Here is a 50,800-nt window from a genome sequence, read left to right on the forward strand (position 1 = left end):
CTCTAAAAACCCCCCCCCAATTTTTTTTTTCGGGTTTTATCAAACCCTCTTTAACCCCCCGGCGCGGGGGCGCGGGGGCGGCCCGCCCCGGCCCCCCGCCGCCGCCCGCACCGGCGCGCGCGCCACACCACCGCCCCCCACAGCAGCAGCGGCAGCACCGCGCTCTGCGCGGCGACCACGAGCCAGAACCCTCCTGCCCCGCCGCCCCCCTCCGCCGCGCCGTACAGCGGCCCGCCGAGGAGGGCCGCGGCGAAGGCGCCGAGGCCGGCCGCGAGGCGCTGACGGCCGAAGACGGTCGCGGCGGGGGCCCGGGAGCGGGCCAGGGCCTCCAGATCGTTCCGGAGGAAGAGCACGGTCTCCGCGAGCCCCAGCGTGAGCGCGCCCACCGCGATCCCGAGGGGGCCGCCGGTGGCGACGGCCGTCATCCCGGCGGCCATCGCACCGAACCCGAGCCAGAGGGTCCGCCCGTAGCCGAGCCCGGCGATCCGGTCGGCGAGCAGCGGCTGCGCGGTGACGAGCAGCAGCGAGTACGCCATGAGGAGCGCGCCGTAGTAGGCGGCGGAGGTGCGCGGCACGGCGAAGAGCGCGATGTAGTGCTGGAAGAACATGAAGACATAGACGGAGAGCAGGGTGTAAGCGAACGGCGGCAGCCGGACCCCGGCCGTCGGGCGCGGGGGCTCCGGGGCCGCGGACGGCACCGGCTCCGCCGGCTTGTCCTCCGCGTGCGGCAGCACCGCGTGGGCGAGCCCCACCACCGCGAACACCGCCGCGACGACGGTGAACAGCAGGGCGGGCGAGGTCAGCACGAAGGGCGCGGCGGCGGGCGGCCCCAGCGCCATTCCGGCGTTGAAGGCCGAGCCGCTCGCCGCCAGCAGCCGGGGCCGCTGCTCCGGTGCGCACCCGGCCACCAGATACGCCTTGTTGGCGGGGAGGTAGAGCGCGGCCCCGGCCGAGACCAGGAAGAGCGCCACCACCGCGAGCCAGGGCCGCTGGAGCCCCGGGACGAAGCAGCAGAACCCGGCGGTACGGATCGCCAGCGCCACGAGCATCGTGGCGCGCAGCCCGATCCGCCGGGCCACGGCCGCGCCGACGACCCCGCCGCTGAACTGGACCAGCGAGGCCACGGCGAGCACCGCGCCGACGACGCCCAGCCCGAGCCCCCACCGCTGGTGCAGCAGCACGGACATGAAGGGGAGTACGGCGAAGCTGCCGAGGGTGATGAGGAACGAGGCTCCCAGCAGCAGGAGTTGGGGCCAGGAGAGCCGGGTCATGGACCGTCGGCCGTCTTCATCACCGGAGTCACGGAGGTGGCCGCGCTCCACGCGCGGTGCTGGGCGAGTTCGGCGGTGGCGGCGTGCGCGAGGACCATGCCGGTGCAGCCTCGCTGGTCGCCGAGTTCGGTCACGGAGTCGCCGGGGGCGCGCACCGGATACCACTCGGGCCCGCCGGGGAAGCCGCCGAGGGAGCCGAGCCCCCGCCACTCCTCCAGCACCCCGGGCCGGTCGGGGTAGACGAGGACGAAGGCGACGGCCGGTCCCGCGGTGCCGCCGTCCGGGGCGTCCAGGAGGGCGGGGCGGCGGCCGAGGGCCGTCTCGATCAGCGCCTCGTACACATTGGTCCCCAGGGACCGGCAGAGCGCCTCGCCGACGAGCGCGCCGCCGATCCTGCGGTTGATCTCGACCAGTTCGGGTCCGCCGGCGGTGAGCACGAACTCGACGTGGGCGAAGCCCTGATCGTGCCCGGCCGCCGCGAGGACCCGCGCCACCCAGCGGGCGATCCGCTCGTGGTCGGCGGGCGGCAGCGCGACGGGGAAGGCCGCGCCCTCCTCGCGCACGGCGGGGGTACGGGAGGTCTGGCGGCTGGAGACGCCGAGGAGCCGGGTCTCGCCCGCCCAGCTCAGGGTCTCCGCGCTGTAGAGGGGCCCGGCGAGGAACGGCTCCGCGAACAGGTGGCCCTTGAGGGGGAGTTCGGCGGCCTCGGCGAGCGCGGCGCGCAGGGCGGGCTCGTCGTGGACGATCCACACGCCCCGGGAGGAGGTCCCGGCCGAGTCCTTCAGCACGGCGGGCAGCCCGACGGCCTCGCGGACCCGGGCGGCGGCGTCCGGCCGGGAGGCGTCGACGGGGACGGCGGTGTGCCCGCTGACCCCGGCGCGGTGCAGGGCCCGGCGCACGGCGGCCTTGTCCCGCAGCCGCCGCACGTCCTCGGGGGCGGGCCCGGGCAGGCCGTACGCGGCGGCGAGTTCGGCGCCCGGGACGGACCAGGTGTCGGTGGTGTTGATCAGTCCGGCGAGGCCGGGGAGCCCGTCGAGGGCGCGCCGCACGGCGGCCGTGTCCATGGTGTCGACATCGACGACATCGAGGGCGGCGCCGGCGGGGAGCGCGGCCAGCTCGTGCCGGTAGACGGCGCGGTCGCCGGTGAGCAGGGCGAGCCGGTGCCCGGCGGCGGCTGCCGCCCCGGCGGTCCTGGCGAGCCCGAAGGAGAGCGATTCCAGCGAGGCGATGGTCATGATCACAGGCTCCCATCGGCGCGGCCGTGCCCGGCGGGCACGGCGCTGTCGGTGCCGCCGGACGGCCGGCCGGGCGCCCCCACCACGGCCTGCACCCGGACGCCGGGGCTCCCCGCCCGGCCGCCGGGCTCCTCCACCCGCGCGCCGGGCGGCGCGGCCCTCCCGGCCCACTCCATCACCGCCCACGGCGGGCGCAGCTCCCCCAGCGAGCCGATCCGCTCCGGCCGCAGCCCGCCCGGGTCCTGGGCCTCCGCGTGCCGGGCGAAGACCCGCTCCGTGTAGCGGTGTCCGGTGTCGGCGCCGAGCACCAGATAGGTGGTTCCGGTCCCGGCGTCCTGCCCGGCACTCCGCCCGGCCGCGCTCCCGGCGGTCCTTCCGCCGCCCCGCCCCGACTCGTTCCCGGCCTCCCAGCGGGCGACCAGATGGGCGGCGCCCGTGGAGAGCCCGGCGAAGACGGCGTGGCGGCGCAGCAGTTCCACCGCGCCGGCCATGGCGTGCCGGAAGTCCAGCCAGTGCAGGGTGTCGTACAGCTCGTGGCGGACGTTCCCGAAGGGGATGGAGCTGCCGATCCCGGCGATGATGGCCTCCGGGTCGTTGAACCCCTCGCTGCCGAAGGTGACGCTCCCGAAGGGCTGCACCCCCACCAGCCGCACCCTGCGCCCCGTACCGCGCAGGGCCTCGGTGAGCCCCCCGGTGGAGGAGCCGGTGCCGACGGCGCCGACGACGGTCAGCGGGCCGGGCGGCAGGGCGGCGGCGGCGAGGTCGGCGAACTCGCGGTAGCCGGCGTAGTGCACGCCGTCGTGGTACTGCCGCATCCAGTGGAAGTCGGGCCGGGCCTCCAGCAGGGCGCGGACATGCCGCACCCGGCGCTCCTGGTCGAGGAGGAGGCTCTGCGAGGGCGGCATCTGGTCGACGGTCGCGCCGAGGACTTCGAGCTGGGCGCGCATGGTGGCGTCGACGGTGGTGGAGGCGACGATGTGGCAGCGCAGCCCGTAGCGGTGGCAGGCCATGGCGAGCGCGAGGGCGTAGATCCCGCTGGAGCTGTCGACGAGGGTCTGTCCGGGGACGACCCGTCCGCTCTCCAGCAGGGTGCGCACGGCCCCCAGGGCCGCGTACACCTTCATGGTCTCGAACCGGGCGAGGACGACGGAGCCGGAGAGCCGGACGAAGGCCGGGTCCTTGAGGGCGTCCGTGATGTGGTCGTGGATGGGGACGGCGGCGGTCATGGCGGAACGGGTCTCCTCGGGGCCGGGACGGAGTGTGTTCATGACGCCCGCCCTCGGACGACGAGCCGGCGCGCGTGCTGGTCGTAGGGGCCGCCGTCGAAGTCGCCGAAACACTCCACCCCGGTGAACCCGGCCTCCAGGAAGAGATCGTGGAGTTCGGCGGCGCTGTAGAGGAAGGAGTGGATGGAGGCCGTGCGGGCGGTGTCGCCGCGCACATGGGTCCAGTCGGTGCGCAGCCGGCGCCAGCTGTCGAGGATGGTGTCGCGCTGGACGATGTACGAGCCGTCCGGCAGGTCGACGGCCTGGGGGCGGCCGATCCAGCCGGCGATCACCTCCTTGCCCATGACGTCGACGAGCAGCTGTCCGCCGGGGGCGAGGCTGCGCCGGGCGTTCCGCAGCACCTGGAGGTTGTCGGCGGCGTCGGCGAAGTACCCGAAGGAGGTGAAGACATTGAGGATCACGTCGTAGGCGCCGGGCGCGGTGTATTCGAGCATGTCGGCCCGGACGAGTTCGACGGCGGCCCCGGCCTTCTCGCAGGTCTCCCGGGCGCGCTCCAGCATGGCGGGGCTGAGGTCCACGCCGGTGACGCGGTGGCCGCGCTCCGCGAGCGGCACGAGGAACAGGCCGGGCCCGCAGCAGAGGTCGAGCACGCGGGAGCCCGGCGGGAAGCCGAGGAGCCGGGAGTCGCGGACGAGGGCCGCCACGGTGTCGGCGCGGTCCCCGGAGAACATGACGGGCGCGAAGTCGACCCAGAGCCCGTCGTCGGCGTACCACGGCTGCTCGCCGCCGCCCGGACCGACACTGCCGCCGCCCCCGCCGGCACTGCCGCCTCCGCCGCCATCGCCGTTCCGCGCACCGCTCGTCACATCGGCCTCCTCTTCGTGTCCGTCCGGCTCTTCGCCTGTGTCGTGCACCGACCCTTCCCGAAGTAGTCGCGTGGTCACGGCATGGAGTTCCCCCGTGTTGTGGGCGTGCCCCCTCGCCGAACGCCGACAGCAATGCAGAATGTCCGCAGTGTCCCTTTTCGGAGCGCGGGAAATGAGCGCCAGCCTGGTCGGGAGTCCGTATGCCGGTGCCGCCGTCCCCCGGCCCCACGCCGTCCCCCGGCGCCGCGCCGCCCGTGCCCAGGGGCACCCTGCGGCGGATCGGGGAGTGGTGCGCCCGGCACGCGGTCGTCGTCATCATGCTCTGGCTCGCCGCGCTGGCCGGGCTCCAGGTGCTGCACCACACCCACGCCGGTGAGTACTCCGACGACTTCTCCCTCCCCGGGACCCAGTCGCAGCGCGGACTCGACACGGTCAGGGAGCACGACCCGTCCGTCGACGGCTACAGCTCCCAGATCGTGCTGCACGACCCCGACCGGCCGCTCACCGACGCCGGCTCCGGGATCGCGGGCGCCACCGACGCCATCGAGCATCTCCCCTATGTGCTGTCCGCGCAGAACCCGCTGACGGTGACCAGCGCCCCGGCCGTCGGCCCGCTCTCCGCCGACGGGAGGACCGCGTACATCACCGTCCACTTCGCCCGGCCGCCGTCCGAACTCGGCGAGGAGTACCTCCACGGGGTGGACTCGGCCGTCACCCCGCTGCGGGACTCGGGCGTCGAGGTCGAGTACGGCGGCGCGCTCGGCGAACTCGCCCGCCCGTCGGCGGACGACCGCACCAGCGAGATCATCGGGTTCGCGGTCGCGATCGTCGTCCTGCTCATCGGATTCGGCAGTGTGGTGGCCGCCGTGCTGCCCCTGCTCACCGCGCTGATCTGCGTGATCTGCGGGCTGGCGCTGCTGGGGCTGCTCGCCGCCGCGTTCACCTTCGCCACCGTCTCCCCGACGCTCGCCACGATGATCGGCCTCGGCGTCGGCATCGACTACGCCCTCTTCCTGGTCACCCGGCACCGCCAGAACCTGATGAACGGCGAGGACCCCGCCACCGCGGCCGGGAAGGCCAACGCGACCAGCGGGCACGCGGTGCTGCTCTCCGGCTGCACGGTGATCATCGCGCTGTCGGGGCTCTGGGTCTCCGGGATCGGCTTCATCGGGAAGCTGGGCCTGGCCGCCGCCGTCACCGTGGTCACGGCGGTGGCCGGCGCGCTCACCCTCGTGCCGGCGCTGCTCGGGCTGATCGGCCGGCACATCGACCGGCTGCGGGTGCGCGCCCCGGTCGCCGAGGCCGACACGGACCCGGAGCGGGCGGCGCACGGCGGCTGGCACCGGTACGCGCTGCGGGTGGAGCGCCGGCCGTGGCGGTATCTGATCAGCGGGGTCGCCGTCCTCGCCGTCCTCGCGTTCCCCGTCTTCTTCATCCAGCTCGGGCACATCGACGACGGCGCCGACCCCCGGTCCTTCACCGACCGGCGCGCCTTCGATCTGATGTCGACGGCGTTCGGCCCCGGGTCCAACGGCCCGCTGACGCTGGTCGTGGACCAGACCGCCGTACCGCAACAGGACCGCGCGGCACTGGCGTCCCAGGCGCGGCAGGCGCTCGGGGACGTCCCGAACGCGGCCGTCATCACCCCGCTGAACCCCACCCCCGGCGGCGATCTGCTCCTCGGCACGGCCTACTCCGTCGCCTCCCCCCAGGACGAGCGCACCACCGCCCTGGTCAACCATCTGATCGACGACTCCCTCCCGGCCGCCGTCTCCGGCACGGCGGCCCGCGCCTATGTCACCGGCACGACCGCCGCCCAGGTCGACTTCCTCGACATCGTCTCCCAGCGGCTGCCCGTGATGATCGCCGTCGTGGTCGGGCTCGCCTTCCTGGTGATCCTCACCGTCTTCCGGGGACTGCTCGTGGCCGTGAAGGCCGCCGTCCTCAATGTGCTCTCGATCGCGGCCTCGTACGGGGTGGTGGTCGCCGTCTTCCAGTGGGGGTGGGGCGGCCCGGCGCTGGGGGTGAACGGGGAGGTGCCCATCGAGAGCTATGTGCCGATGATGATGTTCGCCATCGTCTTCGGCCTCAGCATGGACTACGAGATCTTCCTGCTCTCCCGCATCCACGAGGCCTGGCTGCGCACCGGCGACCCGAAGGCGAGCGTGGCGCACGCCCTGGAGATCACCGCCCGGGTCATCACCTGTGCGGCGCTCATCATGGTGAGCGTCTTCGCGGCGTTCGTGCTCAGCGACAACATCGTGGTGAAGATGCTGGGCCTCGGTCTGGCGGCCAGCGTCCTGATCGACGCGACCGTGGTCCGCCTGCTGCTGGTCCCGGCGGTGATGACCCTGCTGGGCCGGCGCGCCTGGTGGACCCCGCGCCGGCTGGACCGGGTGATGCCCCACCTGGAGGCGGAGGGCCACCCGGAGGAACCGCCCCGGACCCGGTGACCATCCCGCCCGGGCCTGCCGCGTGCCCGGGCGGCGGATCGGGGGATGTCCCGCTGATGAGCCGTACCAGCGGCGGGAGATGATCGGTCCGGCGCCGAGCGTCCCTCGGATCACCGGCTGTCCGGCGGGCGGCGGCGGCGGGCGGCCACGGAGCGGAAGAAGTGCAGTATGTCGCGGGAGAACACCCCGCGCGCCTCGCTCGCGTCCGGCGAGTCGCGCCCCAGCTCACCCACCACATCGCACGAGACCTCCGAGAGGCCCAGAGCCATGAGCGCACCCATACGGTGGCAGAAGTCCTCCTCCGGCGGCGGAGGAGAGAACTGCGTCGAGATCGCCCGCCACGAGGGCAGCATCCTCCTCCGCGAGAGCGACACCCCCGGCACCGTCATCACCACCGACCGGGCCAAGCTCGCCGCCTTCATCCAAGGCGTCAAGGCGGGCGAGTTCGACCACTTCCTCGACTAGGGAGCTTCTTTCGGATCGGGCCGGATCGGTGAGCGGGGTCCGGTGCCGTGGATCGCGAGGCGGGGGAGGGAGCCCGCGCGGAGCGCCGGCGACCGACGACAGCGCGGCGGGGCGCGGCACCGGGGCTCGCGAGCCCGGCACGATCCGAAAGAGACGACCCAGATCCTCCCGGTCCGGCTATGGATGTCCACCCGGTGGGGCGTGAGGGGCTGCCTGCGTGGAGCCCACCGGAGCCGTGCCGGAGCCCCGGGGGAGCGACGTCGCGCCCGAGGTGACACCGGGGCCGGGCCGGCGTCCGGCCCCACGGCAGGGCCCTGGACCCCGGTCACGGGCCGCTGCTGACCGGGCCGCCGGGCAGGACCACGGGCATCGCCGAACCCACCCCTGGCGGACACGCCGACCCGTACACCGCTCCGGCCGCGCCCCCGACGCAGGATGGGGCGCGTGACCGAACCCGACACCTTCCCGGCCCTCTGTGGGCACACCCACCTCTTCCCGGGCGCCCGCTGCCGTGTCCAGGGGCTCCCGGACCCGCGCGCCTTCGCGGCGGAGCCGTGGCCCATCGAGGTGGACCTGCGCTTCTCGGACGGCGTGCTCACGGAGGCGGAGCTGCGCACCGGGGGTCCGGCGGGCCCGGTGCTCGCCGTCCCGGCCCACACCACCGGCGCGGGCACCCCCATCGGCGGACGCATCTGGCTGATCCGGGAGTTCACCACGGCGGGGGACGAGGTCGAGCTGACGATCGGCGGCCGGGAGCAGGTCCGAACACCGTCCACGGGCGGGCCTCCGGCCGCATAATGCAGCCGTGAAGAGCGACCACGTGGTCTTCGACCGAGGACAGCCCATCGAGCATCGCATCGGCCGGCTCGTGACGCTGTGGACCGGCGACGGCCGCGGACCGGACCATCTGGTCACCGGGCGGGCGTTCCACGCCGTGTACTGCTGGCACCTCAGGCACGGGACCGATCACGGCATCGCGTGGGCGGAGTACGTCACCGCCGCGTACGACGCCATCGGGGGCGACGAGGGGTGGAACGTCATGCTGCGCGCGCGGGACGTCTGCGAGAGCTGCGGGGACACCTACCGGCTGGAGAACATCGGGCTGTGCACCGGGTGCATGGAGTACACCTGCTACTCCTGCCGGGGGCACGGGTCCTGCGCGGGGGAGATCGTCTGACGGGGCGGACGCGCCGGGCCCCGATTGTCAGTGATGGTCGCTAGCGTTTCCTCCGGATGGGGAAGGGCCGCGGAGGCCCGGGACCCGCCGTATCCCAGGACTCCGGAAGGGCACCGCCATGCGCACGTTCAAGCTCCAGCTCCAGACCACCGTCGACGGCTTCATGGCGGGGCCGAACGGCGAGATGGACTGGCTGACGTTCCCGTGGACCGACGACATCGCGGCGCACATCGGCGCGCTCACGGAGCCGGTGGACTGCATCGTGCTGGGGCGGAAGCTGGCCGAGGGGTTCATCCCGACCTGGGCGGCGGGGCCGGAGGGGGAGCCCCGGGAGGCCGTCGACAAGATGAACAACACGCCCAAGGTCGTGATCTCCCGGAGCCTCACCGAGTCGCCCTGGGAGAACACCGCGGTGGCCGGCGGGGACCTCGCCGAGACGGTGCGCCGGCTCAAGGAGCAGCCGGGCGGGGACATCATCACCTACGGAGGGGCGACCCTGGTCCCCGAGCTGATCGCGCGGGGCCTCCTCGACGAACTGCACCTGTTCGTCAACCCGACGGCGATCGGCGCCGGGCTGCCGGTGTTCGGCGACACGGGCGGGCTCCAGCGGTTCCGCCTGGTCGAGGCCCGGCAGTTCGACTGCGGGATCACCGGACTGCACTTCGAGCCGAAGCGCCCCTGACCGCGGTGCCTACCGGTGCGTCCGCTGCCACACCGGCTCCTCGCTCCGCAGCTCGTCGCGGTGCTTGCGCACCCAGCTGAAGAACTCCTCCGGGGACTCCTCTATCGAGGCGACGAGAACCAGGTGCAGACAGAGGGCCTCATGGGCGATCTCGTAGTCGCAGGCCGCGCACACCCACCACTCGGCCCGGCCGGGCTTGAGCTTCTCCTCGCACCGGGGACAGGACGGGTTGAGCGCGGGCTCCGATGTGCCGCACGGATAGCAGATCCACCAGCCGTCCTGTGTCTGCGTCATCGTCTGGCCGCACTTGGTGCAGGTCTTCATATGCCGCTCCTCTCGGGGCCAGTCTGGCAGCGGACGGGACTCCCCCAGGGCCGGGGTCCCTTCAGACTCTGTACTCCTCGTGCGGAATCCCTCGCTCCCACACCGCCTCGAAGGCGGAGGCGCACAGTGCCGTCACGCCGGGGTCGTCCGTCCGATCGGTGTGCGTCCATCTCCCCTCCCCGTCGGAGATGTTGAACTGCGCGAGGCGGCCGTCGAAGAGCCAGAAGTCATTGCCCGGCAGCGCCAGATCCGACGCGAGCCGCCGGGGAAGCCGGCGGATCTGTTCACCCGCGGCGGCGTTGGTGAAGCTCCCGGAGTGCTCGAAGGCGATGTACTGACTGACCGGCTCGGAGACCACCCGGGCCCGCCGGATGACAACAGGGACATCCTCGGCCCAGTCTCCCGCTCTCACGTCCGGCGCCGGGCGCCGCACGGCCGGAAGAACCCTCGCCGAGGGCACCCCCACGCCCCACCCGGGAGTGGGAGCGCCCCGCGCGGGAGCCGGCCGGCCCGTTCTCCTCGTACACCCCATGGCCGCCGTGCCGCCGGTCGCCGGAAACGGGCCGCTCCGCCCAGGGACCTGGTCCTCCGGCCCGACGCGCTCGCTCACCCCGCCCCCTAGCCTCCTCCCATGACCACCGACACCACGGCGGAGCCCGCCCCCCGCACCCCCCGGCAGCGCAAGCGCGAGGCGCTGGAGCGGCTGGAGCGGGACATCGACGTGTGGGTCGCCACCGCCGACGAGGGCGGAGAACCCTGTCTGGTGCCGCTGACGTTCTGGTGGGACGGGGGCGGGGTGTGGCTGGCCACCCGGGAGACCCATCCGACCGGGCGGAACCTCGGCGCGTCGGGGCGGGTCCGGCTCTCCTTCGGGCACACGCGGGACGTGGTCCTGGTGCACGGCAGCGCCCGCAGGGTGCCGCGTGAGGAGCTTCCGGACGGGGTGGGGGACGCCTTCGCCGCGAAGGACGGCTGGGACCCGCGCCGGGACCACCCCTCGTATGTGTTCTTCCGCGTCACCCCGCTGCTCCTCCAGGCGTGGGGGACCGTCGCCGAGAACGCGGAGCGGACCCTGATGCGCGACGGTGAGTGGCTGGTCTGAGCCGGGGGTGCCGGCGCGGGCGGTTCCGCCGTACGGGTGGGCGGGGTGCGGGAACACGGCGGGCGGCGGTTCGGCGCGGCGGCCCGGTGGGGCGGCTCCCCGATGCTGGGAGCGGCCCGGGGCGCGGGCCCTCGTGCCGGACCCACAGAAGGAGTGATCCCGTTGGCCGGAGACCGTCGTACCCCCTCCCGGCGAGCCGCGAGGACCGCGAGCGCGACGAGGGCGACGAGGGCGTCGGCCGCGCTCGCCGTGCTCGTCGCCCTCGCGGCCCTCGCCACCACCCTGGCCGGCGCTCCTGCTGCGGCGAGCACCCCCCGGCCCGGCGACCCCGTGCAGCGGGGCATGGAGCGGCTGGTGACCGAGGACCGCTGGCCGGGTGCGCTGGCCGCCGTGCGCGGCCCCGGCGAGCGGCGGTTCCGGCATCTCACCGCCGGGGTCGCCGATCTGGCGACCGGGGCGCCGGTGCCGCGCGACGGGCGGGTGCGCATCGGCAGCAACAGCAAGACCTATCTGGCCGTGGTGGTGCTCCAGCTCGTCGGCGAGGGCCGGGTGGAGCTGGACGGGCCCGTCGAGACCCATCTCCCCGGGCTGGTGCGCGGCGAGGGCATCGACGGCCGGAACATCACCGTCCGGCAGCTTCTCCAGCACACCAGCGGGCTGCCCAACTACACCGACCACCTGGAACCGGACTGGTTCGTGAGCCGCGACCGCTATCTGGAGCCGCGCGAGCTGGTCGATCTGGCGCTCTCCCGCAAGGCGTCCTTCCCGCCCGGCACCGACTGGCAGTACAGCAACACCAATTTCGTCCTGGCGGGCCTGCTGGTGCAGAAGGTCACCGGCCGGCCGCTGGCCGAGGAGATCGAGCGGCGGGTCCTCGCGCCGCTCGGCCTGCGCGACACCTCCTTCCCCGCCGCCGGGGACCGGACCATCCCGGGCCCGCACCCGCGCGGCTACCACGCGGACGACCCGGCACAGACCCCCGGGGACATCACCGTGATGGACCCGTCGTGGGCCTGGGGCGCCGGGAGCATGATCGCCACGCCGGGCGATCTGAACCGTTTCCTCACCGCGCTCATGGGCGGCCGGCTGCTCAAGCCGGCCCTGCTGGAGCAGATGCGGACCACCGTCCCCGCCGACAGGCTCTGGCCGGGGTGGCGGTACGGGCTCGGACTGCTCAGCATGCCGCTGAGCTGCGGCGGGGTGGTCTGGGGACACGGCGGCGACATCCCCGGGTACAAGACCATCAGCGGGGTCACCGACGACGGCCGGGCCGCCACCCTCGCCCTGACCGCGATCCGCCGGGCCTCCCATCCCTCCGTCGCGCACGCCAACGACGTCTTCGACACGGCCCTCTGCGGATGAGGGCGGCGGAACGGCCCGGCGCGGGAGCGCGCCGGGCCGTTCCGCGCCGCTCGGGTCAGGAGGTGAAGGTGAAGTACCTCCACGGGCCGTGCGTGGTGGAGTTGACCGTGTCACCGGAGGAGCCGTTGATGTACGAGGAGCGCATCCGCAGCCGGTAGCCGGTCTCGTGGGGTCCGTTCAGCTGAACCCGGGAGACACCCTTGGAGTCGAGGGGGAAGTACGCGTTCTCCAGCTCCAGGTCGTACCACTTGCCCTCGTAGAAGAACTCCAGCGTCAGCCGCTCGGAGCGGTTCTTGAAGGCCGGCATCGTCGTGGTGAAGTACGGGTTCTTCGACTTCTTGTAGAAGTGGTACTTCTGGTTCCCGAGCTTCGCGTACTTGTAGTGGTTCGTCAGCGCCGTCGACACCTTGACCCTGGTGCCGACCCAGGTCTTCGCCGACTTCGACGAGGTGCGGGAATCACCGGCGAAGTCCGCCGTCACGACCGTGTCGCGGGTCAGCCTCACCTTCGCGGAGAGCTTGCCGGAGCTGTTCACCGTGCCGGTCTTGATGAGCTTGCGGCCCTTGCCGTCGCCGGCCGGGTCCGCGTACAGCTTCACCGTCCGGTTCTTGTACGTCTTGCCGAGCTTCGCGGTGAAGTTCACCGTGGAGTTGTAGTCGTAGAACTTGTTGTTGTTGTCCAGCGACAGGGTGGTGGACGAGCGCGAGACCTCGACGCTGTCCGAGCCGGCCGACCCCTGGTGCTGGGCTCCGCCCGCGTATGCCGCCCTGTAGGTGACCTTGCCGCCGGAGTACGGGGTGTCGCTGAAGGAGAAGGTGCCGTTCGACGCGACCTTCTTCTTCCCCAGGGACTTGCCCTTCGGCGACTCCGCGTCGGTGCGGGTGACGGAGACCTCGGAGCCCGCCGGGAACGCCACGGTCGCGTTCACCTTGCCGCTGACCGTCACGGGCTTGGCCCGGGTGGCCTTGGCGGGCGCGCTCACCGTCACGGTGGTGAGGGACTTGCCCGGGTCGTTGAGCACCCGGAGCGCGTACGCGCCCTGGCTGTTCTGGGTCACCGCGAAGAGGCGGCTGCCGCTCGCGTCCCAGGCCAGGCCGCCGTCGACCAGGGCCTCGGCATAATTCGTGGTGTTGTTGTTGGGGAAGTCGTAGCTCCGGACCAGCTTGGTGGAGCCGGCCGACGGGAAGATGTGGACGTCCTCGGACCACCGGGCGTCCGAACCGGTCGCGACCCGGCCGTCGGCGGCGACGGCCACCGAGTTGGCGAACTCCTTCGACGCGTACTGGCCCGCCGGTGTGAGGTCCGAGGTCCTCCAGATCTGGTGGCGGTTGCCGGACGCGGCGGTGATCAGCCGGCTGCCGTCCGGGGAGAGCCGGGCGTCGGCGAGCCGGACGCCGAGCGCGGCGCCCCGCACGGTGCGCTCCGCCGTACCGCCGCTGATGTCGTAGACCGCGACCCGGCCCGAGGTCGTGTCGGTCTCCGCGACGACCAGGGTGTTCGGGGCGCCGGGGGTGGTGACCAGCTCGGGGGCCTCGGACAGCTTGCCGCCGTCCGCCTGGTCCAGGGTGACGACCGGCTCGGCACCGGACAGGTCCAGCGAACCGATGTCGCCGGAGTCCCCGCCGCCGTAGCCGAACCAGATCTTCCCGCCGGCGACGGCGACATCACGCGGCCCGGAGACGGTGTTCCCGATGGGGTACCTGCCGGCCTCGGTGACCGTCGCGGTGTCGTAGGCGAGGATCGCGTTCTCGTCGTTGACCGCCGCGTACAGCGTGCCGCCGTCGGGGGAGAGCGCCAGCCCGTCCACCCCGGGGAGCGAGGGAACCGAGGTCACGACCTTGCCGGTGAAGTCCGTGACGACGATCTGGTTGCCCGTGGAGATGTACAGCCGCTTCCCGGCGTCGTCGACGACGAAGTCGCGCACGGAGTCGACGGGCAGTTTCGTGACGGAGTCGGCCGAGGCCGTGCCCGCCGTGCCGACGACCAGGGCGGCGGAGCTGAAGAGGACCGCGAGCGCCGTCGCGGTAGAGATGCTGCGCCTGCGCACAGTGATTCGTACCCCCACATGGAAACGCGTGGAAACGCGCGAGAAGAGGGCCGCGCGGCACCCGTGATGCGGTGGTTCTCGTCCCGGGGCGCGGCCGGTGTGAAGCGCAGCGTAAGCCATGGGTCCGGCGCATCACACCGCAATACCCCGCAACGATGTGATCACGGGGGGTACCGGACGGTTCGCGGGGCCCGGCCCGGATGCCGGGGGAACGGGCTGGTCACAGAGGTGCGATCGGGGACGGGAAGGGTCCGGCGCGGCTACCGCTCCCCCTCCGGCCAGCCCAGCAGCCGGGCCCCGATCACCGCCGTCTGGAGGGTGTAGCGGTGCACCGGATCGCCCGGGTCTGCTCCGGTCAGCCGGTGGATGCGGTCCAGCCGGTAGGTCATCGCCCGGACGCTCAGGGAGAGCCGGCGGGCCGCCTCCGCCGCCACGCACCCGGTGTCGAAGTAGGCGGTGAGGGTGGCGAGCAGCGGCCCGGCGCCGCCCCGGGCCTGCTGGAGCGGGCCGAGGACGCTCTCCACCAGATCCGCCATGGCCTGCCGGTCGCGGGTGAGCACGGGGTAGACGAGAAGATCGGCCGCGTGCAGCACCGGGTCGTCCAGGCCCATCCGGGCCGCCAGTTCCAGGGCGTTGAGCGCCTCCTCGTACGAGTGGACCACGCCGCCCGCCCCCGGGTGGGCCCGTCCGATCGCCACCCGGCCGCCGTCGGTCACCGCGTACGCCTGCTTGGCGAAGAAGCCCAGCACATCGGCCTGGTCGGCCGGGGCGATACAGATCAGCCGGCCGTCCTTGGTGGTCAGCAGGATGCTGCGGTGCCCGAAACGGCCGGTCAGCTCGGACTCGATCCTGCGGGCGACCGGAAAGCCGTCGTCGTACGGCTCCGGCCCCTGCGCCACGGCCACCGCGTGCGCGTGGGAGAGCAGCAGCCCGAACCGCTCGGCGCGCTCGGCGATCCGGCCGAGGTCGCTGGTGCCGTGCAGCAGATCGTCGATGAACTCCCGGCGGGCCGCCTCCTCCTGGCGCACCGCGAGCCGCTGGGCCCGCTCATGGCCCTCGGCGAAGGCGTCCACGGCCTGCTCGACGGCGGTCAGCAGATGGTCGGCGGCGGTACGCGGGAGCCGGGGGCGGACATCCCGCGCGGCGGCGAGCTGGGCACGGACCAGGGCGCGCAGCCCGATGCCCGCTTCGGCGGCCTGTTCGCCCCGGGCGCGGAGGAACTCCAGTTCGTCACGGGTGAGTCGGCGGCCCGTCCGGCATGCGTCGATCAGTATGCGGGTATAGCCCTCGCGATCGTCCTCGGACAGCTCCTGTTTCACCATGGATTCCCCCCACTCTTAACGCTTTCCTGACGCCCCTCGAACAGGGTCGCACGGCCTCCCCAAGGGTCGTGACCGGCATCAAGAAAGCGTAAAGACTGCCGGTCCACGGCAATGAACCCACCCCCGCGCCGGGCTCAGAATGAGCACGGCGAGCGGGCCGGGACAGAGCGTCCCTGCCGGGGTACGGAAAGGACCGCCAACCACCACACCAGCAGCGGGCCGGCCGGGGGCCGGGACAGTGAGACGGGGGAGAAGTGATGGGCGAGTTCGTCGATGCCGTGACCGGCTTCCCCACCGTGCTGTTCACCGCCGCGCTCGTGGTGGTCGCCCTCTTCTGGCTGCTGGTCCTGGCCGGCGCGGCCGAGGCCGACGCCTTCGACGCCGATCTGGACACCGGCGCGCTGAGCGTGGGCGGGGTTCCGGTCGCGGTCTCCGTCTCCCTGCTGACGGTCTTCGGCTGGTTCACCAGCCTCACCGGCTCCGTGCTGCTCGCCGGGGCGGAGGGGGCCTGGCGGCTGCTGTACGTACCGCTGCTGCCGCTCTCCCTCCTGATCGCCTGGCGGCTGACCCGCGCCGTCGTCCGGCCGCTCGTCAAGCTCTTCCCCGACGAACCCGCGCCGTCCCGGCAGGACTTCATCGGCCTGACCTGCACCATCCGCACCGGACGGGTGGGGGCGGACTTCGGCCAGGCGGAGGTCCGGGCCCGGGACGGCTCCACGGCAGTGGTGCAGGTGCGCCAGAACGGCACCGGTGAGATGTCCCTCGGGGCGACCGGACTGCTGTACGCGTACGACCACACCGGCGAGTTCTTCTGGGTCGCGCCGTACTGACGCGCCGCACCGACGCTCCGTACTGACGCGCCGCACTGACGCTCCGCACGAGTCCCGTACCGGAGTCCTGTACCGGAGCGGCGTCCTGACGCGCCGGGCCGGCTGCGCGCACCGGCGCGCGGGACCGGCAGCCGTACGGACACGCCCCGCCGGCCCACCGCACCGTCACGGCGCACCGGCCCGCGCCCTTGGGCCCGGCCGCTCTCTCTCCGCTCTCCGCTCTCTCCGCTCCCACCTCTCCGCTCACCCGCCGCCCGCGAAACGGGAATCTCTCATGGATGCCATCTCCCTCGGCCTCGGCGTGCTCATCGCCGTGGTCCTGCTCATCGCCGTCGCACTGCTCCTGGTGATCAGCCGTCTCTTCCGCAAGGTGGAACAGGGCAAGGCCCTGATCGTCTCCAGAATGCGCAAGGTGGACGTCACCTTCACCGGGCAGGTCGTGCTGCCCGTCCTCCACAAGGCCGAGACCATGGACATCTCGGTGAAGACCATCGAGATCTCCCGCACCGGCCGGGACGGGCTGATCTGCCAGGACAACATCCGCGCCGATATCCGGATCTCGTTCTTCGTCCGCGTCAACAAGACCGTCGAGGACGTCATCAAGGTCGCCCAGGCCATCGGCACCGCCCGCGCCAGCGACCAGACCACCCTGCAGGAGCTGTTCAACGCCAAGTTCTCCGAGGCGCTCAAAACCGTGGGCAAACAGCTCGACTTCACCGATCTCTACACCAAGCGCGATGAGTTCCGGGACCGGATCATCCAGGTCATCGGCACCGATCTGAACGGCTACAGCCTGGAGGACGCGGCGATCGACTATCTGGAGCAGACGCCGCTCGCCCAGCTCGACAGCAACAACATCCTGGACGCCCAGGGCATCCGGAAGATCACCGAACTGACCGCCGTCGAGCATGTGCGCACCAATGAGTTCCAGCGCCACGAGGAGAAGGAGATCACCCGGCAGAACGTCGACGCCCGCGAGGCGATCCTCGAACTGGAGCGCCGGCAGGCGGACGCCGAGATCAAGCAGCGCCGCGAGATCGAGACCGTACGGGCCCGGGAGGAGGCCGAGACGGCGCGGGTGGTGGAGGAGGAGCGGCTGCGGGCCCAGGGCGCGTACCTCAGGACCGAGGAGCAGCTCGGCGTGCAGCGCGAGAACCAGGCCCGCGAGGTGGCCGTCGCGGCGAAGAACCGCGAGCGGGTGATCGCGGTGGAGAGCGAGCGGATCGAGAAGGACCGGATGCTGGAGGTCATCGCCCGGGAGCGGGAGACCGAACTGACCCGGATCTCCGCCGAGAAGGAGGTGGAGGCCGAGCGCCGCGAGATCGCCGAGGTGATCCGCGAGCGGGTGGCGGTGGACCGTACGGTCGCGGAGCAGGAGGAGTCCATCAAGCGGCTGCGCGCGGTGGAGGAGGCCGAGCGCGGGCGGCAGACGGTCGTCATCGCCGCCGAGGCGGCGGCGCAGGAGCGGCTCGTCAAGGACATCAAGGCCGCGGAGGCCGCCGAGCAGGCGGCGGTGCACCGGGCGGCGGAGGAACTCACCCTCGCCGAGGCGAGGAACAAGGCCGCCGACATGGACGCCCGCGCCCGGATCAGGCTCGCCGAGTCGCTCCAGGCGGAGGCGGCGGCCGAGGGGCTGGCCGCGGTCACCGTCCGGGAGAAGGAGGCGGACGCGATCGAGAAGTCCGGCCGCGCGGAGGCCGGGGCGACCGCGGCCCGGCTCTCCGCCGAGGCGGAGGGGCTGACGGAGAAGGCCGCCGCGATGGCCGCGCTGGACGAGGCGTCCCGCGGGCACGAGGAGTACCGGCTGCGGCTGGAGGCGGAGAAGGAGATCCGGCTCGCCGGGTTCGAGGTCCAGCGGCGGATCGCGGAGGCGCAGGCCACGGTGGTGGCGACCGGTCTGGAGAGCGCGGACATCAGCATCGTCGGCGGGGAGTCGGTGTTCCTGGACCGTCTGGTGCAGTCGATCTCGCTCGGCAAGGGGATCGACGGGTTCGTCGACCACTCGCGGACCGCGCGGACGCTCGCCGGGCCCTGGCTGGACGGGTCGGCGTCCTTCACCGGCGATCTCACCCAGGTGCTGGGCTCGGTGTCCACGGCGGATGTGCAGAACCTGACCGTGTCCGCGCTGCTGATGAAGCTGATGGGAGGGGGCGGCGGCGCGGCGGACGGGCAGTTGGAGAGCCTGCTGGCCGCCGCCGACCGCCTGGGCATCAAGGACACGCCGCTGGCGGCGCTGAACGGGCACGGGCAGGGGCACGGGCAAGGCCCCGGGCAGGGACCCGGCCCGGGCGCGGCCCCGGGCCGCGGCCAGGGCTGAGGGCACGGCCCTCCCGCAAGTTCCGCGGCTGCCGCGCGGGGGGCGGCAGCCGCGGTTCGTACGTACCTTCAGGGAGCTGGACCATATGGAACCGGGCATGAACACGAAGACGGACAGGACGGCGGGGGAGCCCGGAGCGGACGGCTCCGCCCGGGCGGCGGGGACGGGCCCGGGCGGGCCCACCGGGACGACGGGCGCGGAGGCCGTCAGCGGCGGTGCCGGGTCGTGGGACCCCGGGGCGGCCCCGGGCCCCGGCGGTCCGGGGCGTGGTCCCGGCACGGGCCGGGGCGCCGGCGGCGGTCAGGTTGCCGGTGGCGGCCCGGGTGCCGGTGGCCCCGGCGGACCCGGCCTCGGTGACGGCCCGGGTGCCGGTGGCGGTCCGGCTGTCCGTGGCGGTCCGGGCCGTGGTCCCGGTGGCGGTCCGGGGCCCGGCCTCGGTGACGGCCCCAGCCGCCCCGGTGGCCGCCCGGGTGCCGGTGGACCCGGCAGCGGCCCGGCTGTCGGGGGCCGCCCGGGTGCCGGTGGCCCCGGCCCCGGTGACGGTCCCGGCGGGCCCGGTGGCGGGATCGACGCCGGGACCTATGAGCTGCTGCGCGACCGCCTCCACCAGCGCGCCGCCGAGCTGGCCCGGCGCGCCGAGGCGCTCAACACCGCCCGTGCCGGCGCCTTCGGCTCCACCGGGCTCACCCTCACCGGCACCGGCACCCTGCGCACCCCCGCCCCCGCGCTCCCGCGCGACCTCGCCGCCGTCGGGGGCCGGCTGCTCTTCGCGTACGACCCGCCCGGGGGGCTCACCGCCCGCACCGAGGCCGGCGACGTCCTCGCCCTCCACGACCAGGAGCTGAACCGGCTCCCGGAGGACGCCGTCCCGGGGCTGCTCGACGACCCGGCGTTCACCGCCGAGTTCGACGCCCTCCGCCGCTACTACCGGGGCGCCCGGCTGCTCCGGCTCCGTACGGTCGGCGACCGGCTGCTCGCCGTCCTCCTCACCGGCGAGAAGGACATCCGGGTGCTGCGCTGGGAGACCGGGAACGGCCGGGTCCGGTTCCTGGACGCCCGGGGCGAGCGGGATCACGCCCTCCCGGCGCCGTACGACTTCGACTGGACCGGGACCACCCGGGACAGCCATGTCCCGGGCCGGGTCCCCGGCCGCCATCCGCACCTCTCCATCGAGGGGGAGCTGCTGCTCTCCACGGCCGGCGGCTCCCTCACCCTGAGGGCGGCCGGTGCCCCGGACTCCGCCGGCCCCCTCCACCAGGAGCCGGTGGACGAGCCGCTCCAGTCGCTCGCCGACGCGGAGGTGGCGTACGCGCGGGTCGGCGCGCTGCTGCTGCTGCGGGTGCGGCCGTACAACGAGACCACCCTCCGCCATCTGGTCGTCAACACCCTCACCTCGTCGGTGACCCGGCTCGACGCCATCGGCCAGGCCGCGCGCCGGCTCCCCGGGGACGAGGGGATCGTCTTCCCCGGCGGCTACTGCCTCGCCGCGACCGACACGGTGCGGACCTTCGACGGCGCCGCCCCCGAACACCCCGGGGCACCGCTGGAGTTCGAGCGGACGGTGCGCTCCCCGGGCGGCGAGGACGTGCTCTTCGTCTTCCGCTCCCCCACCCGCACCCTGCTCCTCCCGTACAACACCATCCGCAAGGAGATCGCGAGCCCGCTGCCCTGCCTCGGCCACGCCCTCTTCGACGACGGCACCCTCGCCGTGCTCCGCGCCCCCGAGCCGGGCGAGGGCCCCGCCACCGCGCACCGCACCCAGGTGTGGAGCACCCCGTTCGTCTCCGACACGCACCCCGTCCCCGACCCGGGCGGCCCCCTCTCCCGGATCGGGAACGCCGACCTGGTGCGGGCGGTCTCCGACACGCTGGCCATCGCCCGCCAGGCCACGGAGACCACCGCCACGGCCCAGGTGTACGAGACGCTGGCCGCCGCCTGTGTCCGCGCCGCCGACCGCTACCCCTGGCTCGGTGACCCGGACGCCGGAGATCTGCGCACCCCGCTGGAGGAGGTGCGGGCGACGGCGGCGCGGGTGCTGGAGGAGTTCGCCACCGTGCAGACGCTGACCCGGCGGGCCGCCGAAGCGCTCGCCGAGGCGGACCGGCGTGTCGCCCGGCTCGTGCGCCGCGTCCGGGGCGAGGCACCGGCGGCGGCGGAGGAGTGGATCGCGCGGATCACCGAACTGCGCGCGGAGCAGGGGCGGCTGCTGACGCTGCGGGAGATGCGGTACGCGGACCTGGAGGCGCTCGACACCCTCGGCCGGGACATCGGCGACGGCATCGCGTCGACCGGCCGGCGCGCGGTGGCCTTCCTCGGGCGCGCGGACGCCTTCGCGGCCCACCACACCGAGACCGAGCGCTTCGCCGCCGGCGCGGAGGCGGTGGCGACCGCCGCGGACGCCGGGCGGCTCGGGGAGCGGCTGACCGAGCGGACCGCCGGGCTGCGGGCGCTGAGCGAGGTCGTCGCCGGTCTCGACATCGCCGACACGACCGTGCGCACGGCGGTCCTGGAGCGGATCGCCGAGGTCCTCACCGGGATCAACCGGGCCCGCGCCGGGCTCACCGCGCGCCGCCGGGAGCTGCTCGACCAGGAGGGCCGGGCGTCCTTCGCGGCCGAGTCCGCCCTGCTGGGCCAGTCGGTGACGGCGGCGCTGGACGGCGCCGGCACCCCCGAGAGCTGCGACTCCCAGCTCGCCTCGCTCCTGCTCCAACTGGAGAACCTGGAGACCCGGTTCGCCGGGCACGACACCTTCCTCGCCGCGATCGGCGAGCGGCGTGCCGAGGTGTACGAGGCGTTCGCGGCGCGGCGCCAGACCCTCCAGGACGAGCGCGCGCGGCAGGCCGGGCGGCTCGCGGACGCGGCGGAGCGGGTGCTCGCCGCGATCGCGCGCCGGGCCGCGACGCTGGAGAGCACGGACGCGGTGCACACCTACTTCGCCTCCGATCCGATGGTGGTGCGCGTCCGGGCCACCGGGGACGAACTGCGCGCGCTGGGCGACCGGGTGCGGGCGGAGGAGCTGGAGGGCCGGCTCAAGGCGGCGCGCCAGGAGGCCGCGCGGGCGCTGCGGGACCGCCGGGAGCTGTTCACGGACGACGGCGGCACCATCCGACTGGGGCGCCACCGGTTCGCCGTCACCACGCGGCCGGCGGAGCTGACCCTCGTACCGCACGGGGACGGGATGGCGCTCGCGCTGACCGGCACGGATCTGCGGTCGCCGGTCACCGGGGCGGAGTTCGGGGCGACCCGGCCGTACTGGGGCCGGACCCTGCCGTCGGAGTCCGCCGAGGTGTACCGGGCGGAGCACCTGGCGGCCCGGCTGCTCCCGGAGGCGGCGGGCGCGGCGCCGGAGGAGCTGGAGCACCTGGTGCGGCGGGCGGCGGAGGCGGCGTACGACGAGGGGTACGAGCGGGGGGTCCACGACCACGACACGGCCGCGATCCTCCGGGTCCTGCTGCGGTTGCGCGCGGGGGCGGGGCTGCTGCGGTACCCGGCGGGGGCGCGGGCGGCGGCGCAGCTCTTCTGGGCGTACGGGACCGCGGAGGACGAGCGGGAGCGCTGGCGGCGCCACGCCGTGTCGCTGACACGGGCGCGTTCGCTCTTCGGCACGGCTCCGGCGCTGGAGGTGCTGCGCGCGGAGATCGCCGAGGCGATGGCGCGGGCGCGCACGGCGGGTGCGGTGGGGGCGGCGCCGGACGCGGGGGTGGCGGCGGGGTATCTGGTGGAGGAGCTGGGGTGCGCGGTGCCTCGGGAGCCCCAAGGGGCCCCGGTGTCCCCCGTGTCCCCCGTGTCCGCCGTCTCCGCCGTCTCCGCCGTGTCCGCCGTGTCGTTCGCGACGGGTGCGCCCGCCCGGCTGTTCCTGGACACGTTCCGGCGGGCCACGGGGAGCCGGGGGAGCACCCCGGGGCACGCATCCCCCTACGCCGCCGATGTCCGGGCGCTGCTCGAAGCCGACGACCCGCTGGGGGCGCACCGGCTGATCGAGGGCTGGCTGGTCTCCTGCGCCGCGTCGTCCGGCGAGTCGGCCGACCCCGGCGACCTCGCCGAGGCGGTGGCGATCGAACTCTGCGCCGGCCTGGTCCGCCACGAGGTGGAGGCACCGCTGAGCGGTACGGTCACCGGGCTGCTGGGGAGCCATCCGAGGATCGGCCGGGGAGGGGTGCTCCCCGTGCGGCTCGACGAGTTCCTCACCCGTACCGCCGGCTTCGCCGCCCAGGGCGTCCCCGGCTTCCGCGCGTACCGGAAACTGCGCGGCACCCTGGTCGCCGAGGGGCGGCAGCGGCTGCGGCTGGACGAGTACCGCCCCCGGGTCATGTCCTCCTTCGTGCGGAACCAGTTGGTGGACGAGGTGTATCTGCCGCTCGTCGGCGACAGCCTGGCCCGGCAGCTCGGCGCGGCGGGCGACGCCCGGCGCACCGACAGCGCGGGGCTGCTGCTGCTCGTCTCACCGCCGGGTTACGGCAAGACCACGCTCATGGAGTACGTCGCCGACCGCCTCGGGCTGCTCCTGGTCAAGGTGGACGGCCCGGCGCTCGGTTCGGCCACCACCTCGCTCGACCCGGAGCGGGCACCGGACTCCGCCGCGCGCCGGGAGGTCGAGCGGATCGCCTTCGCGCTGGAGGCGGGCACCAATGTGCTGCTCTATCTGGACGACATCCAGCACACCTCGCCGGAACTGCTCCAGAAGTTCATTCCGCTCTGCGACGCCACCCGCACACTGAACGGCCGTGACCTGCGGGGAAAGCGGTTCGCGGTCTGTATGGCGGCGAATCCGTACACGGAGTCGGGGGAGCGTTTCCGCGTCCCCGACATGCTGGCCAACCGGGCCGATGTATGGAATCTGGGCGAGGTGCTCACGGGCAAGGAGGACGCCTTCGCGCTGAGCTTCGTCGAGAACGCGCTGACGTCCCATCCGGTGCTGGCCCCGCTCGCGGGCCGGGACCGGGCCGATCTCTCCCTGCTGGTCCGGCTGGCCTCGGGCGATCCGGCGGCCCGCCGGGACCGGCTCGTACACGCGTACGTCCCGGCGGAGTTGGAGGGGGTGCTGGCGCTGCTGCGGCACGCGTTGACGGCGCGTACGACCGTACTCGCCGTCAACGCGGCGTACATCGCGTCCGCCGCCCGGACCGATGAGACGCGCACCGAACCGCCGTTCCGGCTCCAGGGCTCGTACCGGAACATGAACAAGATCGTGCAGCGGCTCGACCCGGCGATGAACGAGGCCGAGGTGGCGGCGGTGATCGAGGACCACTACGCGGGTGAGGCGCAGACACTGACCAGCGGCACGGAGTCCAATCTCCTCAAACTGGCGGAGCTGCGCGGCACACTGGGCGAGGCGGGGGCGGCGCGCTGGGCCGAGGTGAAGGCCGGGTATCTGCGGGCGCGGGCGCTGGGCGGCGGGGGCGGGCTGGGGCTGGTGGCGGAGCGGCTGGCGGGGGTGGAGGCGGCGATCAGGGGGAGTTGAGAGGGGGCCGGGGGGTCGGGGTCCCCGGGGCTCGGGGGCTCGGAGCCTCGGGGGCTCGGAGCCTCGGGGGCTCGGAGCCTCGGGGCCGGGGTGGCGGGCGCGGGGCGGCGGGCCTCCGAGCCGGGGTGGCGCGGCCGGATATCTGTCCACACCCTGTGGACAACCCTCCCCCACTTCCACTAGAGCGATCGTTCCACACAGGTGCTAGAGTCATGCCCGCACCGCTAATTAGAGCGTTCGTTTTAGTCCTTGAGCTCGTGGAGGTCCTTGTGGAGAATCCTGCGCACACCCCGGCGGACGCCCCGGTGTCCGGCCCCCGGCAGCCCCTCACCCTCATCGGACTCGGCCCCATGGGCCGGGCCATGGCCGCCGTGCTGCTCGACCGGGGCCATGAGGTCACCCTCTGGAACCGCACCGCCTCGCGGGCGGACGAGCTGGTCGAGCGCGGCGCGGTCCGCGCGGCGAGCGTGGCGGACGCGCTCGCCGCGAACGAGCTGGTGATCCTGAGCCTCACCGACTACGACGCCATGTACGGACTCCTGGAGCCGGCGGCCGGGGCGCTGGCCGGACGGACGGTGGTCAACCTCAGCTCCGACACCCCGGAGAAGACCCGGGCGGGGGCCCGGTGGATCGCCGGGCACGGCGCCGTGATGATCGCGGGCGGCGTCAACTCCCCGCCGTCCGGGATCGGCCGGCCCGATTCGACCACCTTCTACAGCGGCCCGCGCGACGCCTTCGAACGCCACCGTCCCGCCCTGGAGTCGCTGACCCGCGCGGACCACCGGGGCGAGGACCCCGGACTCGCGGCGCTGATGTACCAGATCGGGATGGTGATGTTCTGGACCTCGATGCTGAGCTACTGGCAGGCCATCGCACTGGCCGGCGCGAACGGGCTGACGGCGGCGGATGTCCTGCCGCACGCCGAGGACACCATGGGCGGGATGCCCGCCTTCCTCCGCTTCTACGCGGAGCGGGTCGACGCGGGGAACCACGCCGGGGACGTGGACCGGCTGGCGATGGGCGCGGCGAGTGTGGAGCACGTCCTGGACACACTGGCGGACGCCGGGGTGGACAACGCCCTGACGGGCACCCTGCTGGAGGTGTTCCGGCGGGGGATGGCGGCCGGGCACGCCGAGGACAGCTTCTCCAGCCTGGTGGAGCTGCTGAGGAAGCCGTCCTGAGCGGGTCGTCGCCGCCGGTGCGGGTCAGCCGGCGCAGTGGGTGTCGCGGGCGGGCCGCTCGCCCGTGGTCAGGAAGCCGGTGACCGCACGGTCGGCGCAGGCGTTGCCCAGATTCAGACAGACCCCGTGCCCGCCCTGGCCGGCGGTGACGATCCGGGCCCAAGGAGCAGGGCGTGATGTTGACGGGCATCCCGCGCGTGAGGGGATGGCGCGCCCGGTCGGCGTCGACCTTCCGCTGGTGCGCCTCGACCGAGGCCGGCCGGCGGACGTCATTGCAGATGACGCCGATGAGGACGGCCGCCTGTTCCTGTGTCGACTCGCCGGCGAGCGCGGCGGGCGGCACCGGGGTGGCCGCCGGGTCCCGGGCGTCCCGGATCAGCCGCGCGAGCTAGGGCAAGGCGCGGTCGTTGAAGAGCCCGTCCTGCACGGCCAGCAGCAGCCGGTTGCCGCTGAGCGGCTTCCCCGGGGTCGTGGTCTCCCGCTGTGTCCGGTCCAGCCCGGAGGCGAGGCCGAGCACCAGGCCGCGTACGTCCTCCGGACGGCCGGCGAGCCCGAGCCCCTCCCGGTCGCGCGCCGGGTCGGCGGCCCAGCGGGCGAAGTCCGGGAAGCGGTCCTCGGCGCCGGGGGCGAAGTTCGCCGGCCGGCCCCGTTCCACCCGGCGCGGGTCGGGGTCCCCGGAGCTGTCCAGGACCCAGCGGTCGGTGCGGTGCGGGTGCTTCTGCGCGTACAGGGCGCCGATGTACGAGCCGCAGGAGTTCCCCCGGGCCGAGAGCTTCTCCGCCCCGAGGGCCCGCCGGAACCGCTCGATGTCCCGGACCTCGTTGGCGGAGGTGAAGCTGAGCAGTTCGTCGCCGCCGTCGCGCGGACATGCCTCGGCGGTGCGCCGGGCCCGTGCGGCGTTCTCGGAGATGTCCCCGTCCGCGCCGGGGAAGGGCCGCGGCGCGAGCAGGTCCCGGACCTCGCCGGGGAGCCCGCACCGGGCCGTGGTGCTCCTCCCGACGCCTCGGGTCCAGGCTCACGATGTCGTACGCCCCGCCCAACTCCTGTCGCAGGGCGGCCCCCTCTGCCCCAGCCGCTGCACCCCCGACCCGCCGGGACCCCCGGGCAGCACGAGCAGCGTCCCGCGCCGCGCCCCGGGGTACCCCCGGGGGCCCGTGCCGCTAGCTCCGCTCGATCGCCTCGAAGATGTCCGAGTCGGTCTCCCGCTGCCAGTCGGGAAGCTCCGGCCAGTCCGCGACGTACCCCGGCTTCGGGTCCTCGAAGTGCCGGTACATCTGCGCGATCCAGCAGGTCGCGACAAACCGTCCCTTCTGCTCCCGCGACAGCCTCCCCGCGTGCCCACCGCTGACCTCGACGAACTGCCGCACCTGCTCGTACACGGCACCGGCGGCCTCGCGCTCCCACTCCGGTGTGTCCTCCCAGGGGGTCACGTACCCGGGTTTCGGCTCCCCGGGGAAGTGCCGGTGCACACCGGCGATCCATGCTTCACGAAAAAGCCGCGCGCCCTCTGACTGCTGCACCCTCTGCTCCCCTTCGCGTCCTTCCAGATGACGGTCCCACTCTTCACGCAGAATCCCGTAGACGATCGAGTCACGCCACTGTCCACGCACATTTACGTGCCCGCGAATCCTTCCCTCTTCCGTAAAGCCCATGGCCAGGAGCGTGCTCCGCGCCATGGAGTTTCGCGGAGATCGCGCAGCCCAGACCCGATGAAGATCCAGCCCATCGAAGGCGAGCGTCAATAGCAAACCGCCCATCTCCCTGCCTCGCCCTGCACCCCATGCATCCTCACGAAGCGCGCCACCAATGGTGGCTGCACGCTGCTGATGCGGATCAAGCGCAAGACGAGCAACTCCAATAAGGGCTTCACTCCCATGCTCAACCACACCCAGCACATACTCCTGCCGTGGGGCAGCAGCTGCCGAAGCGATGGAGGCCTCAAGAATGCCCTCCACTTCCTGCCGTGAGCGGACGGTGAAACTCAGATGCTCCGTCGTTGCCGCACTCCCATAGATCATCTGCAGATCGCCCAGATCATCTGCGGACAGTTCACGGAGTGCGACACGGCGTCCTTCCGACGCAATGGGATACATGACCGTCACCTCCTGATTTCCTTAATGTTCTGGCCCCAGAGCGGCATGGCTCCCGAACTCCGCGATTTCCTCACGCAACTCCCTTGCGGCAACTGCATCACGGCACAGCCCGCGCCTGAGTGAGTCCTGCACCCGCTTCACCGAACCGACGACGCCGGCAATCCTGTGACTGGTGGGAAGATCGAGCACCGGGCGAATCGCCTCAGCCGCCCCTTCCAGATCACCCACCTGGAGTCGAGCGAGGGTCAGAGCACACTGCGATCCTGCTGCGGCCCCAAATCCCGAGTAGCCCTCGCTGGCTTCCGCCAGACCTTGCACCGCAGCCTCTGCACGTCGCACGGCACCTGTTCCACCGTCCCCGAGTAGCACGCTCGCCTCTACGCTGAAGTAGTCCTGCCTTGCCTGAGGAAAGTAAAATGTTCCCCCAAGCGAATCCAGATCATCCAGAGATGTACTGGCGCGCAAATCCTGTGCTCGACGGTTGGCCCTGTGGACGGTCTCAGCATCCCCCAGAAGAGCTGCGGCACGCGCCTCCTGGGAGGCAAGCCACACCATAAGAGTGCCGCGGAGGCCCTCGCCGACCGATGCACCCAACTGGGCATAGTGCAATGCGTCATAGGGACGCTCGTCCCAGTACGAGATCGCGGCCTGAAGACCTCGAACCCAGGCCCTCATCGTCTGATGTTCGGCTTGATCCGCGCATACCGCTGCGGCCCGGGCCTGCATCATCGCCGACTGGGGATCGGCGAGATCGTGACCAGCTTTTGCCAGCATCGCGGACTGGAATGAGGCGAGCAAGTAGAGGTCTCGGACCTGTGATGGTCTGACCCGCCCGCTCTCCAGAAGACGAAAAGTCGAGTTCTGGATATAGGCGAGGTCATCCAGGACGGCCCCCACAGGAACTCTGAGATGGATGGAAGCAAGGCGGCGCACCTCACTCCACAGGTGATCCAACGTCTCTTGCCCGACCTCGCCGTGCTCTGCCCCCATAGCAAAATCCATGGCACGCCGTGCGACCATCACTACCTGCCTTCCCAGTCGGCCAACGTCCTCACCTCGACCAGCGCAGGAATCATTGATCGATGCACCGAATTCGAAGTATCCACTGAACCCAGAGGGGCCAGCGGAGGGCGATGGAGCATCGGAGAGGAGTTGCGCAGAGGGCCGCTCAAAAAGGTGCGCCAAAACCCTTCGCGCATCATTCTGCGGAGTCACCTTCCCGAAGTACCAGCGCTCAAATGTGCTCTCCGAGAGCGTGAGCGTGGCCAGAGCGCCTTCACCACTCTCTTGAGCCAGGCTGCGGGCAGCCAGACGAAACTGGTGAGCGAAGGAGCGGTAGTTGTTCCAGCCCTGCTGGTCAATCAAGACCCGGAGAAGAGTGGCCATCGTTCCCCCTGTCCAGTGTTCAGGCACGATGTAACGACCCTAGGGCCACATCGGCCCGAAGGGGGCCGCCGGGCGGTGATTCGCAGAGTATGACTCAACTGTGACGCCACTCTGCCCAAACTGCCGCATCAACTGCGCAGATATGCGGACGTTCTGACGGTGGATCTGAACCGAGCTCGTTGCAAAGATCGCCTGCATGCGACTCGGCTCTGCCAGTCCACAATTCTGTGACCACGAGACCCCACCTGTGCCAAGCCAGAAGCGGCTTGGCCAGCGGAGGAGCCATGGCGTCCGCCTCAGAAGCCCAATTGGTCCGCAGCCTGAACCTCTGTCTGGCCGTGGAGCCCGCGGAGATCAGCGGAATTCGCCATACCGTCATACAGAGGCTTCTGCAGTGGAACCTCGCAGCTCTGTCCGATGACGTGACCCTGGTCGTCAGCGAGCTGCTGGCCAACGTCCAAGAGCATGCGGAGGGGATCTGCGAGCTGCATGTCCAACTCGCCGATCAGCTACTGGTGGTGAGCGTCACTGACACCGTCACGGCCACGCCGGCCTTGAGGCGGCCTTCAGGTATCGCCGAGGCAGGACGCGGGCTGCTTCTCGTCGACGCGCTCACCGACCACTGGGAGACCACCCTCACCGCCACCGGCAAGGTCATCACCTGCACCTTCAGCACCCCCGAACGGGGGGTCTCCCCATGACCGCCGCCATGGCGAACAGCGGGCGCGCTTGGGTGCGGGGCATGTGCTGGCTCTACTGCCGCCGCACCGGCATCCCGGTGCTCTGGATCGGGCCCGCCACGACCGAGGGCCTGCACGCCCCCATATACGGCTGCGCCCCCTGCGTCGCCGAGCTGGAACACATGATCTGGCAGCACTTCACCGCCGGGAACAGCCTCCGCGCTCCCGCCTCCTGAGGCCGGGGCTCCGGACACACAGCCCCCGTCCCGGCCCTCGCTCCCCGCTTTCCGACGGCCGGGGCGGGCTCACCCGCACCACCACACGGAGACAGCGTCTCCACGCACCTGGAGGGACACCCCCATGCACGGCATCTACAGCGTTCCCGTCGAAGAGACCCGGTTCGAGAACTTCTGCGGCGGCAACCTCGGCGGCGAGCACGAGACCTGCGTCGAGATCGCCACGATCCCCGGATTCGCCGCCGGGTTCGCCGTCCGCGACAGCAAGCCCGAGGGCGCCGGCCACGAACTGCGCTTCACCGCCGACGAACTCGACACCTTCGCCCTCGGCTGGGCCAAGCGCCAAGGGCTCACCCTCGGGGCCTGACCTTTGCCCCGGCAGGGCCGCATCCCTTGCGAGGGCACGGCCCTGCCCCACCCCCGGAAAGGCTGAGCGTTGAACTGGTCAGGCCACTGGCACGGATACGGCCCCTGGACCGGCTCCCGGGACACCTACGCGCAGGAGGCCCTGCGGCGCCCCGGCAGCCACCCCGAAGACCCGCACACCCGTGCCTTCATCGCCTCTCCCCTGCCCCCGATGCAGACCGGTCACTGGCTTCTGCGCACCGGCCAGACCACCCCCGACCGCACCTGGTCCGCACTTTCGCAGGCCCTCGCCTGGCTGGCGGAGATCCACGCCGCGCACCCGCCCCACGGGCGCTACCCCGGGGTCGACATCAAGCTCGCCCACGCCCGGGACGCCCTCCCGCGCGGCACCGATGTCGTCTGGGTCCACTACACCCGGACCCAGCACCTCGTCTCCCTCTCCGTGGTGTGCTGCCCCCAGCGCTTCCATCCGGGCATCCCGTGCCCCGGGGCACCCGTGTGCCCGGGTGCTTCGTGAAGGCGCCGGACAGCCCCGTCCGCTCACAGCTCCGCCCGCAGCGTCAGCGCATGCTCCGCCGGCCACCGCGCATTCCCGCTCGGGTCCCTCGTGCCCGCGTCCTCCGCGAAGAGCGCGGCACCGCACGCGACCAGGCCACCGGCATCGGCCCGTACGGCCGGGCGGACGACGATCCCGTCCCCGTGATCAGTCATACCCACGACGCCGACCCGGGGCACTGACACCGACCCGGGCCGCACGGGCCCGGGTCGGTGTCGGTGTGGAGCCGGCGGTCAGATCAGGTCGCTGCGGCCCTGCCCCTCCGGGTGGTAGGCCGAGAGCGCCCAGATGATGAACACATCGATCGCGATCATGATCACCGACCAGATGGGCAGATACGGCAGGAACAGGAACTGCGCGATCAGGCTGATCGACGCGAAGAAGATGCCCGCGTACCGGCCCCAGGCCATGTTCTTCAAGATCCCGTAGCCGACGACCACCAGACACACCCCGAGAATGAGGTGAATCCAGCCCCACCCGGTGAGGTTGATCCGGTAGACGTACTCGCCCACCCGGCCGTAGACATCGTCCGTGCCGATCGCCGCGATGCCCTGGAGGATCGCGAGCACCCCGTTGCAGAGCAACAGGATTCCCGCGAAGACGACCCCTCCCACCGCCCAGCCGCTGTTGTGGCCCGTCTCCGGGCCCCGCGAGGCCTTCGGTGGCGGAGTCCCGGCCGGCTGCTGTGATGCGTGGCTCATGGGACCTCCCTTCCTTGACCCGTGCGCCCAACGCGGACGGGACATGGATTCGAGCGTCAGTCCGCGCCCCTCCCGCCGCCATCCGGATACGGCCGTTCGGGTGAATTCCCGGATTCCGCGGATCGCACAGAATCCGGTGTATCCGGTGTATCCGGGGATTCACCGGATACACCGCCCTCCGCCGCCAGGAAGTCCACCACCGCCACCGCGATGACCAGCGCCAGCGCCAGCCCCACCACCACCCACCCCGTGGGGTGGCTCCACAGCAGATACGCGAGGACCGCGCCCGCCACCAGCACCCACACCACCCAGCGCCGCCACCGCCGCAGCCACGGCCCCACGGGGCCGGTGCGCAGACCCGCGCGGTCGGCCACACCCCGTACGGCGACGATTCCGGAGCGCCACAGTCCGCGTACCCGCACGGCGTGCCGGCCGGGGCCCGTGAGCCAGGCCGCGAGGGCCAGCACCACACCGAGGGTGACCACCATCCGTACCGTGGCCCGCAGAAAGCGGACGAATGTGTCGTAGACCGCCTCGGCGGCCGGCTGCGAGACACCGGACGGGAGGCGGTCGAGATAGATCCCCCGGAAGGCCGTCAGGGCCAGTCCCAGCAGCGCGGTGGCGAAGGCGGCACCGAGCGCGGCGGCCACCACGGCACGGCGGCGGCGGACCGCGAGGAGTACGCCCGCGACGAGGAGCAGCAGGGCCAGTACGGGGAGCCAGACGCCGGCGAGCTGGAGCAGCCGGAAGCCCGTCCTGAGTTCGCCGATGTCGTCGGAGCGCGCGACCACGAACGAGGTGTGGACCTCGGGGATCTTCCCGGCGACCGTGAGTCCGTCCGCCACCAGACGCTGCTTCACCTGGTCGACGACCGGCCCGAGATCGATCTCCACCGCGTTGTCGGTCAGCCTGACCGCACCCCCGCCGCTGCCGGTCAGCGCCTTGTCCACGGTGTCGTGCGCCCTGCGGTTGGCCTCGGTCCACAGACGCCGGAAGGTGTCGGACGACACCACCGCCTCCGCCTTGTCGTGGACGAAGCTCCTCAGCGCGCTCTCCAGCGCGTCCCCCGCCCGCCCCAGCGCCTTGGCCAGGCGCGGCCGGTCCGCCGGGGCCACTCCCTCCAGGAGGGAGGTGAGGTCGATGTGGTCCATGACGGCGTCGGTGGCCCGGTCCGCCGCCGCCGCGCGGACATCGGGGTCCGAGGCGAGCGGGGCGACCGTGGCGACATAGCGGTCGGTGTCGCCGACCTCCTCGGCGGTCCAGACGGCGACCGCGCTCAGCGGCGCCAGCACACAGCCGATGACGATCAGCAGGGCCGAGAGGAAGGAGCGCACCCGGTGGTGCCGCCGGTCCGGCGCCGTCCGGCTCTCCAGCGCGGCGACCCGCGCCCGGAGCCCGTCCAACTCGTCCCCGCCGCCCCCGTTGTGCGGGCCTCCGGCTCCGGGGCCCGACGCGTCCGCCGGACCTCGCGGCCCGTTCGGTCCGTTCGGCCCGTGCGAACCCTGTGGCCGGTGTGGCCCGTGCGGCCCGTTCGGTGCGTCCGACGCCATCGCCATGCGTCCAGCCAAAGCGGGACGGGCCCGGGCGGCGAGCCACGGGCGGCATACGGGTGGCATCCGGGCGGGCCCGCCCCGCCCGGCTCACCCGTTCGGGCCCGCCCCCGCGCACTCCGGCCGCCGCTCACCTTGCATGAAGGCATGCGTACACCGGGTGCCCGCGGAACGACCCCGCCACGGGGTCCCGTATGAGCGCCACGGACGACGGAGCGGAGCCAAGCGGACCGAACACACCGAACAGTCCAAACACACCAAACACACCGGACACACCGGGCGCGCCCGGCGCGACAGGCCCGCCGGACACCCGGACCACGAAGGCCGCCGGCACCGCCGGCACCCCCACCGCCCCGGCGGAGACCTCCCTCAGCGACACCCTCCGCAGCCGCGGCTACGCCCGTCTCCTCCTGCTCTCCGCCCTCCTCGGCATCCCCATCGCCCTCGCCTGCTTCTTCTTCGTCAGCCTCCAGCACACCTTCCAGCACGGCGTCTGGCACTCCCTCCCCCGCGCCGCCGGCTACGACCAGCCCCCCTGGTGGTGGCCCCTCCCCGCGCTGCTGCTGGCCGGGCTGCTGCTCGCCCCGGTCGTCACCCGGCTCCCGGGCGGCGGCGGGCATGTGCCCGTACAGGGGCTCGGCGGCCCCCCGCTGGGGCCGAGCGCGCTGCCCGGGGTGGTGTTCGCGGCGCTCGCGACCCTCCCGCTGGGGGTGGTCCTCGGGCCCGAGGCACCGCTGATGGCGCTCGGCAGCGGGCTGGCCCTGCTCGCCGTGCGCCCCGCGCGGCGCGCCGCCGACCCCCGGGCGGCCATGGTCCTCGGCACCACGGGGTCGACCACCGCCATCTCCACCATCCTCGGCGGCCCGCTGGTCGCCGCCGTGATGATCGTGGAGGCCGCCGGGCTCGCCGGGCCGCGGCTCGCCCTGTTGCTGCTGCCCTGCCTGCTGGCCAGCGGTGTCGGCGCGCTGGTCTTCACCGGCTTCGGCGAGTGGACGGGCCTGTCCATCGGCGCCCTCGAACTCCCTTCCGTACCCCCGAACGTCAACCCCGACGCGGGCGACTTCCTGTGGGGTGTCCCCGCCGCCGTACTGATCGCCGTGGTCGTGAGCACCGCCCACCGGCTCGGCCATCTGACCGCCGGCTGGGCGGAGCGCGGCGGCAGAGCCCTCCGCACGGTCGCCGCCGCCTGCGCCGTCGGCGTCGCCATCGCCGCGTACGCCCTGATCACCGGGCGCTCCCCGGCCGAGGCCGCGCTCTCCGGGCAGGCGACGCTGGGCACGCTCGCGGCCGATCCGCACGCCTGGCCGGTCGCCGCGCTGATCGCGCTGGTGATCTGCAAAGGTCTCGCCTGGGGGATCTGTCTGGGCTCGCTGCGCGGCGGTCCGATCTTCCCCGCGGTGCTGCTGGGCGCGGCGGCCGGAGTGGCGTGCGCGGGGCTGCCGGGGCTCGGCGCCGCCCCCGCCCTCGCACTCGGGATGGCCACGGCAGCGGCGGTGGTGACCCGTCTTCCGGTCACCAGCTCGGTCCTCACCGTCCTGCTGATGGGCCAGGACGCCCACAGCCAGATGCCACTGATCGTCATCTGCGCGGTGATCGGCTTTATCATCTCCCAACTCCTGGAGCGAAAGCATCTGAACGGGTGATGATGGGGAGGTTTACCAACAGCGAACAGCAAAGGGGTGGGGATGGACGATCGCGAAGTCCTGTCCGGCGGGGTCAACGAGGTCCTGCGGATCGGTGCGCGGGTGCGCCGGCCCACCGGCCCGTGGTCCCCGCTCGTCCACGGTCTGCTCCGGCACATCCGGGAGCAGGGCTTCACCGCGGCGCCCGCCGTCCACGAGGTGACCGGCGACGGGTACGAGATCCTGGACTTTCTGCCGGGCGAGGTCAGCGACTATCCGCCGACCCCCGCCGCCGCCTCCCGGGCGGCGCTGGAGAGTGCGGCTCGGCTGCTGCGCGCGTACCACGACAGCACGGTCGGCTACGCCCGGCGCGACCACGCCACGGGGTGGATGCTGCCCGCCCGCGCGCCCGTCGAGGTCATCTGCCACGGCGACTACGCGCCCCACAACTGTGTGCTGGACGGCACCCGGGTCACCGGGATCATCGACTTCGACGCCGCCCACCCCGGCCCCCGGCTGTGGGACATCGCGTACGCCGTCCACCGCTGGGCCCCGCTCACCGCGCCCGGCAACCCGGACGGCTTCGGCACGGCGCGGGAGCAGGCGCTCCGGGCCCGGCTCTTCTGCGACCGCTACGGGCTCGACGGCGCGGGACGGCACCGTCTGGTGGACACCGTCGCCGAACGGCTGCGCGCCCTGGTGGAGTTCACGCGCGCGCGGGCGGCGGAGGGGAACGCGGCCTTCGCCCGGCACATCGCCGAGGGGCACGATCGCCAGTATCTGGCGGACGCGGCCCATGTGATCGACCGGCGGGCGGAGTTCGAGCGGTACCTCCTCGACGACCGCTGAGCCGCGCACGGCCGCGCACAGCCGCGGACCGGCCCCGGACCGGCCCCGCACCGCCCCGCGCACCGGCCGCGCCAGGCCGGCGGCGGGTGGATGTCCGGCCCCGGAAGACCACCGTCCGCGCCCCGGCGGTGTCACACTGACGCACGGTCCGCCGAAGGAGCCGCCCGTGCCGATGATCCACAAGCTGCGCCGAGTGATGCGCCGCGCCCACCGCCCCACCGTCGATCTCAGCCACCCGGCCCGCTCCCCGCTCGGCAGCACGGTCGTCAACTGCGTGGTGTACGAGGACGGGGTGCGGCAGCCCTGCGGCGACAGCGCGGAGGACGCCCTGCGCCGAGTGCGGGGGCGCGGCAGGGGGTTCGTGTGGATCGGCCTCCACGAGCCGACCGAGCTCCAGTTCGCCGTCTTCGCCGAGCTGTTCGGACTGCACCCGCTGGCGGTCGAGGACGCCGTGCAGGCGCACCAGCGCCCGAAGGTGCAGCGGTACGGGCAGGGCAGGGGCGGGGTCCTGTTCACCGTCCTCAAGACCTGCCGCTATGTCGGACACGAGTACCAGCAGTTCACCCCGGAGAGCGAGGTGGTGGACACCAGCGAGCTGATGATCTTCACCGGGGCCGACTTCGTGATCACCATCCGGCACGGCCGGCACGGCTCGCTCGGGCCGCTGCGCGAAGCCCTGGAGGACGACCCGGACCAGCTCGCCAAGGGCCCGGCCGCCGTGCTGCACGCCATCGCCGACCAGGTCGTGGACGACTATCTCGCCGTCGCCGACGCCGTCCGCCACGATGTGGACGATGTGGAGAGCGCGGTCTTCAGCGAGCACGCGCGCCAGGCGGACGCGGGCCGGATCTATCTGCTCAAGCGGGAGTTGCTGGAGCTGAAACGGGCCGTGGCGCCCCTGGAGCGGCCGATGTGGTCACTGGCCACCGCGCCCCAGCCGCCGGTCGGTCCCGACATCCAGCCGTACTTCCGCGATGTGGTCGACCATCTCGCCCGGCTGAGTGAGCAGATAGGCGGGTACCAATCCCTCCTGGACTCGATCCTCCAGGCCCATCTGGCACAGGTGACCGTCGCCCAGAACGAGGACATGCGGAAGATCACGGCGTGGGCCGCGATCGTCGCCGTGCCGACCATGGTCTGCGGTGTCTACGGAATGAACTTCGACCATATGCCGGAGCTGCGCTGGACCTATGGATATCCGCTGGTCATCGGCGTCATGGTGACGGCCTGCGTGGCGATCCACCGCAGTTTCCGCCGCAACGGCTGGCTCTGAACGGCCCATCTCCCGCGCCCTCTAAAGGAGGGTCACGAAGAGGCCGAGCGTCAGCAGCGCGACCAGGCAGCCGTAGAGCGCGAGGGTGAGGGAGCGCGCCTCGTCGGAGGGGTCGGTCCGCCCCGCGCTGGACAGACGCAGCGCGGAGGTGGCGACGAGCAGCAGCGCGACGGCCGAGAAGGCCGCGACCAAGGGGAACGGGAAGGCCGAGAGCAGGGATTCGATCACTCGGCGACCGTCTCACGGCCCCTGGATCGCCGCACCCCGGTGTACTCCGTCCCGGTGCGCGGCTTACCGTGGACGGACGACAACGGGAGGCAGCCATGGACGCCACGCTCAAGACGAGCATCGGTGGCGAACTGGTCGAACTCCCGGGCACGATCGCCGCGATCCGTGCCGCGATCCGCGCCGTCATGAGCGCGGACCGCGCGGCGGACTTCGAGCGGGAGATCGAGCATCTGCCCGTCGCCGATCTGCCCTCGGCCCTGGTCCGCTGGGCGCTGGCGGTCACCCCCGCCGACGCGGAGGACACCGAGCTGTTCGACCGGCTCGCCCGTGGCGAGAACATCGGCGCCGTCCCGGCCGACACCGCCGGGCCGGGGGTGGCGTGAACCGCTGCCGCATCCAGTACGCACCACCGGCCGACCACTCGCGCCACGCCATGGGCACCGCCCTGAGGGCCCGCTTCGACGCGGCGATGCACCATCTCGCGGCGGCCCCGTACGGACACGGCTCGACGCCCATCAAGGGGGACCACGACCGCCGGGAGGCGACGGTGGCGGGGGTGGTGGTGCGCTACTACGTGAGCGCCACCGTTCTGACGGTGTCGGTCGTCCGGGTCGTCTACGTCTGAGCCGTCCCCGAGGCGCGCGTCCCGCCTCGCTCGGCGCGGCTGCGGGCTGCGGGCTGCGGGCTGCGGGCTGCGGGCTGCGGGCTGCGGGCTGCTGATCATCCCGGAGATTTCCGGTCACATTCCGAACGAACCGACCGGGGCGGTACCGACGGGCGCGTGCCGGGGGCGAGTTGGCGTCGTCGCAGGCCAACGCCTTTACCTCCCCACTCCGGAGTCATGGAATCAGACAAGCGTCTTATTCACCTCTTCGGGTGATAGTTGACCTCCGTGCGCCGCCTGCGTCCTACCGTGCGAATGTGGCGGGATTTGAGCAGCTGAGCGCACTGGGAGTCGCGGCGGTCCTGGGGTCGCACGGAGTGGGGTGGTCCGCCCCCTCGGCGGGGGTCCCGGAGAGACCGGTCCGTCCGGCGGTGTCGGCGCCCGTGCCGGGCGGCGGTGGAGAGGCACGGACCGGCGGCCGTCCCGCGGAACCGTTCCCCTTCACGGTGTCGACGTATGTGTCGGTGCCCGGGACGGTGTGCGCCTCGGCCTCCGTCGCCGTCCAGGGGCCGCGGCCGGTGTCCGTGGACGTGTCCGTGTCGGTCCAGGTGCTGCGGCACTGTCCGCCCCCGACCACCCCGCCCCCCTGCCCGACCCCGACCCCGACTCCGACACCCACTCCCACGCCCACGCCGACTCCAACCCCGACACCGACACCGACACCAACGCCGACGCCGACGCCCACACCGACTCCCACGCCCACAGCCACACCAACCCCGACTCCGACGCCCACACCCACACCCACACCCACGTCGGCCTCGCCATCGCCCTCCGCCCCGGCCACCTCCCCCGCGCCCGCCCCCGAGGTGTCGGTGTCCCCGGCGGTGCCCGAGCAGGCCGCGCAGACCCCGGCCGCCGTCCCGCCGTCCCCGGCACCGAGCACCACCAGGGCGTCCCGGGCCACCACCGCGCCCTCCGCCGGCCCGGCACCCGCCCCGGCGCCCACGGCACCGGCGCCCCAGCGGGTCGAACCCGCACGGAACCGCGCTCCGGTAGCCGGACCCGAGACCGAGGGGTTCCCCCTGGTCGTCCTGGTCCTGGTCACCACGGTCCCGGCCGTCCTCGCCGCCGCCCTCCTGCGCCCCCGGCGCCGGCGCGGCTGAGCACGGCCCTCCGTACCGCCCGTCACCCGAGCACGCGTACACACGCACGATCCGAGCCGTACAGAGCAGACACGGAGATCACCATGTCCGAATGGCTGGTCCTGGCCATCGTGATGGCCGCCGCATGCGCCGTCGTACTCACCGTCGTCCTCCTCAGCCAGCGCAGACGCGCGGCGGACCCTGCGGGGGACGGGGACGACGACTCCGAGAGGGAGGCCCGCGAGGTCGAGATCCCCGATGTCCTGGAGTACATGACGATGATGGTCGGCGTGGTCTACGCCATCGTCCTCGGCCTCGCCATCGCGGGCGTGTGGGAGGCGCGCAGCGCCGCGCAGGACGATGTGCGGCGGGAGGCCCAGGCCCTCCACGAGGTCACCCAGCGCGCCGAGGTCTACCCGCCCGCGGTGCGGGAGCGGCTCCGCCAGGACATCGACACCTATGTGTCCCATGTCGTGGAGAAGGAGTGGCCGAGGATGGTGGACGGCCGGGAGCTGCCCGAGCGGGGCACGCGGCTGATCCAGGAGCTGCGGAAGGACTTCTCCCGGCGCGCGCCCGCGAACGAGCTGGAGGCCCATGCCTATCAGCCCGTCCTCGATCAGCTCGCCGTCGTCGACGACGCCCGCAACGCCCGCGCCGAGAGCGCGGGGTCGACCCTGCCGGCGGTGGTGTGGTTCGGGCTGTTCATCGGGGCCCTGGTGACCGTGGGCCTGATCTTCACCATGCGCATGGGGCGCAGCTTCCGCGAGCTGCTGCTCGCCGGGCTGTTCAGTGCGCTGATCGCGTTCCTGCTCTTCCTGGTCTGGGACTTCGACGCCCCCTTCGGGCGGTCGGGCTCGGACTCCGCCGATGCCTTCCGCCGGCTCTTCCCCGGCGCCGCCGGGCCCTGACCCCTGTCCCGTGGTGGCCGCCCCGGCCGGGCCCGCCACCGCCCGCCCGGCCCCGGCCCGGGGAGCGGCTTCCGGCGGCCCGGCGGCGCCCGGATCGGGGGCGGCGGCGCCGGGCTGTGAGGCCGGGGTGCTGCTCCGACCAGCGCGGACGGGGTGTGGAACAGCCAGAGGAATAGCCAGAAGAGGTCTCCCGTTGTAGGGTTTGGTTCAACATTCAACCAATCTGACATCGAGAGGTGAGCCTCATGCAGTTCGGCATCTTCACCGTCGGCGACGTCACCACCGACCCGACCAACGGGCGCACGCCGAGCGAGCACGAGCGGATCAAGGCGACGGTCGCCATCGCGCGCAAGGCGGAGGAGGTCGGCCTGGACGTCTTCGCGACCGGGGAGCACCACAACCCGCCGTTCGTGCCCTCGTCCCCCACGACCCTCCTCGGGCACATCGCCGCCCGCACCGAGAACCTGATCCTGTCCACCTCCACCACCCTCATCACCACCAATGACCCGGTGAAGATCGCCGAGGACTACGCCTACCTCCAGCACCTGGCGGACGGACGGGTGGACCTGATGATGGGCCGGGGCAACACCGGGCCGGTCTATCCGTGGTTCGGCCAGGACATCCGTCAGGGCATACCGCTGGCGATCGAGAACTACGCCCTGCTCCACAAGCTGTGGCGGGAGGACGTGGTGGACTGGGAGGGCAAGTTCCGCACGCCGCTCCAGTCCTTCACCGCGACGCCGCGCCCGCTGGACGGCGTACCGCCGTTCGTCTGGCACGGCTCGATCCGCTCCCCGGAGATCGCGGAGCAGGCCGCGTACTACGGTGACGGCTTTTTCCACAACAACATCTTCTGGCCCATGTCCCACACCAAGAAGATGGTCGAGCTGTACCGGAAGCGGTACGCGCACTACGGCCACGGCACCCCCGAACAGGCGATCGTCGGTCTCGGCGGCCAGGTGTTCATGCACAGGAACTCCCAGGAGGCGGTCAGGCGGTTCCGTCCCTACTTCGACAACGCGCCGGTGTACGGACACGGGCCCTCGCTGGAGGACTTCACCCAGCAGACCCCGCTGACCGTGGGCACCCCGCAGCAGGTCATCGAGCGGACCCTCGGGTTCCGCGAGGCGGTGGGCGACTACCAGCGGCAGCTGTTCCTGGTGGATCACGCGGGTCTGCCGCTCACGACGGTGCTGGAGCAGCTCGACATCCTCGGCGAGGAGGTCATCCCGGTGCTGCGCAAGGAGTTCGCCGCACTCCGGCCGGCCGGAGTGCCGGAGTCCGCACCGCTCCACCCGGCGGTCACCGCCGCCCGCACGGCGCCGAACGCCGAGCGGAACACCGTACCGACCGCCGAGCGGAACACCGTACCGACCGCAGAGGGGGCGTCCCGATGACCGCACGGAAACTGGTGGCCGTCTCCGCCGGTCTGAGCGTGCCGTCGTCGACCCGTCTGCTGGCCGACCGGCTCACCGAGTCGGTACGGAGCACTCTCGCGGCGGACGGCACGGACGTCGAGGTCCGCGTCGTCGAGCTGCGGGAGCTGGCGGTGCCCATCGCCAACCACCTGGTGACCGGGTTCCCTTCGCCGGAGCTGAGCGAGGCCATCGAGGCGGTGACGGAGGCCGACGGGCTGATCGCGGTCACCCCGGTCTTCACCGCCTCGTACAGCGGGCTCTTCAAGTTCTTCTTCGACCTGATCGAGCCGGAGGCGCTGACCGGGAAGCCGGTGCTGATCGGCGCGACCGGTGGCACGGCCCGGCACTCGCTGGTGCTGGAGCACGCGCTGCGACCGCTCTTCGCCTATCTGCGGGCGATCGTCGCCCCGACGGCGGTCTACGCGGCGTCGGAGGACTGGGGCGGCACGGGCGACGCGCTCACCGACACCCTGCCGGTGCGCATCCGCCGGGCGGGCGAGCAGTTCGCGCGGCTGGTGGCGGCGGAGGCGGCGGAGCGGGGGCCGGTGGACGACGTGCCGGTGCTGTCGTTCCCGTGATCCTCCGGAACCGGGTGCCCGGGAGTTGCCGGGCACCCGGGGGCTCCTGGGCGGGGGCTCCGGTCGGGGACTCCCGGGCGGTGACTCCCAGTCGGGAGGCTCCTGGTCGGGGGCTGAGCGCGAGGGGCTGAGCGCGAGGGCCCGGGTGCCGGGGGCCTGAACGCCGCGGGCCTGAACGCCGCGGGCCTGAACGCCGCGGGCCTGAGCGCCGGGGAGAGGTCCCGGGTGCCGGGGGCTCCCGGGTGCCGGAGGTCCGCCGGTGGAGGCCGGGAGACCGCTCCGACCAGCCGTTTCCTCGCCCGTCCCGGCCGGGGCGGCACGGACCGCGCGCATTCTCCCGTGCGCGTTGTCAGTGCCGCCTCCTAAGGTTTCGGGCATGAGCCCTGTACTCATCGGTCGTGACCACCCCGCGGGTGTCCTCCGGGCGGAGATAGTCCGCGCGGCGGAGAGCCATGGCGGTCTGGTGCTCGTCACCGGCGAGGCCGGGATCGGCAAGACCGTGCTGGTCACCGACGGGGCGGACGAGGCGCGCCGGCGCGGGGCGCTGGTGCTGGGCGGCTCCTGCTGGGATTCCGACAGCGCCCCGGGCTACTGGCCGTGGGTGCAGGTGGTGCGCGGTCTGCGGCGCGGCATCGGCGAGGAGGAGTGGGCCGAGGCGGAGCGCGCGGCCGGCGGGCGGCTCGGGATGCTGCTCGGCGAGGACCCGGGCCCGGTCCGCGAGGCGGCCGAGGGCTTCCCGCTGTACGACGCGGTGACCACGGCCCTGGTCACCGCCTCCCAGCGACGGCCGGTGGCCGTCGTCCTGGAGGACCTCCACTGGGCGGACCCCGCCTCGCTCCGGCTCCTCGAATTCGCCGCCCAGCACGCGTGGTTCGAGCGGCTGCTGCTGATCGGCACCTACCGGGACGTCGAGGTGGAGGCCGCCGACCACCCTCTCCAGAAGCTGATCCTGCCGCTGGCGGCGCGGGCCGCCGCCACCGTCACCCTCACCGGCCTGGGGCGGGACGAGGTGGGGGCGCTGATGGCGCTCACCGGCGGGGTCGAGCCCGAACCCGCCCTGGTGGACGAGGTGCACCGGCACACCGGCGGCAACCCCTTCTTCGTGGAGCAGACCGTCCGCGCCTGGCGCGGCGGCAGCCCGGTGACCACCGTCGCGCCGGGGGTGCGCGAGGCGGTGCGGCAGCGGCTGGCGCTGCTGCCGGATGAGGTGAGCCGGCTGCTGGAGACGGCGGCCGTGCTGGGCCACGCGTTCCACCGCCAGGTGCTCGCGGCGACGGCCGCCGTGCCCGTGCCCCACGCGGACCGGCTGATGGAGCGCGCGGTGGCGGCCCGGCTGGTCACCGTGGAGCCGGACGGCCGGTTCGCCTTCGCCCACGACCTCGTCCGCGAGACCCTCTACGGCGAGCTGGACGAGGCCCGGCGGCGCCGGCTGCACGCCGCCGTCGTCCGCGCCCTGGACGGCGCCCCGGCGCTCAGCGAGAAGACCCACTCCGCCGATCTCGCCGGACACGCCTATCTCGCCGGCGAGGAGGTGGAGCGGGATCAGCGGGTCGATCTGCTGACGGCGGCGGCCCGGCACGCCGCGGGCCGGCTGGCGAGCGAGGAGGCCGAGGGCCACTACCGGCGGGCGATGGAGACGGCGGGGGACGACCGGCGCCGGATCGCGCTGATCTCCCTCGAACTGGGCAGTGTCTTCTGGCAGCGGGACGCCGCCGAGGAGGCCCGCGCCTCCTTCGACCACGCCGTGGAGCTGGCCCACGGGCTCCGCGACCCCACCCTGCTGGCCCGGGTGGCGATCACCCTCCACCAGTACGGCCTCACCCACGACGAGGACACCCGGAACAGCACCCTGCTGCGGGACGCGCACCGCGCGCTCATCGGGTCCGCCGGGGAGGACCCGACAGATCTGTCGTCCGAACGGATCGCCCAGGACCTGGCGGTGCGGACCACGGCCCTGGCCCGCAGCGGCGCCGACGACGACGCGCTGGCGTTCTCCCTCTGGGCACGGCACGACACCATCTGGGGGCTGGGCACCAGCGAGGAGCGGCTCGCCCTCACCGAAGAGGTGATCACTGTCGCCCGCCGCTCCGGGAACACGGACCTGGAGCTGCACGCGGGCTCGATGCGCTGGGTGACCCTGCTGGAGCTGGGCGATCCGCGCTTCCGTGACCAGCTCCGCACCTTCGGCAGGCTCGCCGAGCGCTCCGGGCTGCGCCGCCACGAGCTGGCGAAATCCGTCGACAACTCGCTGGTCGCCACCCTCAGCGGCCGGTTCGACGAGGGCACCGAACTGCTCTCCCAGGTGACGGACCTCGGCCTCGGGCAGGCGCCCTACCACTATGTGGCCTCCCATATGCGGTGGGCGCAGCTGATGCTCCAGGGCCGGTTCGCCGAGGCACGGGAGCAGGTGAAGGAGGCGCATCCCTATCCGGAGCTGCTGGCGGGGGTGACGGCGGCCGAGACCGGCGACACCGCTCTCGCCCTGCTCCACGCGGACGGGATCGCGGCCCTGCGGGAGCCGCTGCCCCGGGCGTTCCAGCCGCTGGCGCTGCGGATGCGGGCCCAGGCGGCGGCGGTGTCGGGCGACAGGGCGAGGATCGAGGAGGCCAGGGCGGCGCTGGCGCCGTACCGGGGGCAGTGGGTGGTGTCGCTGTGGGGGTGCGACATCAGCGGTCCCGTCGACCTCTGGCTGGGGCTGCTGGATGCGGCGCGCGGCGACCGGGAGGCCGCGGTGGCGGAGCTGACGGCGGCCCGCGAGTCGGCGGACCGGCTCCGGGCGCGGCCGTGGTCGGTCCGGGCGCGGGCGGCGCTGCTGGAGCTGCTGGGCCCGGAGGCCCGTGCCACTGCGGCCGGGGCGGCCGGGGGCCGGGGTCTCGCCGAGGGGGTGCGGCGGGACGCGGAGGAGCTGGGGCTCACCCATCTGCTGCCCGCCCCGGCGGCCGGCGCCGAAGGGCCGGCGCGGTCCCGTCCGGATGCCGGGGGAGGGTCCCGGGGCGGAGCCGGTCACGGGGGCGGGTTCCCGGGCCGGTCGGGCCACGGGGGCGGGTTCTTGGACCGGACGGGTCACGGGGGCGCGGCCGGAGCACCGCAGGCGGCCCTGTCCGGCGGGGCGCCCGGCGCGGAGGGTCCCGGGCGGGAGAAGGAGACCTCCCGGCCCCGGTTCCGGCGGGAGGGAGCCGTCTGGGAGCTCTCCTTCGACGGGCTCTCCGTCCATGTGCCCGACGCCAAGGGGCTGCGGGACCTGCACACCCTCCTGGCGCACCCGGGGGACGACCTCGCGGCCGTCTCCCTGCTCGCCCCCGAGGCCGGTGCGGTGGTGATCGCCGCTCGCGGCCTGGGCGGCGATCCGGTGCTGGACGACGAGGCCAAGCTCCGCTACCGGCTCCGTCTGGAGCGGCTGGACGAGGAGATCGACCGGGCCGCCGTCCTCGGCGACACCCGCAGGGCGGAGGAGTTCACCCGTGAGCGGGCGGCGCTGCTGGACGAGTTGCGCACGGCCGCCGGCCTCGGCGGGCGCACGCGGCGGCTGGGGGACGAGGCCGAGCGGGCCCGTAAGACGGTCACCGCGCGCATCCGCGACAGCCTGCGGAAGCTCGCGAAGCTCCACCCGCCCCTCGCCGCGCATCTGCGGGAGTCGGTGACGACCGGGGCGCACTGCTCCTACCGCCCGCCGAAGCCGGTGGAGTGGCGGCTCTGACCACGGCGCCCCGGGCCGGGCGGTGGATTTCCGACCACGGCGCCCCGGCACCGGCGGTGAACGCGGAAGCGGGGTCAGGGCCCGGTCAGCGGATGCCGGGCCCGGGGCCCAGGGCCTTCTGCTTCCTCGCCGCCCCGGAATCCACCGCCGCCGTCTCCTCCAGGGCGACGACATCGGCGACCACACAGGCGATGTTGTCCGGCGCGCCGGCCCGGTGGGCGAGGGCGATCAGGGCGGTGACGGTCTCCTCGGGGTCGGCGACCGTGGTGAGCGCCTCCCGGATCAGCGCCTCCGGCACGGCGTTGAACAGCCCGTCCGAGCAGAGCAGATACCGGTCGCCGGCCCGGGCCTCGCGCAGCCGCAGATCGGGGCGGGCGGTCTCCTCATCGCCGGTCAGGGCCCTCAGCAGCAGGGTGCGCTGCGGATGCGAGGCCGCCTCCTCCACCGTCAGCGAGCCCTCGTCGATCATCCGCTGCACCACGGTGTGGTCATGGGTGATCCGGGACAGCTCCCCGTCGCGGAGCAACTGGGCGCGGCTGTCACCGATATGGACGAGCGCCAGCCGGGAGCCGCTCCGGACCAGCGCGGTCAGGGTCGTACCGGATTCGGCGAGTCCGCTCACGGCGGCGTTGGCCCGGTGGACGGCGTCCTCCAGGGAGTTGAGCAGATCCCCGGCCCGCAGCGGGCGGCTCGGGCCGTCCGGACCGGGGCCGGGTCCTTCCGGCCCCTCCAGCCCTTCGATGTTCCTGAGCGCGTCGATCGCCGCGGCGCTGGCGAGGGCGCCCTCGCCGCCGAACCCGTCGGCGACGGCGAGCAGGCCCGGGGTGGCGTGGGCGGCGTCCTGATCGGTGGGGCGCACGGCCCCCCGGTCGGTGCGGGCGGCATAGCGGATTCCCAGAGACGTCATGGTGACGGTGTCCTTCCCCGATGGCTGAACGAGCTGATCGGCGAGGAAGAGCGCCAGGTCCCGGCGGGCGGAGGTCTCCGCCTCCACCCGGGCCCAGTAGGCCCGGATCGCCTGCGCGGCGGCGGCCGGGTCCGTGCCGTGGAGATCACAGACCTCCTGGATACGGACGAGCGGCATCCCGATCCGCCGCAGCCATGCCACCAGCCGGGCCCGGTCCAGCTGGGAGCGGTTGTAGTAGCGGTAGCCGGTGAACTGATCGACGCGCGCCGGCGGCAGCAGCCCCAGGTCGTCGTAGCGGCGCAGCGCCTTCGCCGACAGCCGGGACTCCCGGGCGAACGCGCCGATGGTGAGCCGGTCCATGGTTCCTCCCTCGCACCGGGCGGCGGGCCCGGCGGAATCGATGCTGGCCCTTCCCCGGGGGAGAAGGTCAACCGCACCGGCCGGACGGGCCCCCACCAGCCGCACCGCACGCAACCGCACGACCGGCCCGCGCCGGCCGCACCAGCACCAGCACCAGCACCAGCACCAGCACCAGCACCAGCACCAGCACCAGCCGCACCGGACGTCCGGTCCGCGCCGGCCGGCCACCGGGGAGGGGGCGGCGGGGACCACGGCGGCGGACGCTCTCCCGGCCGAGTGGGGAAGAACCCGGCCGGGAGAGCGTCCGCCGCCTGCCCGTGTCCCCCGTGCGCGGGGGTCACTTGCGGTTGTAGAGCCGCATCGTCAGAAAACCGAAGACGATCACGAAGAACGCCGACCACCCCAGGGACCAGGCGATATCGGCGGCCGGCCACTCGCCGGCCATCAGCTCCCGCACACCGGTGGCGACATGGGTCACCGGGCTGTTGTTCACGAACGCCTGGAGCCAGCCGGGCATCGTCTTCGGGTCGACGAAGACATTGCTCAGGAACGTCAGCGGGAAGATCACCATCATGCTGACGCCCATCACGGACTTCTCGCTGCGCAGCAGCAGCCCGAACATCGTCCAGACCCAGGAGAAGGCGAAGGCGAAGACCAGCAGCAGCGCCACCCCGAGCACCACGCCCAGCGGCCCGCCGTCCGGCCGGTATCCGATGATCATGCCGACGGTCAGCATCACCGCGGACGCTATGACATAGCGCACGACATCGCCGAGGAGATAGCCCACCATCGGCGCGGGCCGCCAGATCGGCAGCGTGCGGAAGCGGTCGAAGACGCCCTTGGTGATATCGGTGTTGACCGCGATGCCCGTGTACATCGTGATCATCACCACGCTCATGGTGAGGATGCCGGGCAGCAGGAACTGGATGTACTCCGAGGTGGAGCCGGCCAGCGCACCTCCGAAGAGGTAGGTGTACATCAGCACCAGCATGATCGGGAAGGCCGTCACATCGAAGAGCTGATCGGGCACATGCTTGATCTTGAGCATGGTCCGCCAGCCGAAGGTGAGCGACGCGGAGAGCGCGCTGGGCTTCGCCGGCTTCTCCTTGCTGACCAGCAGCGCGGCGAGATCCTCCGCCCTCGGGGCATCGAGCAGCAGATCGTCGGCGCTCTTGTCCTGGGCGGACTTGGTGGTGGTCGCGGTGCTCATGCCGCCCCCTTCTTGTCGGTCAGGGCGAGGAAGACCTCGTCCAGGCTGGGCTGGCCCAGGGAGAAGTTGTCCACGGTGATTCCGGTGCGGGCCAGCTCGCCGAGCGCCCGCCCCGCCTGCTCGGCCGCGCTCTGGTCACCGCCGCCGTTGACCCGGGCCGTCAGCGCGACCGGGTCGGGGTCGAGCAGCACCTCGGAGCCGAGGGTCAGGGCCAGCACGCGCTGGGCCTCGGGCCGCTGCGCGGCGTCCCGCAGCCGCAGATGGACCGCGCCGGCCCCGACGGACGCCTTCAGCTCGCCCTTGGTGCCCTCCGCGATGACCCGGCCGTGGTCGATCACGGCGATCCGGGACGCCAGCTGGTCGGCCTCGTCGAGGTACTGCGTGGTCAGCAGGACGGTCGTGCCGTGGGCGACGACGGCGCGGACGATGTCCCAGACCTGGTTGCGGCTGCGCGGGTCGAGACCGGTGGTCGGCTCGTCGAGAAAGAGCACATCGGGCGTGTTGAGGATGGAGGCGGCGATGTCGATACGGCGGCGCATGCCGCCCGAGTAGTTCTTCACCTGGCGCCCGGCGGCCTCGGTCAGCCCGAAGGCGTCGAGAAGCTGGGCGGCCCGCGCGCGGGCGGCGGACCTGGAGTGGCCGAGGAGCCTGCCGAGCAGGATGAGGTTCTCGGTGCCGGTGAGGTCCTCGTCCACCGAGGCGTACTGCCCGGTGAGGCTGACCCGGGCGCGGACGGCGTCCGCGTCCTTCCGGACGTCCTTGCCGAAGATCCGGGCGCTGCCCCCGTCGGGGCGCAGCAGGGTGGCGAGCATTTTCACGGTGGTGGTCTTCCCCGCGCCGTTCGGCCCGAGGACGCCGTAGACGGTGCCGGCGGGGACGGCGAGATCGACGCCGTCGACGGCCCGGTTCTCACCGAAGATCTTCACCAGACCCTCGGCCTCAATTGCCAGTTCTGTACTCATTGACGAGAAATTTCCTTCGAATGGATCTTCGATTGGACGTCTTGGTTCTGTCGACTCGAACGGGCGGCGGAACTCATCGCCGACCGGGAGACCGATCCCGGATCTCCCGGACCTCCCGGACCTCCCGGACCAGGAGGTCCCGGGCTAGCAGACATAGGGCCGCGCCGCGCGGGCCTCCCGCAGCGCCAGCCCCCACCACCCGAGCTGGTCGAGCATGCGGTGCAGAGCGCGCTCCCGCTCCTCCCACCCCGCGCCGAGGAGGTCGATACCGACCACGTTACGCAGGGTCACGGTGTGCAGCTCGGTGAAGACCGAGCGCAGCTGCTCGACCGCGTACAGCCCGCAGGAACCGTGGCCGTAGCTGACGAAGGCGACCGCTTTGCCGCGCCACTCGTCATAGGCGAAGTCGATGGCCTGTTTGAGAGAGGCGGGGAAGGAACGATTGTACTCGGGGGTGACGACGACAAAGCCGTCAGCGGCGGCGATCAACGCCGCGAAGTCGGCCGCCGGGCCGGTCGTGCGGTCGGGGTAGCGGGCGGGGAAGTCGAAGTCGAGCAGATCGATCACCGACAGCTCCAGATCGGTGCGGTCACCGGCCCGCCCGGTGACCCAGCGGCCGATCTCCTCACCGGCGCGGCCCTCCCTCGTACTGCCGATGATGACGGCGACTCGCAACGGAGAGTGATCATCCGGCGGACAGTCCCGCCCGTCCTGACTGTCCTGACTGTCCTGACTGTCCTGACCGTGCCGCCCGTGCCGCCCGTCCCGCTTCCGCACGTGTGCCCTCCCTCTGCTCGGCGGCCCGGCTCCGGTGGCGCCCGTTCCGCGCCGTCACGGAGAAGGCGCGAGACGGCGTCGCGCGCTCGCGAGATCCGATCTCGCGAGCGCGCGACCGCAGGGCCGCGCGACCGGAAGGCCCGCGCGGCGCCGTCTCGCGGTGAGGGTCTACCGGCCCGTGTCCCCGCCGGACGCCCGGTGGGCCGCGCGGTGGGCCACCCGATGGGCACGAGGGGTCAGGCCGGTCAGCGCGCGGAAGTGGTGGCGCAGCCGGGCCGGTGAGCCGAAGCCGGTGCGGGCGGCGATCAGCTCCACGGGCTCGTCGGTCTCCTCCAGCAGCCGGCGCGCCCGCTGGAGGCGCGCGTCCAGCAGATACCTGCGCGGTGTGACACCGGTGCGGGCCCGGAAGCGCCGGCCCAGGCTGCTGACGCTGATCCCCGCGTGGCCGGCCATGTCGGCCGGGGTCAGGGGGAGGTGGAGCCGCTCCCGTACCCACCTCAGGGTCGGTTCCAGACCCCCGTTGTCGGCGAGTTCCCGGGCGATGCCCTCGTGGACACTGTCGGCGGCGGGGTGCAGCGGCGTGATGAGCTGCCGGGCGGTTTCCCGGGACACGCGCGGGCCGTGGTCCAGGGCGAGCAGACGCAGACAGACGTCCACCCCGCCGAAGATCCCCGCCGAGGTGAGGAACGGGCCGTCCGCGACGACCGTGCCCTCCGGGTCCACCTCGACACGGGGATGGCGCCGGGCCAGTTCGGCGGTGTGGCGCCAGCCCGTGGTGGCACGGCGGCCGTCGAGGAGGCCGGTGGCGGCGAGGGTGAAGGCGCCGGTCCCGACGGCGGCGATCCGGCTGCCGCGCGCGGCGGCCGCGCGGACCGCGTCGAGCACGGCGGCCGGCGGCTCCTCCCGGTGGCGGTCGTGGCCGGTGAGGACGACGGCGCCGGCGCCGATGAGCCCGTCCGTCCCCCAGGGGGCGGTGATACGGAGCGGTACCGGCCCGCCGGTGGCGGTGAACCCCGGACCGGCGCAGACGCGGACCTCGTAGCGGGCCCGGCGGTGGGTCCGGGCGGCGGCGTCGAACACGAGACCCGGGGCGGTCAGCTGATGTCCGGGGGCTCCGTCGAGGGCGAGAACGGCGATCACCGGCATGGACCGAACCTACCTTCCGGGTGTCCCGGACGGACCTCTGCGGGCCGCGTACGGGAGTCGGCGCCGGTACGGAGCCGGGGGTACAGAGCACGGGGGCGGTACAGAGCACGGGGGCGGTACGGAGCCGGGGGGGGGCGGCACCGGAGCGGGAGCGGCACCGGGAGCGGGCGGTGCGCGGTGCGCGGGCGGCGGGCGGTCGGCGAACGGCGGGCGGTGCGCGGGCGGCGGGC

45 protein-coding genes and 2 pseudogenes are annotated in these 50,800 nt (G+C 73.0%); 25 read left to right on the forward strand and 22 right to left on the reverse strand.

Features of this window, described 5'->3' with window-relative positions; all coding sequences use genetic code 11:
* Window positions 1-50: 50 nt before the first annotated feature.
* The 4 genes from ABT122_RS24840 to ABT122_RS24855 are packed head-to-tail and all read right to left on the reverse strand — an operon-like array spanning window position 51 to window position 4,463.
* A complete protein-coding gene (locus tag ABT122_RS24840; protein ID WP_351556320.1) occupies window positions 51-1,271 on the reverse strand; it encodes an MFS transporter in 1,221 nt (406 codons plus the stop codon).
* On the reverse strand, window positions 1,268-2,506 hold the full coding sequence (locus ABT122_RS24845) for an ATP-grasp domain-containing protein (protein ID WP_351556323.1): 1,239 nt from the start codon (window positions 2,504-2,506) through the stop codon (window positions 1,268-1,270). Before ABT122_RS24845 ends, ABT122_RS24840 begins: the two co-directional genes overlap by 4 nt.
* A gap of 2 nt (window positions 2,507-2,508) precedes the next feature.
* Complete coding sequence (locus tag ABT122_RS24850; protein ID WP_351556326.1) at window positions 2,509-3,774, reverse strand: pyridoxal-phosphate dependent enzyme; 1,266 nt, start codon at window positions 3,772-3,774, stop codon at window positions 2,509-2,511.
* The gene (locus tag ABT122_RS24855) at window positions 3,771-4,463 is read right to left on the reverse strand and encodes a class I SAM-dependent methyltransferase (protein WP_351556434.1); all 693 of its coding nucleotides are present in this window, start codon (window positions 4,461-4,463) and stop codon (window positions 3,771-3,773) included. The genes ABT122_RS24850 and ABT122_RS24855 overlap by 4 nt, the downstream gene beginning before the upstream one ends.
* Window positions 4,464-4,798: 335 nt before the next feature.
* Between ABT122_RS24855 and ABT122_RS24860 the strand changes: the two genes are divergently transcribed.
* On the forward strand, window positions 4,799-7,051 hold the full coding sequence (locus ABT122_RS24860) for an MMPL family transporter (protein WP_351556328.1): 2,253 nt from the start codon (window positions 4,799-4,801) through the stop codon (window positions 7,049-7,051).
* 110 nt (window positions 7,052-7,161) lie between these two features.
* Here ABT122_RS24860 and ABT122_RS24865 read toward each other — a convergent pair whose 3' ends face one another.
* Entirely contained in the window at window positions 7,162-7,320 is a 159-nt protein-coding gene (locus ABT122_RS24865) for a hypothetical protein (RefSeq protein WP_351556331.1), read from the reverse strand.
* Here ABT122_RS24865 and ABT122_RS24870 point away from each other — a divergent pair.
* From ABT122_RS24870 to ABT122_RS24885, 4 genes are all read left to right on the forward strand, one after another.
* Window positions 7,319-7,516, forward strand: coding sequence for a DUF397 domain-containing protein (locus ABT122_RS24870; protein ID WP_351556334.1), 198 nt, complete (start codon window positions 7,319-7,321; stop codon window positions 7,514-7,516). The genes ABT122_RS24865 and ABT122_RS24870 overlap by 2 nt on opposite strands.
* Window positions 7,517-7,951: 435 nt before the next feature.
* On the forward strand, window positions 7,952-8,314 hold the full coding sequence (locus tag ABT122_RS24875) for a hypothetical protein (protein WP_451067834.1): 363 nt from the start codon (window positions 7,952-7,954) through the stop codon (window positions 8,312-8,314).
* Window positions 8,315-8,321: 7 nt separating this feature from the next.
* Window positions 8,322-8,693 carry a hypothetical protein gene (locus tag ABT122_RS24880; RefSeq protein WP_351556340.1) on the forward strand — a complete coding sequence of 124 codons (372 nt, stop codon included), beginning with the start codon at window positions 8,322-8,324 and terminating at the stop codon, window positions 8,691-8,693.
* A 118-nt stretch (window positions 8,694-8,811) separates the two neighbouring features.
* Entirely contained in the window at window positions 8,812-9,375 is a 564-nt protein-coding gene (locus tag ABT122_RS24885; RefSeq protein ID WP_351556343.1) for a dihydrofolate reductase family protein, read from the forward strand.
* Between the two features lie 9 nt (window positions 9,376-9,384).
* On the opposite strand, the gene ABT122_RS24890 is transcribed toward ABT122_RS24885, so the two are convergent.
* On the reverse strand, window positions 9,385-9,699 hold the full coding sequence (locus ABT122_RS24890; RefSeq protein ID WP_351556346.1) for a hypothetical protein: 315 nt from the start codon (window positions 9,697-9,699) through the stop codon (window positions 9,385-9,387).
* A gap of 61 nt (window positions 9,700-9,760) precedes the next feature.
* Entirely contained in the window at window positions 9,761-10,111 is a 351-nt protein-coding gene (locus ABT122_RS24895) for a DUF6879 family protein (protein ID WP_351556349.1), read from the reverse strand.
* A gap of 219 nt (window positions 10,112-10,330) precedes the next feature.
* On the opposite strand from ABT122_RS24895, the gene ABT122_RS24900 reads away from it, so the two are divergent.
* Together ABT122_RS24900 and ABT122_RS24905 are read left to right on the forward strand one after the other, a co-directional pair.
* Window positions 10,331-10,801: a pyridoxamine 5'-phosphate oxidase family protein gene (locus ABT122_RS24900; protein WP_351556352.1), complete on the forward strand. Its 471-nt coding sequence runs from the start codon at window positions 10,331-10,333 to the stop codon at window positions 10,799-10,801.
* 162 nt (window positions 10,802-10,963) lie between these two features.
* Window positions 10,964-12,163, forward strand: a complete 1,200-nt coding sequence (locus ABT122_RS24905; protein WP_351556354.1) for a serine hydrolase domain-containing protein — start codon at window positions 10,964-10,966, stop codon at window positions 12,161-12,163.
* 55 nt (window positions 12,164-12,218) lie between these two features.
* Here the strand turns inward: ABT122_RS24905 and ABT122_RS24910 are convergent, their stop codons facing one another.
* Both ABT122_RS24910 and ABT122_RS24915 read right to left on the reverse strand, forming a co-directional pair.
* The gene (locus tag ABT122_RS24910) at window positions 12,219-14,210 is read right to left on the reverse strand and encodes an Ig-like domain repeat protein (protein WP_351556356.1); all 1,992 of its coding nucleotides are present in this window, start codon (window positions 14,208-14,210) and stop codon (window positions 12,219-12,221) included.
* A 260-nt stretch (window positions 14,211-14,470) separates the two neighbouring features.
* On the reverse strand, window positions 14,471-15,532 hold the full coding sequence (locus ABT122_RS24915) for a PucR family transcriptional regulator (protein ID WP_351556358.1): 1,062 nt from the start codon (window positions 15,530-15,532) through the stop codon (window positions 14,471-14,473).
* 257 nt (window positions 15,533-15,789) lie between these two features.
* Here ABT122_RS24915 and ABT122_RS24920 point away from each other — a divergent pair, with 257 nt between their 5' ends.
* The 4 genes from ABT122_RS24920 (at window position 15,790) to ABT122_RS24935 (ending at window position 25,321) form a co-directional block, all read left to right on the forward strand.
* Complete coding sequence (locus tag ABT122_RS24920) at window positions 15,790-16,362, forward strand: hypothetical protein (protein WP_351556361.1); 573 nt, start codon at window positions 15,790-15,792, stop codon at window positions 16,360-16,362.
* A gap of 274 nt (window positions 16,363-16,636) precedes the next feature.
* On the forward strand, window positions 16,637-18,679 hold the full coding sequence (locus ABT122_RS24925; protein WP_351556364.1) for an SPFH domain-containing protein: 2,043 nt from the start codon (window positions 16,637-16,639) through the stop codon (window positions 18,677-18,679).
* 97 nt (window positions 18,680-18,776) lie between these two features.
* Window positions 18,777-24,140, forward strand: coding sequence for a DNA repair ATPase (locus tag ABT122_RS24930; protein ID WP_351556367.1), 5,364 nt, complete (start codon window positions 18,777-18,779; stop codon window positions 24,138-24,140).
* 305 nt (window positions 24,141-24,445) lie between these two features.
* Window positions 24,446-25,321, forward strand: coding sequence for an NAD(P)-dependent oxidoreductase (locus ABT122_RS24935; protein WP_351556437.1), 876 nt, complete (start codon window positions 24,446-24,448; stop codon window positions 25,319-25,321).
* Window positions 25,322-25,345: 24 nt separating this feature from the next.
* Here ABT122_RS24935 and ABT122_RS24940 read toward each other — a convergent pair.
* The 4 genes and pseudogenes from ABT122_RS24940 to ABT122_RS24955 all read right to left on the reverse strand — a co-directional run bounded on the left by ABT122_RS24940 (window position 25,346) and on the right by ABT122_RS24955 (window position 28,800).
* A pseudogene (locus tag ABT122_RS24940) lies at window positions 25,346-26,438 on the reverse strand (alpha/beta fold hydrolase).
* Window positions 26,439-26,481: 43 nt separating this feature from the next.
* Window positions 26,482-26,841, reverse strand: coding sequence for a hypothetical protein (locus tag ABT122_RS24945; RefSeq protein WP_351556440.1), 360 nt, complete (start codon window positions 26,839-26,841; stop codon window positions 26,482-26,484).
* 132 nt (window positions 26,842-26,973) lie between these two features.
* Window positions 26,974-27,414: pseudogene (locus ABT122_RS24950) on the reverse strand (GNAT family N-acetyltransferase); the annotation flags it as partial.
* Window positions 27,415-27,435: 21 nt separating this feature from the next.
* Window positions 27,436-28,800 (reverse strand): NsdA family TPR-like regulatory protein, encoded by a 1,365-nt coding sequence (locus ABT122_RS24955; protein WP_351556370.1) that lies wholly within the window; start codon window positions 28,798-28,800, stop codon window positions 27,436-27,438.
* Between the two features lie 284 nt (window positions 28,801-29,084).
* On the opposite strand from ABT122_RS24955, the gene ABT122_RS24960 reads away from it, so the two are divergent.
* The 4 genes from ABT122_RS24960 to ABT122_RS24975 all read left to right on the forward strand — a co-directional run bounded on the left by ABT122_RS24960 (window position 29,085) and on the right by ABT122_RS24975 (window position 30,599).
* Window positions 29,085-29,501 (forward strand): ATP-binding protein, encoded by a 417-nt coding sequence (locus tag ABT122_RS24960; RefSeq protein ID WP_351556373.1) that lies wholly within the window; start codon window positions 29,085-29,087, stop codon window positions 29,499-29,501.
* Window positions 29,498-29,716: a hypothetical protein gene (locus ABT122_RS24965; protein ID WP_351556376.1), complete on the forward strand. Its 219-nt coding sequence runs from the start codon at window positions 29,498-29,500 to the stop codon at window positions 29,714-29,716. The genes ABT122_RS24960 and ABT122_RS24965 overlap by 4 nt, the downstream gene beginning before the upstream one ends.
* A 124-nt stretch (window positions 29,717-29,840) precedes the next feature.
* On the forward strand, window positions 29,841-30,083 hold the full coding sequence (locus tag ABT122_RS24970; protein ID WP_351556379.1) for a DUF397 domain-containing protein: 243 nt from the start codon (window positions 29,841-29,843) through the stop codon (window positions 30,081-30,083).
* Between the two features lie 69 nt (window positions 30,084-30,152).
* On the forward strand, window positions 30,153-30,599 hold the full coding sequence (locus ABT122_RS24975) for a hypothetical protein (RefSeq protein WP_351556382.1): 447 nt from the start codon (window positions 30,153-30,155) through the stop codon (window positions 30,597-30,599).
* Between the two features lie 23 nt (window positions 30,600-30,622).
* Here ABT122_RS24975 and ABT122_RS24980 read toward each other — a convergent pair whose 3' ends face one another.
* The 3 genes from ABT122_RS24980 to ABT122_RS24990 form a co-directional block, all read right to left on the reverse strand.
* Window positions 30,623-30,793 (reverse strand): hypothetical protein, encoded by a 171-nt coding sequence (locus tag ABT122_RS24980; protein ID WP_351556385.1) that lies wholly within the window; start codon window positions 30,791-30,793, stop codon window positions 30,623-30,625.
* A 78-nt stretch (window positions 30,794-30,871) separates the two neighbouring features.
* Window positions 30,872-31,339 (reverse strand): DUF7144 family membrane protein, encoded by a 468-nt coding sequence (locus tag ABT122_RS24985; protein ID WP_351556388.1) that lies wholly within the window; start codon window positions 31,337-31,339, stop codon window positions 30,872-30,874.
* A 56-nt stretch (window positions 31,340-31,395) separates the two neighbouring features.
* Window positions 31,396-32,889, reverse strand: a complete 1,494-nt coding sequence (locus tag ABT122_RS24990; RefSeq protein ID WP_502976199.1) for a hypothetical protein — start codon at window positions 32,887-32,889, stop codon at window positions 31,396-31,398.
* Window positions 32,890-33,083: 194 nt separating this feature from the next.
* Between ABT122_RS24990 and ABT122_RS24995 the strand changes: the two genes are divergently transcribed.
* From ABT122_RS24995 to ABT122_RS25005, 3 genes are all read left to right on the forward strand, one after another.
* Complete coding sequence (locus ABT122_RS24995) at window positions 33,084-34,532, forward strand: chloride channel protein (RefSeq protein WP_351556394.1); 1,449 nt, start codon at window positions 33,084-33,086, stop codon at window positions 34,530-34,532.
* Window positions 34,533-34,574: 42 nt separating this feature from the next.
* Window positions 34,575-35,360 (forward strand): aminoglycoside phosphotransferase family protein, encoded by a 786-nt coding sequence (locus ABT122_RS25000; protein ID WP_351556397.1) that lies wholly within the window; start codon window positions 34,575-34,577, stop codon window positions 35,358-35,360.
* Window positions 35,361-35,532: 172 nt separating this feature from the next.
* On the forward strand, window positions 35,533-36,633 hold the full coding sequence (locus ABT122_RS25005; protein ID WP_351556442.1) for a magnesium and cobalt transport protein CorA: 1,101 nt from the start codon (window positions 35,533-35,535) through the stop codon (window positions 36,631-36,633).
* A gap of 21 nt (window positions 36,634-36,654) precedes the next feature.
* Here the strand turns inward: ABT122_RS25005 and ABT122_RS25010 are convergent, their stop codons facing one another.
* Entirely contained in the window at window positions 36,655-36,861 is a 207-nt protein-coding gene (locus ABT122_RS25010; protein WP_351556400.1) for a hypothetical protein, read from the reverse strand.
* Between the two features lie 95 nt (window positions 36,862-36,956).
* Between ABT122_RS25010 and ABT122_RS25015 the strand changes: the two genes are divergently transcribed.
* The 7 genes from ABT122_RS25015 to ABT122_RS25045 all read left to right on the forward strand — a co-directional run bounded on the left by ABT122_RS25015 (window position 36,957) and on the right by ABT122_RS25045 (window position 45,208).
* The gene (locus ABT122_RS25015) at window positions 36,957-37,244 is read left to right on the forward strand and encodes a hypothetical protein (protein WP_351556402.1); all 288 of its coding nucleotides are present in this window, start codon (window positions 36,957-36,959) and stop codon (window positions 37,242-37,244) included.
* A gap of 50 nt (window positions 37,245-37,294) precedes the next feature.
* On the forward strand, window positions 37,295-37,486 hold the full coding sequence (locus tag ABT122_RS25020) for a hypothetical protein (protein WP_351556445.1): 192 nt from the start codon (window positions 37,295-37,297) through the stop codon (window positions 37,484-37,486).
* Between the two features lie 851 nt (window positions 37,487-38,337).
* Complete coding sequence (locus tag ABT122_RS25025) at window positions 38,338-38,628, forward strand: hypothetical protein (protein WP_351556405.1); 291 nt, start codon at window positions 38,338-38,340, stop codon at window positions 38,626-38,628.
* Between the two features lie 83 nt (window positions 38,629-38,711).
* Window positions 38,712-39,515, forward strand: coding sequence for a bestrophin-like domain (locus tag ABT122_RS25030; RefSeq protein WP_351556408.1), 804 nt, complete (start codon window positions 38,712-38,714; stop codon window positions 39,513-39,515).
* Between the two features lie 245 nt (window positions 39,516-39,760).
* A complete protein-coding gene (locus ABT122_RS25035; protein ID WP_351556411.1) occupies window positions 39,761-40,912 on the forward strand; it encodes an LLM class flavin-dependent oxidoreductase in 1,152 nt (383 codons plus the stop codon).
* Window positions 40,909-41,511 carry an FMN reductase gene (locus ABT122_RS25040; protein WP_351556414.1) on the forward strand — a complete coding sequence of 201 codons (603 nt, stop codon included), beginning with the start codon at window positions 40,909-40,911 and terminating at the stop codon, window positions 41,509-41,511. Before ABT122_RS25035 ends, ABT122_RS25040 begins: the two co-directional genes overlap by 4 nt.
* A 376-nt stretch (window positions 41,512-41,887) precedes the next feature.
* Window positions 41,888-45,208 carry an ATP-binding protein gene (locus tag ABT122_RS25045; RefSeq protein ID WP_351556417.1) on the forward strand — a complete coding sequence of 1,107 codons (3,321 nt, stop codon included), beginning with the start codon at window positions 41,888-41,890 and terminating at the stop codon, window positions 45,206-45,208.
* An 85-nt stretch (window positions 45,209-45,293) separates the two neighbouring features.
* Here ABT122_RS25045 and ABT122_RS25050 read toward each other — a convergent pair whose 3' ends face one another.
* From ABT122_RS25050 to ABT122_RS25070, 5 genes are all read right to left on the reverse strand, one after another.
* A complete protein-coding gene (locus ABT122_RS25050; RefSeq protein WP_351556420.1) occupies window positions 45,294-46,475 on the reverse strand; it encodes a MerR family transcriptional regulator in 1,182 nt (393 codons plus the stop codon).
* Window positions 46,476-46,812: 337 nt separating this feature from the next.
* Window positions 46,813-47,685: an ABC transporter permease gene (locus ABT122_RS25055; protein WP_351556423.1), complete on the reverse strand. Its 873-nt coding sequence runs from the start codon at window positions 47,683-47,685 to the stop codon at window positions 46,813-46,815.
* Window positions 47,682-48,647 carry an ATP-binding cassette domain-containing protein gene (locus ABT122_RS25060; RefSeq protein WP_351556426.1) on the reverse strand — a complete coding sequence of 322 codons (966 nt, stop codon included), beginning with the start codon at window positions 48,645-48,647 and terminating at the stop codon, window positions 47,682-47,684. The genes ABT122_RS25055 and ABT122_RS25060 overlap by 4 nt, the downstream gene beginning before the upstream one ends.
* Window positions 48,648-48,791: 144 nt before the next feature.
* Window positions 48,792-49,322, reverse strand: a complete 531-nt coding sequence (locus ABT122_RS25065; RefSeq protein ID WP_351556429.1) for an NADPH-dependent FMN reductase — start codon at window positions 49,320-49,322, stop codon at window positions 48,792-48,794.
* A gap of 270 nt (window positions 49,323-49,592) precedes the next feature.
* Window positions 49,593-50,570 (reverse strand): GlxA family transcriptional regulator, encoded by a 978-nt coding sequence (locus ABT122_RS25070; RefSeq protein ID WP_351556432.1) that lies wholly within the window; start codon window positions 50,568-50,570, stop codon window positions 49,593-49,595.
* Between the last annotated feature and the right edge of the window lie 230 nt (window positions 50,571-50,800).

Source organism: Streptomyces sp. NPDC001985 (assembly GCF_040296845.1).
Classification (GTDB): Bacteria; Actinomycetota; Actinomycetes; order Streptomycetales; family Streptomycetaceae; genus Streptomyces.

Bases quoted from the DNA above. Each gene is read 5' to 3' on its own strand.
- ABT122_RS24845 (WP_351556323.1), bottom strand. From the start codon at position 2,506: ATGACCATCGCCTCGCTGGAATCGCTCTCCTTCGGGCTCGCCAGGACC.
- ABT122_RS24970 (WP_351556379.1), top strand. From the start codon at position 29,841: ATGCACGGCATCTACAGCGTTCCCGTCGAAGAGACCCGGTTCGAGAAC.
- ABT122_RS24990 (WP_502976199.1), bottom strand. From the start codon at position 32,889: ATGGCGTCGGACGCACCGAACGGGCCGCACGGGCCACACCGGCCACAG.
- ABT122_RS25060 (WP_351556426.1), bottom strand. From the start codon at position 48,647: ATGAGTACAGAACTGGCAATTGAGGCCGAGGGTCTGGTGAAGATCTTC.
- ABT122_RS25015 (WP_351556402.1), top strand. From the start codon at position 36,957: ATGGACGCCACGCTCAAGACGAGCATCGGTGGCGAACTGGTCGAACTC.
- ABT122_RS25070 (WP_351556432.1), bottom strand. From the start codon at position 50,570: ATGCCGGTGATCGCCGTTCTCGCCCTCGACGGAGCCCCCGGACATCAG.
- ABT122_RS24955 (WP_351556370.1), bottom strand. From the start codon at position 28,800: ATGGCCACTCTTCTCCGGGTCTTGATTGACCAGCAGGGCTGGAACAAC.
- ABT122_RS24995 (WP_351556394.1), top strand. From the start codon at position 33,084: ATGAGCGCCACGGACGACGGAGCGGAGCCAAGCGGACCGAACACACCG.
- ABT122_RS24980 (WP_351556385.1), bottom strand. From the start codon at position 30,793: ATGACTGATCACGGGGACGGGATCGTCGTCCGCCCGGCCGTACGGGCC.
- ABT122_RS24890 (WP_351556346.1), bottom strand. From the start codon at position 9,699: ATGAAGACCTGCACCAAGTGCGGCCAGACGATGACGCAGACACAGGAC.
- ABT122_RS24865 (WP_351556331.1), bottom strand. From the start codon at position 7,320: ATGGCTCTGGGCCTCTCGGAGGTCTCGTGCGATGTGGTGGGTGAGCTG.
- ABT122_RS24875 (WP_451067834.1), top strand. From the start codon at position 7,952: ATGGGGCGCGTGACCGAACCCGACACCTTCCCGGCCCTCTGTGGGCAC.
- ABT122_RS24965 (WP_351556376.1), top strand. From the start codon at position 29,498: ATGACCGCCGCCATGGCGAACAGCGGGCGCGCTTGGGTGCGGGGCATG.
- ABT122_RS25035 (WP_351556411.1), top strand. From the start codon at position 39,761: ATGCAGTTCGGCATCTTCACCGTCGGCGACGTCACCACCGACCCGACC.
- ABT122_RS25030 (WP_351556408.1), top strand. From the start codon at position 38,712: ATGTCCGAATGGCTGGTCCTGGCCATCGTGATGGCCGCCGCATGCGCC.
- ABT122_RS25040 (WP_351556414.1), top strand. From the start codon at position 40,909: ATGACCGCACGGAAACTGGTGGCCGTCTCCGCCGGTCTGAGCGTGCCG.
- ABT122_RS25020 (WP_351556445.1), top strand. From the start codon at position 37,295: ATGGGCACCGCCCTGAGGGCCCGCTTCGACGCGGCGATGCACCATCTC.
- ABT122_RS25055 (WP_351556423.1), bottom strand. From the start codon at position 47,685: ATGAGCACCGCGACCACCACCAAGTCCGCCCAGGACAAGAGCGCCGAC.
- ABT122_RS24930 (WP_351556367.1), top strand. From the start codon at position 18,777: ATGAACACGAAGACGGACAGGACGGCGGGGGAGCCCGGAGCGGACGGC.
- ABT122_RS24870 (WP_351556334.1), top strand. From the start codon at position 7,319: ATGAGCGCACCCATACGGTGGCAGAAGTCCTCCTCCGGCGGCGGAGGA.
- ABT122_RS24925 (WP_351556364.1), top strand. From the start codon at position 16,637: ATGGATGCCATCTCCCTCGGCCTCGGCGTGCTCATCGCCGTGGTCCTG.
- ABT122_RS25005 (WP_351556442.1), top strand. From the start codon at position 35,533: ATGATCCACAAGCTGCGCCGAGTGATGCGCCGCGCCCACCGCCCCACC.
- ABT122_RS24860 (WP_351556328.1), top strand. From the start codon at position 4,799: ATGCCGGTGCCGCCGTCCCCCGGCCCCACGCCGTCCCCCGGCGCCGCG.
- ABT122_RS24840 (WP_351556320.1), bottom strand. From the start codon at position 1,271: ATGACCCGGCTCTCCTGGCCCCAACTCCTGCTGCTGGGAGCCTCGTTC.
- ABT122_RS24855 (WP_351556434.1), bottom strand. From the start codon at position 4,463: ATGTTCTCCGGGGACCGCGCCGACACCGTGGCGGCCCTCGTCCGCGAC.
- ABT122_RS24915 (WP_351556358.1), bottom strand. From the start codon at position 15,532: ATGGTGAAACAGGAGCTGTCCGAGGACGATCGCGAGGGCTATACCCGC.
- ABT122_RS24920 (WP_351556361.1), top strand. From the start codon at position 15,790: ATGGGCGAGTTCGTCGATGCCGTGACCGGCTTCCCCACCGTGCTGTTC.
- ABT122_RS24985 (WP_351556388.1), bottom strand. From the start codon at position 31,339: ATGAGCCACGCATCACAGCAGCCGGCCGGGACTCCGCCACCGAAGGCC.
- ABT122_RS24960 (WP_351556373.1), top strand. From the start codon at position 29,085: ATGGCGTCCGCCTCAGAAGCCCAATTGGTCCGCAGCCTGAACCTCTGT.
- ABT122_RS25045 (WP_351556417.1), top strand. From the start codon at position 41,888: ATGAGCCCTGTACTCATCGGTCGTGACCACCCCGCGGGTGTCCTCCGG.
- ABT122_RS25000 (WP_351556397.1), top strand. From the start codon at position 34,575: ATGGACGATCGCGAAGTCCTGTCCGGCGGGGTCAACGAGGTCCTGCGG.
- ABT122_RS24850 (WP_351556326.1), bottom strand. From the start codon at position 3,774: ATGAACACACTCCGTCCCGGCCCCGAGGAGACCCGTTCCGCCATGACC.
- ABT122_RS25050 (WP_351556420.1), bottom strand. From the start codon at position 46,475: ATGGACCGGCTCACCATCGGCGCGTTCGCCCGGGAGTCCCGGCTGTCG.
- ABT122_RS24900 (WP_351556352.1), top strand. From the start codon at position 10,331: ATGACCACCGACACCACGGCGGAGCCCGCCCCCCGCACCCCCCGGCAG.
- ABT122_RS24885 (WP_351556343.1), top strand. From the start codon at position 8,812: ATGCGCACGTTCAAGCTCCAGCTCCAGACCACCGTCGACGGCTTCATG.